Origin of the sequence: Thioalkalivibrio sp. ALJ24 (genome assembly GCF_000377785.1) — a bacterium.
Classification (GTDB): domain Bacteria; phylum Pseudomonadota; class Gammaproteobacteria; order Ectothiorhodospirales; family Ectothiorhodospiraceae; genus Thioalkalivibrio.
This window is the reverse complement of sequence record NZ_KB898725.1, coordinates 1-56394: the sequence shown is the minus strand read 5'-3', so window position 1 is coordinate 56394 and position 56394 is coordinate 1. Positions and strand designations below refer to the sequence as shown.

Sequence of the window (56394 nt, the reverse complement as noted above, 5' to 3'; positions counted from 1 at the left end):
CCCCGGGGTTCTGCCTCCCCGGGCCGGGTCTCTCCGGGCCCCTCCGGTTCTGCCGGACGGGGCCTTTTTCGTGTGTGCGGCGCGCGTGGGTTTCAGGGCAGCAGCGGGGCGAAGCCGGCACGGTAGTCGGGGTAGCGGAAGCGGTAGCCGGAGTCCTGCAGGCGACGGCTGTCGCAGCGCCGGCCGCGGGCCCCGTCGCGGGCATCCACGCGGTGGACCGCCGTGTCTGCCGGCAGGGTGCCCAGGCGGGTCGCCAGCCAGTGCAGCACCTCGCTCTTGAGCGCCGGTTCGGTGTCCACGCCCAGATAGATCGGGTCGGGGTCGGCCAGCGTGAACAGGTGGTGCAGGATGCCGACCGCGTCATCGCGGTGGATGCGGTTGGTCCACGTCGGCGGTTCGTCATCGCCCAGCTGGCCGGCGCGCGCCAGATCCAGCATGCGCTCGCGGCCCGGGCCGTAGATCCCGCCCAGACGCAGACGGATGCCCCGGTATGGCGAGGCCTCCAGCAGGCGTTCGGCCTCCAGCAGGCGGCGTCCGGAGAAGCGTTGTGGCAGGGCGGGGGTGTCTTCGTCGACCCGGCTGCCGTCATCGACGCCGTAGACCCCGGTGGACGACACGAATATCACGCGTTCCGGCTGCAGGCCCTGGCGCTCCAGGGCGCCCAGCCCATGCCGCAGCGCATCGACATAGGCGAGGCGATAACCCGCGTCGTCCATCCGGTCGGGCGTGGTGATGACATACACCGCCCGTACCGATCGTGGCAGCTCCGGCAGGCCGTCGGGCTCCGTCAGGTCGCCCCGCAGCGGGTGGATCCATTCGGGCAGGTGTTCCGGGTGGCGGCGCAGGCCCCAGACCCGGTGCCCGGCGTCGTGCAGCCGGCGGCCCAGCCCGGTGCCGAGGTCCCCGCAGCCGAGGATCAGGACGTCGTCCATCTGCTTCACTCCGGCGAAGGTACGCGGTTACGCTACGATCTTTACCGCAACGCTGTCAGTTTCCGTGGCAGTTCGAGGGGGTCATGGGCCGTCGCAAAGCGAAATCCTCCGCCGGGTCGTGCCCCTGCGGTTCCGGCGTGGCGCGTGAACGCTGCTGCGGGCCGCGTATCGACGGCAGCGCCCCGGCGGAGACCGCCGAGGCGCTGATGCGTTCGCGTTACACCGCCTATGCCGAAGGCAACGAGGCCTACATCCTCGCGACCTGGGATCCGCAGACCCGTCCGGCCTCGCTGGAGCTGGATCCCGAGCGGCGCTGGCTGGGCCTGAATGTGCGCGACACCGAGGCCGGCGGACGGGATGACACCACCGGCGAGGTCGAATTCGTTGCCCGCGCGCGACTGCGCGGCCAGGGCATGCGCCTGCACGAGCGCAGCCGTTTCCGGCGCATCGATGGTCACTGGTACTACATCGACGGCGACATGCCGGACGCGACGTGAACCCGCCGGTCGATCCAGCCATGGATGCGCGCAGCGGGGTGGATACCGAGGTCGATCCGGGGCTGCTGGCGGCGGTGGAGCAGGGCGTGCGCGCCCAGGCCGAGGGACAGACCGAGCACGCGCTGATCGCCCGCCTGCGCGATGCGGGGGTGGTACCTTTTGCCGGGGCCGACCTGCGCGAGCCGCTGGGACTGTTCCGCACCCATTTCCTGCTGTTTCACTGCCTCTATCGCCTGCGCGACCGGTTGGCCGGCGAGGGCGCATGGCTGCGCATCCACTGCCTGGATATCGGCCTTCAGGCGCGCGCCCCGGAGGACGCGCGGGGCGCGGCGACTTCCGGAACGCGGCGTGCGGGGCTGGTGCGCGAGGATCCGCTGCGGGCCTATTACCTCGACCTGACGACCCTGGATCACATGGACGCAGCCGCGGTGCAGGCCCTGCTGGACGGCTTCTGGCGGCGGATGGACGGTGGTGACCGCCGGGCAGCGGCGCTGGCGGTGCTGGAGCTGGCGGACCCGGTGGACGATGCGGAGATCCGGTCGCGTTACCGCCGCCTGGCACAGCGCCACCACCCCGACCGGGGCGGCGACACGGCCATGCTTCAGCGCCTCAACGAGGCGCGCTGGATCCTGCTGGGGGACTGACGCGGGGGCGTCAGTCGTCGGCGTCGTCCATGGTGGTCACGAAGGCCTGCTCCACGGTGTAGGTGCCGGTCCCCTTGTAGCTGGTCTGCACCCAGCCGTGCTCCTCCAGCCACTGGCTCATCTCGCGGTTCATCGCGGGGTTGCCGCACAGCATCACGCGATCCTGCTCCGGATCCGCGGGCGGGAGATCCAGCGCCTGGAACAGCTCGCCCGAGCGGAACAGCTCGGCACCACGCCGGTTATTGTCGAATGGCTGCTGCGCGATCGGGCAGGCGAAGTCGTGATCCTCGCGGGTCACCGTGGGCACGTAGCGGAAGCGGTCGCTGATCTTCGCTTCCAGTTCCTCGCGATAGGCCAGTTCCTCCACGGTGCGCACGCTATGCACCAGGATCACCCGTTCGAAGTGCTCGAACACCTCGTCGCCGCGGACCAGCGAGATGAATGGCGCGATGCCGGTGCCGGTGGCCAGCATGTACAGATGCCGCCCGGGCTGCACATAGTCTACCGTCAGCGAACCGGTGACCTTGGTGTTGATCCAGATGGAGTCGCCGGGTTCGACATGGGCGAGGCGGCTGGTCAGGTCACCGTCGGGCACGTGGATGCTGAGGAACTCGAGCTCCTCGCTGGACGGGTCGGAGACGATCGAATAGGCGCGCGGGATCAGCTTGCCTTCCGGACGCAGGCCGAGGGTGACGAACTGGCCGTTGCGGAATTCGAAGCCTTCCGGCCGCGTGGTGGTGAAGCTGAAGGTCTTGTCCGACCAGCGCTGCAGGGACGTGATCTGTTGTTCCGAATAGGGCATGGCAATAAGAATATCCGAGTATTTTGATCAACAAAATACCAGAGCGGCCACGGCGTGCCCATACCGCCGCTGACGGACGGGTTATTGATCGGTTTCAGCTTTTCTTCAGTAGCGGTAGCGTTCGGTATCCGGGAGGGGCCGCGCGGGGGGTGAGACGGGTACGGGTCCATGGAAGATCAAGTGTCGCCGCGGCCCTGTCCGTTTCCGTGTGCGCATCGCGGTTGGGCCATTCCCGGCAGGGAAATCCGCCGTGCGGACTTGAAGCATGCCCCGGCCGGCCCCATGGTTCGGGTCAGTTACCAATTTGTGCGAGGAACAACCGAATGCGAATGGATCGCCTGACAACCAAATTCCAGAGCGCGATCTCCGACGCCCAGTCGCTGGCCGTGGGGCGGGATCACCAGTTCATCGAACCCGCCCACCTGCTGCTGGCCATGCTGGATCAGGAGGGCGGCACCACCCGCCACGTGCTCGACCGCGCCGGTGCCAACGTGCGCCAGCTGCGCTCCGCGCTGGGCGAGGCGCTGGACCGCATGCCGAAGGTGGAGGGCTCCGCCGGTGACGTGCGGGTCTCCAACGACCTCGGCCGCATGCTCAATGTCTGCGACAAGCTCGCCCAGGAGCGCAAGGACCAGTACATCCCCAGCGAGCTGTTCCTGCTAGCCGCGATCGACGAGAAGGCCGGTGTGGGCGAGATGCTGCGCAATGCCGGGGCCAACAAGGACAGCCTCGAAGATGCGGTGGAGCAGATCCGCGGCGGGGCTCAGGTGGACGACCCCAACGCCGAGGAGAATCGGCAGGCGCTGGAGAAATACACCACCGACCTGACCGAACGCGCCGAACAGGGCAAGCTGGATCCGGTCATCGGGCGTGACGAAGAGATCCGCCGTTCGGTGCAGGTGCTGCAGCGCCGGACCAAGAACAACCCGGTGCTGATCGGCGAGCCGGGGGTCGGCAAGACCGCGATCGTCGAGGGCCTGGCGCAGCGCATCGTCAACGGCGAGGTGCCCGAGGGGCTCAAGGACAAGCGCGTGCTGTCGCTGGACATGGGCTCGCTGCTGGCCGGGGCCAAGTACCGCGGTGATTTCGAGGAGCGGCTCAAGTCGGTGCTCAACGAGCTGTCGCAGGAAGAGGGTCGCGTGATCCTGTTCATCGACGAGATCCACACCCTGGTGGGGGCCGGCAAGGCCGAGGGCGCGATGGACGCCGGCAACATGCTCAAGCCGGCGCTGGCGCGCGGCGAGCTGCACTGCATCGGCGCGACCACGCTCAACGAATACCGCGAGAACATCGAGAAGGACGCCGCACTGGAGCGCCGCTTCCAGAAGGTGCTGGTGGACGAGCCGACCCAAGAGGACACCATCGCCATCCTGCGCGGGCTGAAGGAGCGCTACGAGGTGCATCACGGGATCGAGATCACCGACCCGGCGATCGTCGCGGCCGCGCAGCTCTCGCAGCGCTACATCACCGACCGCCAGTTGCCGGACAAGGCGATCGACCTGATCGACGAGGCGGCCAGCCGGATCAAGATGGAGATCGACTCCAAGCCCGAGTCCATGGACCGCCTGGAACGTCGCCTGATCCAGCTGAAGATCGAGCGCGAGGCGCTCAACAAGGAATCCGACGAGGCCTCGAAGAAGCGTCTGGGCACGCTGGAGGAGGAGATCGAGCGCCTGGAGCGCGAGTACTCCGACCTCGAAGAGGTGTGGAAGTCCGAGAAGGCTTCGGTCTCCGGCGCCGCGCAGCTCAAGGAAGAACTGGAGCGCGCGCGCCAGGAACTGGAGACCGCGCGCCGCGCCGGCGACCTGTCGCGCATGTCGGAGCTGCAGTACGGGAAGATCCCGGATCTGGAGAAGTCCCTGGCCATGGCCCACGAGATGGAGAGCCAGGAGACCCAGCTGCTGCGCAACAAGGTGACCGACGAGGAGGTCGCCGAGGTCGTTTCGCGCTGGACCGGGATCCCGGTGGCCAAGATGCTGGAGGGCGAGAAGGACAAGCTGCTGCGCATGGAAGAGGCCATCGGCGAGCGCGTGGTCGGCCAGAACGAGGCGGTCACCGCGGTGGCCAACGCCATCCGCCGTTCACGTGCCGGGCTGGCGGATCCCAACCGTCCGAACGGCTCGTTCCTGTTCCTCGGCCCGACCGGTGTGGGCAAGACCGAGCTGACCAAGTCGCTGGCCGGCTTCCTGTTCGATACCGAGGAGGCCATGGTGCGCATCGACATGTCGGAGTTCATGGAGAAGCATTCCGTGGCGCGGCTGATCGGGGCGCCCCCGGGCTATGTCGGTTACGAGGAGGGCGGCTATCTGACCGAGGCCGTGCGCCGCAAGCCGTACTCCGTGATCCTGCTGGACGAGGTGGAGAAGGCGCATCCGGACGTGTTCAACGTGCTGCTGCAGGTGCTGGATGACGGCCGCCTGACCGACGGTCACGGGCGCACCGTGGACTTCCGTAACACGGTGATCGTGATGACCTCCAACCTGGGCTCGCAGCAGATCCAGGAGATGGCCGGCGAGGACAACTACGATCGCATGAAGGGCGCGGTGATGGAGATTGTCGGGCAGCACTTCCGGCCGGAGTTCATCAACCGCGTGGACGACGTGGTGGTGTTCCACCCGCTGGAGCGCGAGCAGATCCGGGCGATTACCGATATCCAGCTCAGGTACCTGCGCGAACGTCTGGAGGAGCGCGAACTGGGGCTGGAGGTCTCGGATGCGGCACTGGATCACCTCGGCGAGGCGGGCTTCGACCCGGTGTACGGGGCGCGGCCGCTGAAGCGGGCGATCCAGACCCAGCTGGAGAACCCGCTGGCGCAGCAGCTGCTGTCCGGCGAGTTCGTCTCCGGCGACACCATCCGCGTGGACATGGAGGGCGGGGCCCTGCGCTTCGTCAAGCACGCCGAGGCGGCCTGAGCCGCCCCGGTTCGCCCCTGACCCCCCTCCACTTCATCATGGATGACACGAAGGCCCGCCCTATGCGGGCCTTCGTGCGTGCGGGCCGGTTGTCGGCTAGTCCGCCGGGTCCAGGCGGTACAGGCCGCTGTCGCCGTGGTCGGTGATCACGTACAGATGGCCGTCCGGTCCCATGGCCACGTCGCGGATGCGTCCCGGGGTGCCCTCGAGGATGATCTCGTCCTCGACCACCTCGTCGCCGTCCACCCGTAGACGCCACAGCTGGCCGCGCACCAGCGAGCCGGCGAACAGGTCGCCTTCCCAGTCCGCCACCGGTCCGCCCCGGTACACGCTCAGGCCGGACGGGGCAAACGAGTCTTCCCAGTAGAAGATCGGCTCGTTGACCCCGGGGGCCTGACGCCCGATCCCGACCGCCTCGCCGGTGGAGTATTCGTCGCCGAAGGCGACCTGCGGCCAGCCGTAATTGGCCCCGGCCTCCAGGCGATGCAGCAGGTCACCGCCGGACGGACCGTGTTCGGTAGTCCACAGCTCGCCGGTCTCCGGGTGGCGGACCATGCCCTGGTTGTTGCGATGACCGAAGGAGTAGATCTCCGGCAGCGGGCCGGCCGGATCGGCCGCATCCGCGAAGGGATTGTCGTCGGGTACCCGGCCGTCTTCCGTCAGGCGGATCATGGCGCCGCCCGGGTCGCGCACGTTCTGCGACGGATGGCGCAGGCCTCGGTCCCCGATGCTGAAGATCACGGTGCCGTCGCCGGGGAACAGGATGCGCGAGCCGTAGTGCCGGCCGGGGTCGTAGCGCGGGGTCTGCGCGAACAGGGTCTCGCGGTCCTCGAGCTCGGTGCCGTCGTCGCTCAGGCGGGCCCGCGCCAGCGCGGTACCGGTGCCGTAGTCGGCGTCGCCGACCACGCTGTCGGTGTCCCCGGGACTGGAATAGGTGAAGTAGATCCAGCCGTTGTCGGCGTAATCCGGATGCACCGCGACATCCAGCAGGCCGCCCTGGCTGCCGCCCTCGGGGGCGGTCCTCTGGGTCGCTTCGGCCTCGATGGCGGGCAGGTTGCCGATCTCGGTGGCCTCGTCCCCGTCGATCAGCCACAGCCGGCCGGGACGCTCGGTGATGATCTTGCGCCCGTCGGGCAGCCAGTCCACGGCCCAGGCGTGTTCCAGCCCCTCGACCACGCGCACCACGTCCAGCTCGGTGGCATCGGTGGTGACGCCGGAGGCCACGGTCTCGTTGCTGACCGCGACCCCGGCTCCGGCGGCCGTGCTGGCCGAGAGCAGGGCCACGGCCAGGCCGCCCGCGCCGGCACGACGGACCGTGGGGCGCCTGTTCGGGAAAGCTGTCTGCATCGCGCATACCTCCGTCTTTCTGGCTGGATGTTTTATCCTGAAACCGCATCGACGGGGTTGCAAACGCGAACATGCGCATGGATCGCGCTTCGCTGGTGCTCGGCGCCACCGGCCACCGTTACGGTGGCGGTGTGGATGGTGCCGGTGAGCGGGGGCCGGCGCCGGCAGCACCGGGCCCGTGACCTCAGATGTGACCCATGGCCTCCATCGCGCGGGCGACCTTGACGAAGCCGGCGATGTTGGCACCGGCCGAGTAGTTGCCCGGCGAGCCGTATTCCTCGGCCGTCTCAAAGCAGGTCTGGTGGATGTTCGCCATGATCTCCTGCAGGCGTGCTTCGGTGTATTCGAAGCTCCAGGAGTCGCGGCTGGCGTTCTGCTGCATCTCCAGCGCACTGGTGGCCACGCCGCCGGCATTGGCGGCCTTGCCGGGACCGAAGGCGATGCCCGCCTCGCGGAAGGTCTGAATGCCCTCCGGGGTCACCGGCATGTTGGCGCCTTCGGCGACCGCGATGCAGCCGTTTTCGACCAGCGCCTTCGCGTCCTTGCCCGTCAGTTCGTTCTGCGTGGCGCAGGGCAGGGCGACCTCGCAGGGGATCTCCCAGATGCAGCCGTTCTCACGGTATTTCGCGCTCGGCTTGCGTTCGGCGTAGTCCGAGACCGGGCCGCGTTCACGCTCCTTGATCTGACGCAGCAGGTCCAGATCCAGACCGTCCTCGTCGAGAATCACGCCACGCGAGTCGGAACAGGCGATGACCTTCGCGCCCAGCTGCTGCGCCTTCTGCGTGGCGAAGATCGCCACGTTGCCGGCCCCGGAGATCACCACCCGCTTGCCTTCGAGGGAGTCGTTGCGGGCCTTCAGCATCTCCTGGGTGAAGAATACCGCGCCGTAGCCGGTGGCCTCGGTGCGCGCACGGCTGCCGCCCCAGTCCAGACCCTTGCCGGTGAACACGCCCGATTCGAAGCGGTTGGTCAGGCGCTTGTACTGCCCGAACATGTAGCCGACCTCGCGCTGGCTCACACCAATGTCGCCCGCGGGCACGTCGGTGTATTCGCCGAGGTAGCGATACATCTCGGTGATCAGGCTCTGGCAGAAGCGCATGATCTCGCCGTCGGAGCGGCCCTTGGGATCGAAGTCACTGCCGCCCTTGCCGCCGCCGATCGGCAGGCCGGTAAGCGCGTTCTTGAAGACCTGGGAGAAGCCGAGAAACTTGACGATGCCCAGGTACACCGACGGGTGGAAGCGGATACCGCCCTTGTACGGCCCTAGTGCGCTGTTGAACTGCACGCGGAAGGCCCGGTTGATCTGCAGTTCGCCGCGGTCGTCCTGCCAGGGCACGCGAAAGATGATCTGGCGTTCCGGCTCGCAGACGCGCTGGATGATCTTCAGGTCGGCGAATTCCGGGTACTTGACCAGAACCGGGCCCAGGGTCTGCAGCACCCCGTGCACGGACTGATGGAACTCCGTCTCGCCCGGGTTGCGATGCAGGACTTCCTGATAGATCGGTTCGAGTTTCTCGTCGAGACTTCCGTTCATGTTGTGTCTTCCTGTGTGAATCGTGGGCGCGCATTAAGGCACAAGCCGGTATCCGGGACAATCCTTGCTGCCTCTCGATGGTGCGTCATGCACCCCGGTGGTGCGGGCTGGACGGGCAGCCCGCCGCGCGGGAATATGCCCGGAATGCAAGCATCGGGGCCCGCCGGAGGCCGGGCCGGAGGGTGAGACCATGGACGAGCGGGCAGGGCGGCGTGACACGTTCCGGCGGTTGACGCGGCGGCTTGTGCGGGTGGTGGTGCTGGCCATGGCGGCGGCCGCGAGCGGCTGCACGCTGCTCGAGGCGCGCGGCCAGTTCGCTGCGATGCAGGGCGCCTGTGTGATCGAGGGCAGCATCGAAGGGGCAGCAGAAACCAGTATCGCGCCGGAGGATGGTGCCTATCGGGTGCTGGCGGTGCGCGAGCGCGGCGAGGGTCTGCCGCCGGAGGTCGTGGATCACGTCCTGACCGGGCCCGGGGGGCGCTGGTTCTTCGCCCTGGAACCGGGGGAGTGGTCGGTGCTGGGGTACTGGCAGGACGGTTCGGATACCGACTCGGGTGCGGATCCGGCGGCGGTGGCGGTTCATGGCCTGGAACACGGCCCCGCGATCCACTGCGCCGCCGGCGACCGCCATCTGGACCAGCGCATCCGCCTGGATAACCCCGCCACGCGCATCCCGGGGGCCTTCGCCGAGGGCGGGCTGGTGCTCCCGGCTGCCGGCCCGGAGCGCGCCGCGGGCGAGGATGCGCTGTTCAGCCTCGGGCGGATGACGACTTTCGGGGAAGTGGCCTCGCTGGAGGACCCGCGTTTTGATCCCGCGCTCGCCGCCGCGAGTCAGTGGCGGCCGCTCGATTTTGTGCGCGAGGGCCACGCCGGGGTGTATTTCCTGGATGGCCAGCACGATGCCGAGCGCGAGCCGGTGCTGTTCATCCACGGCATGAACGGGTCGCCCCGTTCGTTCGCGGCCCTGATCGAGGATCTCGACCTCTCGCGCTTTCAGCCCTGGGTGTACTACTACCCCTCGGGGGTGCCGCTGGAGGCGGCAGCGGTACACCTCGCCCAGGTCATGGAGGAGCTGGAGCTGCGCCACGACGTGCAGCGGTATCAGGTCGTGGCCCACAGCATGGGCGGTCTGGTGGCTCGCGGTTTCCTGCTGGAACGCGAGCGCCGCGCGGCGCCGGCCGAGGTGCCGCTCCTGGTGACCCTGGCCACCCCCTGGGACGGGCACCGGATGGCCGCCACCGGGGTGTCGCGCGCGCCGGTGGTAGTGCCGGTGTGGCGGGATCTGGCGCCGGGCTCCGAGTACCTCGAGCGCCTGTTTGCCCCCGGGGCGGAGATCCCGGCACAGACCCATCTGCTGTTCGCGCACCGGCGCGACAGCGGCCGCAGCCGCGAACTGACCGACGGCGTGGTCAGCCTCGAGAGCATGCTGCGGCCGGAGGCCCAGGCCGCGGCCACGAGCATCTACGGGGTGGATACCTCGCATGCCGGCATCCTCGAGCACCCGCGAACGCTCACGCGGGTGCGGGAGCTTCTGGAATCCCGCTGACGGCGGGCCCGCGAGGGCGTACTCTGGAACCGTTACCCGTGGCGGGAGGTGCCCATGGAGCTGTTCGAATGCGATGCCTGTGGTATGGCGGTCCACTTTGACAATACCTGTTGTACCGCCTGCGGGCACCGTCTGGGTTTCCTGTCGGATCGCCTGCGGGTGGCGGCCCTCCTCCCTGATGGCGAGGGTCGGGATGCCCGCGGGCAGGAGATCCCGGGCGGCTGGTGGCGGGTGGCCGGCGAGGTCGATGGTGTTCGCTATCGCCAGTGCCGGCACTACGCGGTGGACGGGGTCTGTAACTGGATGGTCCCCGAATCCGACGCGCATCCGTTCTGCCGTGCGTGCCGTCTGAACCGGACCATCCCGGATCTGGGTGTGGCGGGCAACCGCACATTGTGGGCGCGTCTGGAGGCGGAGAAACGGCGGCTGGTGTACGGCCTGCTGCGGCTGGGTCTGCCGCTGGTATCGCAGCGCGAAGATCCGCAGGGCCTTGCCTTCGATTTTCTGGCCTCGACCACGCCCGCGTTTCAGGAAGGCGGGGGTGTGGTGACCGGGCACGCGGCCGGGCTCATCACCCTCGACATCGCGGAGGCCGATCCGGCGGTGCGCGAGCGCATGCGCGAGGCGATGGCCGAGCCCTACCGCACCATTCTCGGCCACTTCCGCCACGAGAGCGGGCACTATTACTGGGAACGTCTGGTGCGCGGCGGACCGGCGCACGAGGACTTCCGCCGGGTGTTCGGTGACGAACGCGCCGACTACGACGCCGCGCTTCGCCGGCACTATCGCGAGGGGCCGCCGGCCGACTGGCAGGGCCGGTTCGTCAGCGCCTATGCCAGCGCCCATCCGTGGGAGGACTGGGCCGAAACCTGGGCGCACTACCTGCACATCGTCGACACCCTGGATACCGCCCGCGCGTACGGCCTGCACGTGGGCGCGCCGGCTCTGGCGGGTGCGTCCATGCGGCAGACACCGGATTATGATCCCTACAACGCCCCGGATATCGATACTCTGATGGACCACTGGCTGCCGCTGACCAACGCGCTCAACAGCCTGAACCGCAGCATGGGGCACGGCCATGTCTATCCGTTCATGCTGACCCCCGCGGCGATTACCAAACTGCAGTGGGTGCATGCGATGATTCGCGACCATCGCGAGACGCCCGGCCCGGTTTCGGGTGCGGCGCCGCCCGGCGGGGCGGCCACGACCGGCGCGGCCGCCGGCGGTTGCGCGACCGACTGACCTCGAACTGCAGGGGATTGCATGTACAACGTTGCCACCCGCGGACCGTTCAAGGGCCTCAACCCCCGGGTTGCCCTGGTGTCCATCATTGCCGTGCTGATCATCGTGGCGCTGGCGATCTACCGCACCGATCAGGTCGATGCCGCGGTCAGCGGCGCGCGCGATTTCCTCAATCCGCTGCTGGAGTGGTATTACGTGGTGGCCATGGCCTTCTTCCTGGTGCTGGTCATCTGGCTGGGGGTCGGGCGTTACAAGGACGTGCGCCTGGGCCATGACGACGAGGTCCCGGAGTTCACCACCCTGTCCTGGCTGGCGATGCTGTTCGCCGCCGGCATGGGGGTGGGTTTGCTGTTCTGGGCCGTGGCCGAGCCGCTGAGTCACTACGGCGGCAATCCGTTCGTGGCCGGCGACGGCGATCCGGCCGCCGCCGACATGTCCATGGTGCTGACCTATTTCCACTGGGGGCTCAACGCCTGGGCGGTGTTCGCGCTGCTGGCGCTGATGCTGGCCTACTTCGGTTTTCGCCGGGGCCAGCCGCTGGCGCTGCGCTCGGCCCTGCATCCCATCCTGGGCAAGTACGTGCATGGCTGGCCGGGGGACATCGTCGACCTGCTGGCGATCCTCGCGACGGTATTCGGCATCGCCACCACCCTGGGCCTGGGCATCCAGCAGCTGGGGTCGGGGCTGGATCACCTGACGGGTATGGGCACCTCGGCGACTACCGAGGTGGTGATCACCGCGGTGCTCACGGTGATCGCGGTGCTGTCGGTGGTGACCGGGCTGCAGTCCGGCGTGCAGCGGATCTCGCAGGCCAACATGTGGCTCAGCGCGGGGCTGCTCGCGCTGCTGCTGATCTGGGGGCCGACCCAGTACCTGCTGGCGCTGGTGGTGCAGTCCGCCGGTTCCTATCTGCAGAACCTGATGGGGCTGTCGCTGTACACCCATGCCCACCATACCGACGGCTGGCATGCGGAATGGACGGTGTTCTACTGGGGCTGGTGGCTGGCCTGGGCACCGTTCGTCGGACTGTTCATCGCGCGCATCTCGCGCGGGCGCACCCTGCGCGAGTTCGTGATGGGCGTGCTGCTGGTGCCCACCCTGATCACCTTCGTTTGGCTTGGGCTGCTGGGGGGCACCGCGCTGTACGCCGAGTCCGAGGGGATGGCCGGCATCGCCGCCGCGGTCAGCGAGGACATGACCCGCGCGACCTTCCTGACCATGGAGACCCTGGAGCCGGGGGTGGTCGCACTCGGTGGCAGCCTGCTGGTCACGGTTCTGATCGCGACCTATCTGCTGACGTCCGCGAACGCCGGCATCGTGGTGATCAACACCCTGCTGGCCCACGGCTCCACCGAGCACCGCACGGTGCACCTGGCGATCTGGGGCGGGGCGATGGGCCTGCTGACCGCGGTGCTGCTGCTGGCCGGCGGGCTGGAGGTGCTGCAGAGCGCGGTCATCCTCGCGGCCCTGCCGTTCTCGCTGGTGATGGTGGTGATGATCGTCGGGCTGATCCGCGGTCTGGAGGAGGAACGCTGGGCGCCGCGGCCGGGCGCGCACAACATCCTGCCCTCGGAGCCCTGGCAGGTGCCACCGGACCGGGCCTACGAGGATTTCGACGTGGATGACGATGCCCCGCTGGCCGAGCATTCGCCGGATGCCGATGACGAGGCCTGGCGCTCGCGCCAGGGCTGAGCGAGGCTGCGGTCCCGGGGAAAGGCCCGCCGGCACGCGGGCCGACTTTCGGTGTGCGCGGGCATGGCTTAGGGTGCCGGTCTGTACAACTCAAGAGCGCGAACGGAGACCGCCACATGAGCGACGAGACCCTGCAACTGTCCGGTGAACTGATCCAGAAGGTCCAGGGCGTGCTGGCCGAGGCCGACCCGCGTGCCCAGCAGCCGCTGGTGGCCGTGCAGTATCTGAGTGCGATCACCGGCTTTCTGCTGGCGCAGATGCCCGAGTCGGTGGATGAACGCAAGGACTATCTCAAGCAGCTCGCCGCCTTCACCGAATCGGTGTTCGACGACGTGGAAGGCCAGAAGCAGCAGCAGCCCGCTGCGCCGCAGGAAGCCAGCGGCGTGTGGCGCCCCGGCGACGACTGAGCCGGCGGTCGGCGACGGGGGCGCCGGAGCGGCCGGTCAGTCCTCGTCGTCCTGACGGCGCTGCCGCATCTGCCGCAGCATCGCCTCCTGTTCGTTGAAGCTGGGCATGCGGCGTTTCCCCCCGGCATCGCGATCGCGATCGTTGGCACCGGCGGGGCCCGGCTGGCCCGGGCGTTCGCCTTCCTTGACCTCCTGGTATTCCTGCAGCTCGCGTTGGGCGTCCTCGTCGGAGGTGTAGCGTCCGCGATAGTCCTGCGGCGGACGATGGCCCTTGCGCAGGAAGGCCCGCATCCGCAGTTCCTTGTTGTAGCGCGTTACGCGACGGTCGATCCACACCAGGTCGAAGGCCGCCAGCCCGGCGACCGGGACCGCCGGCAGCAGCCACCAGAGACCGGGCGCCAGGGCTGCCAGTGCCGCGGTTGCCACGCTGCCGGCCACGAACGCGAACCCGCCCAGTGGCTCGTGCAGGTAGAAACGGTGCGCCCCGGCCGGGAACAGGACCCAGGCGGCATAGGCGGCCGGCCGCGAGCGCATGGCTGTGGCGAGCCGGGCGTTTACCGCCTGCAGCCCGCCGCCTTCCAGATCGAGTTTCTTCCAAGCCTTGCTCATGCTCGCAGTTTAGGGAACTCCGTGGCCGGAGGCGATTGCGGGCGCGTGGCGCGGGGACTTTGCGTGTTGCCCTTGCGCGCCCTGGCGGACGTGGGGCCGGTTCAGGTGGCGGGCTGCGCCGTGCGGCGCGTGCGGGCCCAGTGGATCAGCTCGTCCAGCGGCATGGGGCGGGCGATGCCGTAGCCCTGCACGGCATCGCAACCCAGTTGGCGCAGCTCGCTCAGGGTCCTGTCGTCCTCCACGCCCTCGGCCACCACCTGCAGCCCGAGGTCGTGTCCCAGGCCGATCGCCGCGCGGGTGATCCGGCCGTCCACCCGTTGCTGTGCCATCTCGCGCACGAAGGCCTGATCGATCTTCAGTGCATGCACCGGCAGACGGCGCAGGTAGGCCAGTGAGGCCTGTCCGGTGCCGAAATCATCGACCGCGAGGCCGACGCCCGCGGCCTGGAGGCGATCCAGCGCGGTGATGACCTCTTCCGGATCGGTCATCACCGCGGTCTCGGTAAACTCCAGCTCCAGGTCGCCGGGTCGCAGGCCCGCGCGCTGGATGATCGCGAGGACGTGTCCCGCAAACCCGGGATCGATGAAATTGCGTGCCGACACGTTCACGCTGACCGGGATGGCGATGCCGGCTTCGCGAAGTCGCCGGGTGTCGGCCGCCGCGCATTCCAGCAGCTCGCGCGTCAGCGGATGGATCAGTCCGGTCCGTTCGGCCTGGGGAATGAACTCGTCGGGCGGGATGAGCCCGTATCGCGGGTGCTCCCACCGCAGAAGGCCCTCCACCCCCAGCAGCCGGCCGTTGCCGGGATTGGTCTTGGGCTGGTACCACAGGTGCAGCTGATCGCGTCCCAGGGCCTCCTGCAGGGCGCCCAGGCGGGCCACGGTGCGCCGCGAGCGTTCATCCTGGCGCGGGTTCCACTGACGGCAGGCGTGCCCGCTGGTGCGTGCCTCGTGCATTGCCATCCATGCTCGCGTCAGCAGGCGCGCGGGATCGTCGTCCTCGCTGTCGGGGAAGGTGGCCACGCCGGCGTGGGCGCCCAGATAGACCGGGATGCCGTGCAGCTCGAACGGTGCCTGCAGGCGTTCCACTGCCTGCTGGGTGATGGTCTGGCAGGGCCGCTCGCCGCTGTCCGTCAGCACCAGCACGAAGTGGTCGTCGTGAATGTGGTAGAGGCGCCCGTCGCCCGTCCGGGCCGAGACCTGCAGCCGCTCGGCGATCGCCCGCAGCAGGGGTTCTTCGGCCCCGAGGCCCAGCGCGCTGATGGTGTCCTCGTAGTTATCCATGCGCAGGCTGGCCAGGCGGGTGGCGGGCGGCGACCCCGCGCCGGCCGGTGCGAGCGCGAAATGGTCGCGGAGGTCGTTTTCCAGTGCCTGGCGGTTGGGCAGTCCGGTGACCGGGCTGGTGAGGGCCTGGTTCACCAGCTGGCGGGCGTGGCTGTGCAGCTGGCCGAACATCCAGCCGGTAGCGCCTCCCAGGAATACGTACAGCCCCGTGCGGGTGGTCCAGCTGAGCAGGGGCTGCATCTGCCCGGTGGTGGTGTCCATGGGCATGAACGGCCCCAGCGCCAGACCGGCCAGCAGGCCCAGCGCCGCGCCTCCGCGCGCTCCGAAGATCGCGGCCCCGGCCAGGATCGGGATCAGGATAAAATTGAGATAGGCCGTTGCGGTGCCGCCGGTGCGCAGGACCAGAGCGATCACCGCGCCCATCTGGATCAGGATCAGCAGCAGCGCCGCCACGCGCCGGAACCCGGCGATCTCCTGCCAGGGTTCGGGGCGCCAGCGGGATTCGAGCAGCCGATGAATGTCCATGGAACTCCCGGGCGGGTGATGGCGGTGCGCGCGTACCCGTGCGGGTCCGAGCATAGCCCATCTGGCCGGCAGAGCCACGGCCGGCCGTGCGACCTGGTGTACGCTGATCCGCGTTTCCCTAACATGACGCTCCCGAGGGAGCGCGGAGGAACGGAGTCGATGGCCGATCGACGTTTGCAGGTATTTCTGACCGTGGCACGGCAGCTGTCCTTTACCCGGGCCGCGGAGACCCTGCACATGACCCAGCCGGCGGTCACCTTCCAGATCCGGCAGCTGGAGGAACAGCTGGAAGCGCGGTTGTTCGACCGCAACCACAACCGGGTGGCGCTGACCGAGGCAGGCGAACTGGTGCGCCGCTATGCCGAGCGCATCTTCGATACCTACGGCGAGATGGAAGCCGCCCTGCGCGAGCTGAAAGGGGCGGCCGGGGCGCTGGTGATCGGCGCCAGCACCACGGTGGCGGAATACATGCTGCCTTCCCTGCTGGGCGCGTTTCGTCGCGCGCACCCGGAGATCGGCATCCGCCTGCGGGTGGGCAATACGGTGACCGTGGTGGGCATGGTCGAGGAGGGCAGCGTGGACCTGGGAATCGTCGAGGCCTCGGTGGGCCAGCGCAACCTGGAGGTGCAGGCTTGTTTTGGCGACCGCCTGCGGCTGGTGGTGCCGCCGGACCATCCGCTGGCCGGACGCGTGCAGGTCGGGGTCGAGGACTTCATCCATGCCCCATTCATATGCCGTGAGGAGGGTTCCGGGACCCGCGAGGTCATCATGGAGTACCTTGGGCAGGCCGGGTACGACCGCAACGCCCTGCGCGGCTGCATGGAACTGGGAAGCCCCGAGGCCATCAAGGGGGCCGTGGCCGCCGGAATGGGGGTCTCGGTGCTGTCCGAGGCCGTGGTGGCCAAGGAACTGGCGCTGGGCGAACTGGTGGCGATCCCGCTCGACCCCGCGCTGGAAAGGCCGATCTCGCTGGTCCACGCGCGGCAGAAATTCCGGGTGCCGACGCTGGAGGTGCTCAAACAGTTCCTGCAGGACTACTGCCGGCCCGGTCCCGACATGCCCAAACAAGGATAAAGTGCGATGAAGAACTACTGCGTAGTACAGCACACCTATTCCGAGTTCCTGGCCCTGATCGAGGCCCAGCTCGAAAAACGCGACATCGGTTTCTCCTATTACCGCCCCTTCGTCGGGCAGGATCTGCCCGGCTCGGCGGCCCAGTTCGACGGCCTGTGGCTGCTGGGTGGCGCCTGGCCCACGGCGGACCGCGAGAACAACCCGCAGGTCCCGGACGAACTGTCCCTGATCGACATCTTCCGCCGCTCGCAGCGCCCGGTGGTCGGGCTCGGCATGGGCGGGCTGCTGGTGGCCGAACAGGCCGGGGGCACGGCCCGCGAGGAGCCGCCCTACGTGGCGCGCTTCACCACCGCCCACAAGACCGCCGCCGGCGAGGGTGATCCGGTGGCCGAGGAGATGGACGGCCAGCGCGTGCTGCAGCTGCACCATGGCTCGGTGGAGCTGCCCGATGGGCTGGAGCCGGTCATGGTGGACGACGACGGCCAGTGGCTGGTAGTGCGCCCGGACGAGCTGACCTATGGCATGCTTTTCCGGCCGGAGGCCAAGCCGGGGATGCTGGAAGACATACTGATGGAAGCCGACCACAATCCGCCGCCGAACATGGGCGAATTGCTGGGCGAGGCACGCATGGAATGGAACGGGATGCAGCAGGTGACCGACAGGCTGATCGTGGCGCTGGTCAAGCAGCTGTCGCTGATGCAGGAGCGGCGCAAGATGCCGGTATTCAGCCTGCAGATCGAGGGTGATGGATGATCCCGCCGAAGGGCTCCACGGAGGGCGGCCTGCCCGGGGGACTCGAGCAGGTTCTGGCCGCCGGCCAGGGCGGGCGGCGGCGTGACGCGACCACCGAGGCGATCGCCGAAGTGGCCGCGCGGCTGTCCGAGTCCGACCGCCAGAGCCTGCTGAAATTCGCGCGATTCCTCGAATCGCAGGGTGACGGGGCGGATCCGGGGGACGGCGACGCCGGCGAACCCGAACCCGCCGGTGTCCCGGAGCCCGAACCGATCCCGCGGCCCGAAAACGAGTCGGTGATCAAGGCGATGCGCCGCCTGACCGCCACCTACTACATGCTGGATCGCGGCAAGCTGCTCAACGAGGCCTCGTCCTTGATGGCCCAGCACGTGATGCAGGGGCGCGAGGCTGCCGAGGTGATCGACGAACTGGAGACGGTTTTCTGGTCTCACTATCAGGCGAAGGTGCAGGCCGAGGACCCGCACCGCGGCGGTAACGAAAGGGAAGGCCCGACGTCATGATCGACATGCTCCGCCAGTGGTACCGGCGGCATTTCACGGATCCACAGGTCGTGATCCTGGCCATGCTGCTGCTGGTCGGGCTGCTGATCATCATGTTTGCCGGCCGCATCCTCGCGCCTCTGCTGGCGAGCGTGATCATTGCCTACCTGCTGGAGGGAGCGGTATCCAAGCTCCAGCGTCTGCATGTGCCGCGCATCATCGCGGTGGTTCTGGTGCTTCTGGGCGCGTTGCTGGCGACCGTGGCCGCGCTGTTCAGCGTGGTGCCGTTGATGTCGCAGCAGGTGACCCAGCTGGTGCGAGAACTGCCGGGCATGATCTCCGAGGGTCAGGCGCTGCTGCTGCAGCTGCCGGAGCGCTATCCACAGCTGATCACGGACGAGCAGGTGTTCGAGCTGATGGGCGCGATCCGCGCCGAGGCCACCCAGATGGGGCAGCAGGTGGTCACCTTCTCGCTGGCCTCCGCGCGGCATCTGGTGGACGTGGTGATCTACCTGATCGTGGTCCCGCTGATGGTGTTCTTCATGCTCAAGGACCGCGACCAGATCCTGGGCTGGATCCGCGGCTTCATGCCCCGCGACACGCACCTGGCCAGCGAGGTCTGGGGCGAGGTGAACCTGAAGATCGCCAGCTACGTGCGCGGCAAGTTCATCGAGATCCTGATCGTCTGGGCGGTCAGCTTCGCCACCTTCCACTGGTTCGAGCTGGAATACGCGGTGCTGCTGTCGTTCATGGTCGGGATCTCCGTGATCATCCCCTATATCGGTGCCGCGGTGGTGACCATCCCGGTGGCCGCGGTGGCGTACTTCCAGTTCGGTTTCAGCTCCGAGTTCGCCTGGGTGCTGGTGGCCTACGGCGTGATCCAGTTCCTCGACGGCAACGTGCTGGTGCCGCTGCTGTTCTCCGAGGTGGTCAACCTGCATCCGGTGGCGATCATCGCCTCGGTGTTCATCTTTGGCGGTATCTGGGGCCTGTGGGGCGTGTTCTTCGCCATCCCGCTGGCGACTCTGGTACACGCGGTGATCAAGTCCTGGCCCCGCAACCTGCCGTCCGGGCCACCACCGGACGAGAAATCCCGGCCGCAGGCCAGTGATACTCCGGGCGATGCGCCGCCCGCGCGCGACCCCGCCTGAGGCGGGGTCGCGTTCCCTGTTTTTTTACCCCGACCAAAGATCCCGCATGACCGGAACCGAACTGCTGATGAACGTCACGCCCCAGGAGAGCCGGGTGGCCCTGGTCGAGAACGGCGTGCTGACCGAGCTGCACATCGAGCGCGCCCGGCAGCGGGGGATCGTCGGCAACATCTACAAGGGCCGCGTGGTGCGCGTGCTGCCGGGCATGGACGCGGCGTTCGTCGAGATCGGGCGTGACCGCACCGCCTTCCTGCATGCCTCGGACGTGATCCCGCGCAACGCCGGCGAGGGCGAGGGCCGCGGCAACGAGGGGATCCGCGACCTGCTGCACGAGGGTCAGGAGCTGCTGGTGCAGGTGACCAAGGACCCCATGGGATCCAAGGGCGCGCGCCTGACCACCTACATCACGGTGCCGGCACGCCACCTGGTGCTGATGCCCAACCAGAACAACGTGGGGGTCAGTACGCGCATCGAGGACGATGCGGTGCGCGCCCGCCTGCGCGAACAGGTCGAGGCCCTGCGTGACGAGCTGGCCCCGCAGCACGGCTTCATCGTGCGCACCGCGGCGGAGCTGGCCGATTCCGAGGCGTTGCGCATCGACACCGCTTTCCTGAAGAAGATCTGGGACAGCCTCCAGGAGGCGGCCAGCACCGCCCCGGCCGGGACCGAGGTGTACGCCGACCTCCCGCTGGTGCAGCGCATCCTGCGCGACATGGTCGGGGTGGATCTGGAACGCGTCCGCATCGACTCGCGCGAGACCTACCAGAAGATCGCGGATTTCTCCCGGCGCTACCTGCCGGAGCTGAGCGAGCGTATCGAGCACTACCCGGGCGAGCGGCCGATCTTCGACCTTTTCAACATCGACGAGGAGATCCAGCGCGCGCTGGAGCGCAAGGTCGAGCTCAAATCCGGCGGCTACCTGATCTTCGACCAGACCGAGGCGATGACCACGGTGGACATCAACACCGGCGGGTTCGTCGGCCACCGCAAGCTCGAGGAGACCATCTTCAAGACCAACCTCGAGGCGGCCCAGGCCATTGGTCGCCAGCTGCGCCTGCGCAATCTCGGCGGGATCATCATCATCGATTTCATCGACATGCAGGACGACGAGCACAAGCGCCAGGTGATCCGCGCACTGGAGAAGGCGCTGGAGCGCGACCACGTGAAGACCCAGATCTGCGACGTGTCGCCGCTCGGTCTGGTGGAAATGACCCGCAAGCGTACCCGCGACAGCCTCGAGCATCAGTTGTGTGAGCCCTGTCCCACCTGTGGCGGCCGGGGCTATCTCAAGACGGCCGAAACCGTGTGTTATGAACTGTTTCGCGAGATCCTCCGGGAAGTACGCCAGTACGATGCCCGCGAACTGCGGGTGCTGGCCTCGCAGAGCGTGATCGACCTGCTGCTGGACGAGGAGTCGGCTAGCCTGGCGGAGCTGCAGAGCTTCGTTGGCATCCCTATCCGTTTCCAGGTCGAAACCCTCTATACCCAGGAGCAGTTCGACGTGGTGTTTGTCTGACCGGAGGTTTCCCAGCGTGAATGCAGCGGAGCGAGCCGGACGCGGCGGGCGCGGGATGCGGAGGGTGGCCCGCAGGATCCTCCGGGTCGTCCTCCCCCTGCTGCTGTCCGCGATCCTGCTGCTGATCATCACGCTGCTCGCGCTGCGCCTGCTGCTGCCGCACTGGGACGGCCTGCACGAACGCCTGGAGGCGGGTGTCTCCGCTGCCGCGGGCATGGAGATGCAGGCCGAGACGGTGGATCTGGGCTGGCGCGGCTGGGCTCCGGAGCTGGTCGTGCGCGAGGTGCGCATGGCCGCGGCCGGGGCCGATCCGCTGCGGGTCGAGGAGGTCGGCGCCACGCTCGACCCGGTGGCCTCGCTGCGCGACCGCGCGCCCCGCCTGCGTCTGCACGTGGCCGGCATGCAGGCGCGCCTGGTGCGCGAAGCGGACGGCCGGGTGGTCTTCCATGGACGCAGCCTGGGGACCGGGGAGGGGGCAGTCCTGGAACACGCGATGGAAAACTGGCCCGAGCTGGACGCCGAGCAACTCTCCCTGGCCTGGGAGGATCGCGTGGCCGGAGTCACTTCGGCGATTGCCCTGGAACACGTGCATTTTCGCATCGGCGCGGACGGCGACGGCCTGCTGCGGCTCGCCGGTGCGCTGGATCCGGAGACCGCCGGCGGCTTCCATCTCGGTGTCAGGATCCCGGCCTCGGCGGTGCGCGATGCGCGGTTCTTCCTCGACGGGCATGATCTGGAACTGGCGCACTGGGCGCCCTGGCTGGCCTATCTGGGGCTGCCGGTGGTGGACGGCGAGGCCGACGCGCAGGTCCACGGCGAGCTTGCGGACGGACGGATCCGTAAGCTGAGCGGTTCCCATGCCGCCCGGCTGCATGGCGATGAAGGGGCCCGCGATCGCGAGATCGGGCATCGCTTCCGCTGGCGGGTTGCGGATGACTGGCACGAGTCCTCGTGGGTCGGGACGCATCCCGGATCGGGTGACCTGCGCATGCGCTACCGTCTCGAGGCGGACGCCGAAGGCCCGCGGGTGAATGATGTCGAGCTGGTCGCGCGCGAGATGGACGCCGGCGCGTATGCCCCGCTCAAGCCCCTGCTGGAGCGTGTGGCCCCCGAGCTCGCCCCGCAGCTGGTCCGCCTGCGGCCGCGCGGGCGGCTCGCGGAGGGCGTGCTGGTGGCGGGGCGCGAGGGCGAGGATCTGCGGATCCGCGAGGCGGAGGGCGACCTGCGTTCGGTCAGCCTGCAGAGCGACGGGGACTGGCCGGGGATTCGCGGGATGGACCTGCTGGCCTGGTGGGACGGGGACGCCGGCGAGGCCGGCGCGCGTCTGGACGCGCAGCAGGTGCGGGTCGAGTTCCCGCGAGTGCTGGGCGACGAGATCCTCTGGCTGGACGCTTTGCGCGGCAGGCTCCTGGCGCGCAGGCACGCCCCGGGGGACTGGTCGGTCAACGCCGAGGGGCTGGAGCTGCAGGCCGATCAGGGGGGCGCGACCCTGCGCGGCGATCTGCGCCTTGACGGCCACGATCAGGGTCCGCTGCTGGCGATGGCGATGGACATCCACCACGCCGACGGCGCGTATGCCGCACGTTATCTGCCCGAGCGCTATCTTCCGGCCACCACCCATGACTGGCTGGCACACGGCATCGTCGACGGCCGCGGGACCGGAGGGGCTATGGCCTATCGTGGCCGTCCGCAGGCCTTCCCGTTCACCGATCACCAGGGCGTGTTCGACCTGTGGGCCGACATCGAGGACGGCGTGCTCGACTACCAGGAAGGATGGCCGCTCGCCGAAGACCTGGAAGGGCGGCTGCTGTTCCGCAACCAGGCCTTCCGCACCGAGGGCGCACGCGGTCGCATCCTCGATACCCGCATCACGCGTGGCGACGTGGAGGTCACTGACATGACCGGCGAGCCGGACCTGGAGCTGGACGCCGCGACCGAAGGCGATGCGGCGGACCTGCTGACGTATCTGCGGCAGGCGGGGCTGGGCGACGAGGTGGCGGATCTGCGGGATGCGTCCAGCGCGTCCGGGCCCGTCGGTCTGGACCTCCAGCTGTTGCTGCCGCTGTCGAGCGAACGCATGGATGATCTGCGGGTGGCGGGCCGGTTGCGCCCGCAGGACGTGGCCCTGGACGTGCCGCAATGGCCGGTGGCGCTGTCGGGCGTGGCCGGCGAGATCGCCTTCGACAGCATCGATCGGGTACAGGCCGAGGCGCTGGAGGCCGGTGTCCACGGCGAACCGGTGTTGCTGGACCTGGACTGGCCGCTGGATGGCTCGGCCGCGCGCCTCGCGCTGCGCGGTCCCCAGCCGCTGGGACCCTGGCTGGAGGATCTCCCGGAACTGGCCGCCCATGCCCGCGGACGCGCCCACTGGGATGCCGAACTGCGTCTGGGCGGCGAGCGGGACGGCATGCGCCTGGATCTGCGCTCGGACCTGGACGGGGTCACCATCGACTGGCCGGCGCCGGTGGGCAAGGCGGCCGATGAATCGCGCAACCTGGAACTCTCGCTGCCGCTGGGGAATCGCGAGCCCGCGACCGGCGAGCTGATCCTCGGCGATGTGCTGCGGGCGGACCTGCGCCTGCAGCCGGAGGCCGATGATGACGATGAATCCCCGGTGCTGCAGGCACTGGCGCTGGGACTCGGTCGGGCCGCCGCGCAGCCCCCGGAACTGCCGGCGCAGGGGGCGCAGGTGGCCGGACATTTTGCCGAACTGGACGCCCGCGCCTGGGGCGAGGCCCTGCAGGACGCCCCGTGGGCTGGCAACGTACAGGTCGCCGCGCCCGATGCGGATGCCCCGGAGGAAGTGACCACCGGCTTGCCCCTGAACCGTCTGGACCTGCGGGTCGACGAGGCGCTGCGCTGGGACGACCTGAGCGTGACGGGGACCCGGCTGGAGGCGGTCCGGGATTCCGGCGGCTGGTGGCTGGACAGCCGCTCCGACTGGGTCGAAGGACGCGCCGGCTGGCGCTATGGCATGACCGACCGGCGCGATCACCTGAATCTCGATCTCCAGCGGCTGGAGCTCCCGTGGCCGGAGACCGGTGACGAACCGGCGGACGACGAGGCCCCGCCCCCGGTCGAGGGGGTCGACGACCCGCGCAACTGGCCCTCGGTGCGCCTCACGCTCGACAGCCTGCGGCTGGGGGATTACCGTTTCGCCGGCATCCGGGGCGATCTGTCTCCGGATCCGGACGGCCTGGAGCTGGGTGAGCTGCTGGTCGAGACCCCCGAGCCCGGGGTCCGCGCGCGGGGCGACGGTGGCTGGCGTGTGGATGCCGACGGGCGCGGGAACAGTCGCCTGCGGCTCGAACTCGAAGGCGAGGACTGGGGCGGCGGTCTGGAGTCGGCCGGGCTGACCCGCGCCCTGCGCGGGGGCGAGGGCAGCGGGGCCCTGCAGCTGGACTGGGCCGGAGCGCTGTATCGCCCGTCGCTGCGACGCCTGCAGGGCGAGATGGAACTGGCCCTGAACGATGGCGGGCTGAGCGATGTCGAGCCCGGGGCCGGGCGTCTGCTGGGGCTGGTCAGCCTGGACCTGCTGCCGCAGCGGCTGCGGCTGGACTTCCGTGACCTGTTCACCGAGGGGTTTGCCTTCGGTGAGCTGGATGGGCGCGCGCAGCTGGGTGACGGCGTGCTGAACGTGGAAGGCCTGACGCTGGAGGGGGCCTCTGCCGAGGTGCGTGTCGGTGGGCGCACCGACCTGGTGGCGCGCGAGTATGATCAGCAGGTCGTTGTGGTCCCGCGGCTGCGCAGTGCCCTGCCGATCGCGGGTGCCCTGCTCGGCGGTCCGGTGACCGGGGCCGCGGTGCTGCTGGTCGAACGGGTGCTGGGCATCGGCGATCACATGGAAGAGGCCGCCCGGGTCGAATACCACGTGACCGGCCCGTGGGCCACGCCACGGGTGGAGACCCGGGTGGAACCGGCGGACGAAGAACAGGAATGAAGAACACGATGAACAGGCATCCCGAAAAGGAGCGCGCATGACACCGGTAGCGGCCATCCAGATGGCATCCGGAACCCAGCCACAGGCCAACCTGGCCGACGCCCGCCGGCGCATGGCCGAGGCGGCGGAACAGGGTGCCCGGGTGCTGGTCCTGCCGGAGAATTTCGCCTTCATGGGCATGCGGGAGACCGATGTCCTCGATATTGCCGAGGCGCCCGACGGCCAGGGGCCGCTGCAGAAGTTCCTCGCCGAACAGGCCCGCAGCCTGGGGGTGTGGGTCGTCGGTGGCACCATCCCGCTGCAGGCCCCGGACGGCGAACGCGTGCGTTCGGCCTGCCTGGTGTACGACGAGCACGGCGCGGTGGCGGCGCGCTACGACAAGATCCACCTGTTCGACGTGAACCTGCCGGACAACAACGAGGCCTACACCGAATCGCGGGTGTATCAGCCCGGCGAAGAGGTGGTGACGGTGGATACCCCCGCCGGGCGCCTGGGGCTGGCGATCTGCTACGACCTGCGCTTCCCCGAACTGTTCCGTGCGCTGCTGGATCAGGGGGCCGAATGGGTCGCCCTGCCGTCGGCGTTCACCGCGCAGACCGGGCAGGCCCACTGGGAGGTCCTGCTGCGGGCGCGCGCGGTGGAGAACCAGCTGTACGTGGTGGCCGCCGCACAGGGCGGTTTCCACGTGAACGGTCGCGAGACCTGGGGACACAGCGCGGTGATCGATCCCTGGGGCCGGGTGCTGGGCGAGATGGGGCGCAACCCCGGGGTGCTGCTGGGCGAGATCGACGGCCGCGAGGTGGAACGCATGCGTTCGGTGTTTCCGACCGTGTCGCACCGGCGGCTGGGCTGCTCGATCCCGGAGTAAGCCCGCATCGGCGACGGGCTTGAAAGCACCGGCCCGCCCCCAAACGTCATACTTCAGTAAATACCCGAATCGGGGGACGCATGATCGACAATCTGGCCCGACAAACCCTGCTGGATCCCGCCGGGCTCGGCGAATCCGAGCTTTCCCGTCTGCTCGGCACCACCTTCGGCCGCGAAGGGGTGGATGGCGGTGACTGTTATTTCCAGTTCGCCTGCCAGGAGGGCTGGTCGCTGGAGGACGGGATCGTCAAGTCGGCGAGCTTCAACATCGAGCGCGGCGCCGGCATCCGCGTGGTGCGTGGCGAGCAGACCGGCTTCGCCTACTCCGACGACCTCGCGATGCCCGCACTGCTGGAGGCCGCGGGCACCGCATGCAGCATCGCCCGCGCGGGCCAGAGCGGCAGCGTCGCGGTGCAGGGGCGCACCCCTGCGCGCGAGCTGTACGTGCCCGACAACCCCATCGACTCGCTGGGTGAACAGGAAAAGATCGACCTGCTCAAGGAAGTCGACGCCGAGGCCCGCGCCGCGGATCCGCGCGTGACCCAGGTGATGTGCTCGCTGGCCGGTTCGCGCGAGGTGGTGATGGTGCTCAACGCCCGTGGCGAGCTGACCACCGACGTGCGCCCGCTGGTGCGCCTGAACGTGCAGGTGATCGTCGAGCAGGGCGGTCGCCGCGAATCGGGCAGTTCCGGTGGCGGCGGCCGCTTCGGCTATCGCCATTTCCGCGAACACGGACAGGCCGCGGCGCATGCCCGCGAGGCGGTGCGCCAGGCGCTGGTGAACCTCGAGGCGGTGGACGCTCCGGCCGGCAGCATGAAGGTGGTGCTGGGGCCGGGCTGGCCCGGTGTGCTGCTGCACGAAGCGATCGGCCACGGCCTGGAAGGCGACTTCAACCGCAAGGGGACCTCCGCCTTCGCCGGACGCATCGGCGAACGGGTGGCGGCCGAAGGCATCACCATCGTGGATGATGGCACGCTGGCCGAGCGCCGCGGTTCGCTCAATGTCGATGACGAGGGCAACCCCACCGAGGAGACCGTGCTGATCGAGGACGGCATCCTGCGCGGCTACATGCAGGACGAGCTCAATGCCCGCCTGAGCGGCACGCAGACCACCGGCAACGGTCGCCGCGAGTCCTATGCCCATCTGCCCATGCCGCGCATGACCAACACCTACATGCTGGGGGGCAATGCCGATCCCGAAGAGATCATCGGGTCGGTGGAAGACGGCCTGTATGCGGTCAATTTTGGCGGCGGTCAGGTCGACATCACCTCCGGCAAGTTTGTGTTTTCGGCCTCGGAGGCCTATCTCATAGAGAACGGAAAGGTGACGCGGCCGGTGAAGGGTGCGACCCTGATCGGCAACGGTCCGGATGTCCTGACCCGCGTGTCGATGGTCGGCAACGACATGCAGCTCGACCCCGGCGTGGGTACCTGCGGCAAGGAGGGGCAGGGGGTGCCGGTGGGCGTGGGCCAGCCCACGCTGCGCATCGACGGCATGACCGTGGGGGGCACCCGGGCGGCATGACTCGTCCGCACCGGGGCGTCACCGGACCGGATCTGGCGAGCAACCAAAGGAGAGCCGCATGAATACCGATTTTCTGGAACAGGAACGCTCCCTCCCGGAAGGCCACGGCCATGACAAGGTGGTGCAGTGGCACGTGTTCCGGGCCCGTGACAAGGCCGAGGAGTTTGCCCGGCACGTGCAGCTGGGCGAGGGTCAGGAGCTGATTGGCGGCTGGACCCGCGACAGCGTCGGCATGCTGTACTGGGTCGGCGTGCACGTGGACGACCTCGAACGCTGGGGCAACGCGGGCGCGGTCCACAAGCACGGCGCACGCGTCTAGTCCGTCTTCCGCACGGGGTCCGTGCCCGCCACCGGCGCGGCGGGTGCGGGCCCCTTGGTTTTTTCTCCCCATCGAACAACCGAGCCGAATCCGCATGAGCCAACGTCCCGCAGTCGAGACCCCGGAAGCCGCCGCCCAGGCGCTCTCGCACAGCCCCGAATCCCTGCGCGCCCGCGTGCAGCAGGCGCTGGAAGAGGCGAAGAAGCGCGGTGCCAGTGATGCGCAGGTGGTCGTCAGCCACAGCGTGGGCCTGGACCTGGGGGTGCGCAAGGGCGAGATCGAAACCCTGGAGCACGAACGCGACCAGAACCTGTCGCTGATCGCGCACTTCGGCCAGTCCAAGGGCGCGGCATCGACCACCGATTTCAGCGAGCAGGCCCTGCTCGACACCGTCGAGGCGGCCTGCCGCATCGCGCGCTACACCGAGCCGGATCCGTATGCCGGCATGCCGTCGATCGCCTTCAAGGCGGTGGACTGGGAGGATCTGGACCTGGATCACCCCTGGGAGCTGTCCATCGCGCAGGCCACCGAGCTGGCGCAGCGCACCGAACAGGCCGGTTTCGACGCCGAATCGCGCATCGAGAACTCCGAAGGCGCCTCGGTGAATACCCGCCGCGCGATGGCGTTCCTCGGTGACACCCAGGGCTTCATGGGCGGCTATCGCAGCACCCGCCATTCACTGTCCTGCGCCCTGGTGGCGCGCGGCGATGACGGCATGCAGCGTGATTACGCCTACAGCGTCAGCCGTCGCGCCGCCGATCTGGGCATCCCCGAGGACATCGGGCGCGAGGCGGCGGAGCGCACCGTGCGCCGGCTGGGCGGGGAAAAGCTTTCCACCCGCAGCTGCCCGGTGCTGTTCGCCCCGGAGATGGCGCGCACCCTGATCGGCAGTTTCACCCGCGCGATCTCCGGCCCGGCCCAGTTCCGCGAGAGCTCGTTCCTGCTGAATGCCCTGGACGAACGCATCTTCCCCGAATGGATGCGCATCGAGGAGCGCCCGCTGACCCCGCGCGGGCTGGGCAGCGCGCCGTTCGACGGCGAGGGCGTGCAGACCCGCAACCGGCCGCTGGTGGACCGCGGCGTGCTGCGCAGCTACACCCTCGACAGCTACGCCGCCCGGCGCCTCGGCCGCGAGACCACCGGCAACGCCGGCGGCGCGCGCAACGTGACGGTGCGCCCGGGGACGCTGGACGCCCCGGGCATGCTGCGCGAGATGGGCACCGGGCTGCTGGTGACCGAGCTGATCGGTCAGGGCGTGAATCCGGTGACCGGCGACTACTCGCGCGGTGCGGCCGGGTTCTGGGTGGAGAACGGCGAGATCGTCCATCCGGTGGAGGAGATCACCATCGCCGGCAACCTCAGGGACATGTTCCGCGCCATCGTCGCCACCGGTTCCGACGTCGACTACCGCGGGAACATCCGCACCGGCTCGATCCTGATCGAGTCGATGACCGTCGCCGGGGAATAATCAGCCCCCGCAGCAGCGGTTGCGGCCGGCGTTCTTCGCCCGGTACAGGGCCGCGTCGGCCCTTGCGAGCACCGACTGCGCGTCGGCTCCGGGTTCTCCGACGGGGTCGAGGGTCGCGGCCCCCAGGCTCACGGTCACCACGGGGGCCGCGCTGGAATGTTCATGCGGCAGGGCCAGCTCCTCAACCGCTTTTCTCAGTTTCTCGGCGACCTCCAGCGCGCCGGATGTCGGCGTCCCGGGGAGCAGGGCCACGAATTCCTCGCCGCCATAACGGCACAGGCTGTCCCCGGGCCGGTTCAGCGTCCGCGCCAGTGTTTCAGCGACCTTCTGCAGGCAGCGATCCCCGGCCCCGTGCCCGTAATGGTCGTTGAAGCCCTTGAAGTGGTCGATGTCGAGCATGATCAGTGACAGGGGTTCTCCCTCGCGCTGGCTGCGGCGGGTCTCCCGGTCCAGCTGCTCGTCGAAATAGCGACGATTGGGAACGCCGGTGAGGCCGTCGAGCATTGCGTACTGTTCCAGCAGGTCGGTCCTGCGCTTGAGCTTCACGTGCGTGTTGACTCGGGCGCGGACGATCGCCGGGCTGAACGGCCGGGCGATGTAGTCCACGGCGCCCAGGTTCAGTCCGTGCTCTTCGTCGCGCGCGTCGTCGAGTGCCGAGACGAAGATGACGGCGATGTTGCTGGTGTGCGGGTCTTCCTTCAGGCGGCGACAGACCTCGTAGCCGTCGATGCCGGGCATCTGGATGTCCAGCAGGATCAGGTCGGGGCGTTCCGGGGCACCCTCTGCGGCCAGCGCCAGGGCCTTCTCGCCGTTGTTCGCAACCCGAATGCGGTAATCGTCCTTCAGAAGGTGTCCCAGCGCCTGTATGTTGGTCGGTTCGTCGTCGACCAGCAGCAGGGTCGGCTTCGGTTCATCGTGGTTCATGTAATGTTCCCCTGATCAGGCCCCTGCCCGGGTGTCAGCTCGTCCAGGGTTTGCAGGGCCTCATCGAATGCCATGCGTTGTACCTGCGCTTCCAGTCTCTCGCAGTCCAGACCGCGACCCCGCAGCCATGCCAGGGCCTCGCGCAGGGTTTCCTCTTCGATCAGTTCGCTGGCTTCCAGTTGCTGGCGCAGGGTGGCGACCGCGTGCATCGAACCAGCCGCATTGTCTTGTGCAATGTCGGGAAGGTCTGCAAGCGATTGCGCGGCTTCCCGGAATGCGGTTTCCAGATGATGTATGAGCCCGGTGGACACCGGGTCGCCGTCCTTGATCAGGCGGTCGATCTGCTCGGCCAGGGACTGCAGGGTCGTGGCGGCGAGGGTACCGGCGACCCCCTTCAGGTTGTGCGCGAGCCGGTGCGCGTCGTCGTCCCGCGAGGCGCGCAGGTGGTCGATCAGCGGCTCGTAATCAGAGACCAGTCGGTCCCGGAAGTTGTGCAGCTGCCGGGAGTAAAGGGCTGCATCGCCGCCGAAATGCCGCAGGCCCCTTGCCGGGTCGAAGCCCGGCAGCGTGGCGGGAAGAGCAGGGGAGGAAGAGTCTTCCTCTTCTGCGCCGGGCGTGGGCTCCGTTGTGGATGCGTCGAGGTGGGTCGCGAGTGCGGCGTAGAGTTCGGTGCTGTCGACGGGTTTGCCGAGGTGTCCGTTGACCCCGGCATCCCGCGCGCGTTGGCGGTCTTCTTCCATGACCGCCGCCGAGAGGGCCAGAACGGGGCCCGTGTAGCCATCGGCCCGCAGGCTCCGGGTTGCATCGAAACCGTCCATTACGGGCATCTGCAGATCCATCAGCACCAGATCGGGCTTTTCCGCGCGCACGGCCTCGACCGCCTCGGCGCCGTTGTCGGCCGTGGTTACGCGGGCGCCGGTTTTTTCAAGAAGCTCTCTGGCCACTTCCTGGTTGATTTCGTTATCTTCCACCAGCAGCACTCGATGGCCGCCCAGCTCCGGCACCCGGGCTGCCGGCGGAGCACGATCGGGGGTCCCGCTACCATCTGCCCGCACCAGGGCATCATAGAGCGAGGAGGTGGTGATCGGCTTGGCCAGGTAGTCGGTGGTCAGTCCTTCAGGCAGGGTGATTTCATCCCGGGCGTAGGCGCTGACCATCAGGATCGGGGGCCGCGTCTGCTTCAGTTCGCCGCGCTGGCGCAGGTGCTCGAGGACTTCGCAGGTTTCGCTGCCATTCATGCCACCCGGCATCATCCAGTCCATCAGGATGAAGTCGAACGCTTCGCCGCGTCGTTCCGCCGCCACCACCTGCTCGACGGCGGCCTCGCCACTGTCGGCCTCCTCGGTGAGGTAATGGCAGTGGTGCAGGAGTTCGCGCATGATCTCTCGTGCACTTGCCTGATCGTCAACGATCAGCACCCGGCGGCCCGTGGTCTCGGGGCACTCGACAATCGCCTGTCGGTCCTGGCCCAGCGGCAGGGTCAGGGTGAAGGCGAAGGTGCTACCCTCGTCGGGGACCGACTCCACCTCCAGTTTGCCGCCCATGGCCTCGACCAGGCGGCGGCTGATTACCAGCCCCAGGCCGGTGCCGCCATACTTGCGGGTGGTGGAGGTGTCGGCCTGGCTGAAGGGGCGGAACAGCCGGGCGAGCTGCTCCTCGCTCATGCCAATACCGGTGTCGCGTACAAAAAAGCGCAGGGTGGCCTGACCATCCGTCACCGGCCCGGCCGCGCGGATCCCGAGCTCCACCGTCCCGCCGCGCTCGGTGAACTTGGTCGCATTGGCGAGCAGATTGCCGAGCACCTGGGACAGGCGCAGGTCGTCGCCAACCAGGGCGCGCGGCAGGTCGGGCTGGATGTCGTAGAGCAGCTCCAGTCCCCCGGCGTGGGCCTTCTCGCCGAACAGCGTCGCCATCTGCTCGACCACCTCGCCGAGTCTGAAGTCACGCGCTTCCAGCTCCAGCTGGCCGGCCTCGATCTTGGAGAAGTCGAGGATGTCGTTGATGAGGCCGAGCAGCATCCGCGAGGATTGCTGGATCTTGTGCACCTGATCGCGCTGCTTCGCGTCCAGCTCGGTCTGTTCCAGGAGCTGGCTCAGGCCGATGACCGCGTTCATCGGCGTGCGGATCTCGTGGCTCATGTTGGCCAGGAACTCGCTCTTGGCGCGGCTGGCCCGCTCCGCCTGCTCGCGTGCCTGCTCGGACTGCTGCTGGGCCTGCTTGATCTCGGTGAGGTCGTCGTAGACCGCGACGATCTCGCCGGAGGAGAGACGGAAGACCCGGTTCTCGCGCCAGGCGGCGATGCGGTCATCGTTGTACTGGGAGATCGGCAGTTGTTCCGGTTTCCCGCTCCGGGCCACCCGCTGGAAGACCTGCAACAGCCCCATCTCGCGGACACCGGGGAAGCATTCTGTGAGCCGATGTCCGATGACCGCGTCGCGGGTGGTCCGGTCCATCTGTGCCGCCGCGGGATTGTAGTCGACGAACTCGAAGTCCTCCCCGTCGTCGACCGGGCGGTAGACCGCCACCCCGCTGCTGGTCTGCTGGAAGATGCCGCCGAATCGCTCCTTAGCTTCGCGCAGGGCCTGCTCCGCATGCCGACGGTCGGTGACGTCGCGGATCAGACAGGCGAAACGTCCGGGCTCCGGCTGGAAGGCCGTGGTGGAAAAGTACCGTCCAAGCTCGGCGGCATAATCCTCGATGGTGCAGTTCTCTCCGGTCAGTGCGACGCGTCCGAAGTTTTCGATCCAGTGTGATTCGACCCCGGGAAGGATTTCGCGCACACGCCGGCCGACCGTCGTTTCGGCTTTCAGTCCGGTGAGTTGCTCGAATGCGGGGTTGACCGCGAGATAACGGTAATCCACCGGGTTCCCGTCGTCGTCGCAGATGATCTCGTGCAGGGCGAAGCCGTCCTGCAGCTCGCGGAACAGCATCTGGTACTGCTCCTGCGCGCGCTGCTGTTCTTCCAGCAGGCGGATCTTGTTCCTGGCCAGCTCGACCAGGCCGGCAACCGAGGCGAGAAAACCGAGTTGCTGCTCGTCCGGTTCCGGCTGACGGTCCAGCCAGTTAAGGGCGACAAGCTGGTAGCCGTTTTCATGGAAACTGAACGGATACCACAGCAGGGTTTCGATACCCATTTCCTCGTGCACGAGGGTGGCCGAGCCGTCGGCGACCAGGGCCGGATGGGGCGCGTCCGCATGACTGGTCAGCCACGCCTGTCCGCGACGGACCGCGCGGGCTCCGCCCGCGAAGGTTGCTAGCGGGTGGGTTGTGACGGACGGCGTGATGGCAGGCCGGTCCGGGTTGAGCCATTCCTCCTCGCCGATGACCAGCTCGCGTTCAAAATCGATGTCGTAGACCAGCGTGCGGTCGGCACCCAGGGCCTCGCCCAGGTGGCGGCAGGTGGCCTTGAGGATTGCCCCGACATTGTCCTCCGCGGCGATGGTATGGGCGATGGCGTCCACGGCCGTCCGGTGCCGGCGTGTTGTCGACTCGATCTCGGCGGCGCGGGCTTCGGCCTGCTTCTGTTCGGTGATGTCGAGGATGAAACCGTCCAGCCAGGCGACCCCGCCCTGTTCGTCACGCACGGCGATGCCCCGTTCCTGGGCCCAGCGAATGGATCCGTCGCGATGCCGGATCCGGTACAGGGTCTCCCACGGCCGGTCGTCGGCGACGGCCTCCGCGACGGTCTGGTCGACCCGGTCGGCATCATCGGGGTGGATCAGCTGTGCGTACGAGACGACGGTGTTATTGATCAGATCCGATGCGTCATAGCCCGTCAGCGGGTCGGCTGCCCGGCTCATGAAGAGCATGGTCCAGGCGTCATCGTACAGGCAGCGGAAGGTGATCCCGGGGATGTTCTCCACCAGCGAGGCAAACTGGTTGCGTGCGTCTTCCAGTTCCTGGCGCGTTCGTTCGATATCGGAGATGTCCTGGATGATCGACCAGATCACCTCGCGCCGGTCCGGTGCCGTGGTCCTGAAGCCGTGGAGCAGGACCGGATAGCGTGAACCGTCCTTGCGGATGTACTCCTTCTGGAACGGCCCGTAGCGGCCGGTGCGCTGCATCGATTCGAGCATGGCCTGTTCGTCGGCCATGTACTCTTCGGGAGTGACCTCCCAGTAGCTCAACTGCCGGAACTCCTCCCGGGTGTAGCCGGCGGGCTCATTGACGGCGGCATTGAAATCGAGGAATTCACCGGTGGCGAAGTCGTTCATGGCGATACCGACCGGGGAAAGCTCGAACAGCCCGCGGAATTTCGCTTCCTCGGCGGCGAGCCGCTGGCGGTTCGCCTCTTCCTCGGTGATGTCGCGATTGACGCCGACAACCCGGGTGGCCTGGCCGGCACTGTCCCGGATGACCTGGGCCTGACCTTGCAGGATGCGGAAGGAACCGTCATCGGCCCGGCGAATGGTGATCGGGATGTCGAACAGTTGATCGGATTCCACGGCGGCTTCAAAGGCGGCCACCGCCGATTCGCGCGATTCCGGTGTCAGGGCCCGGGCCCAGTCCTCGAAGGCATTCCCGAACTCGGCGGGGTCGACGCCGTAGAGGCGGAACATGCCGTCGTCCCATTCGAGATGGCCGCTGGCCAGGTCGTAGTCCCAGATCCCCAGGCCGGCCGATTCGGTGGCGAGACGCAGGCGCTCGCGGCTGCGTTCCAGCGCGACTTTGGCCGTTTCCTCGACCGTAATGTCGCGGAACACGGCCAGAAAGAGGGTCCGCTCCTCGAACGGCAAGAGAACCACCGAGACGCGGACATCGATGATCGTGCCGTCCTTGCAGCGGTGCCGGGTCACGAAGTCGTCCCGCCCCTGCTCGAGGATGGCCCGGATGTGCGCTTCGATCTCTTCCGGTGTCTTCTGTGCCTCGTAATCGCCGATACGCAGACCGGCGAACTCCTCGGCGGTATAGCCCAGCTGCTCATGGGCCAGGCGGTTGAACTGCACCGGCAGGCCGCTCTCCGGATCGATCAGCAGCGTGGCATCGGGGTAGAGCTCGAACAGGGTGCGGAACCGCTCCTCGCCCGATGTCGAGGCCTGCGCAGAACTGCCGTCATCGAGGGGAGGGGTCGTCATGCCGGGATGCACGCACTGGCTGGATGTGACGAAAGTCTCGCGCATTCCGGGGCCGGTTGCGAGAGCCCGCTCGTGGTGGTCGGTTCCTCTCCGATCATGGGGGGCGCCGGCGATGAGGTTCCGGCAGGATGGAGAGACATCACCGGAGAGGAGGAAGGTATATGCTGGATGCATCAGGGAGGCAGCGCAGGTTCGGACGGCATGCGGGCGGGGTCGCCACGATATTCGGCCTGATGGTGGGGGGCGCGATGGCCGGACCGCCGCAGGACATGGGCGAGGCCGCCACCGATTTCGTGGAAGCGGAAGGCTACCAGCGCTTCGCGAGCGAGGAGGTCCCGGAGCTGCTGCGCGAGCGTCTGCCGCCCGAGCAGCGCGAATCGGCCCGGCCGTTCGAACGGGCCGGTCCGTGGACCGTACCCATCCTGTTGCTGGAGGGCCACGAGGGCCTAGCGGAACCCGCGCGCTACCGGATGCAGGCCGGCTTCGAGTGGATGGAGGGCAGTCCGCCCGGACGGATGCAGGACGTCCATTTCGTGCAGATCGACCGCTTTGAACCCCCGTACGAGAACACCAACGACGGTGACGCCGGCGGGGCCCGGGAAGGGGTCTCCTGGCGCATGGTGATGAGTCCGATCCAGGGGTTCCCGGGTCACGTGGTCGCGGCCTCGCGCCGGAGCCTGGATGCATCGGCCATCGAACAGGCCCGCTGCCTCGAGCAGGCCTGTACCGACCCCGAACCGCTGGGCGACCGGGTCACCGACTGGCGTGACAACGGCGAGGAACTGTGGGATTTCGTCCCGCCATCGCTGCCCTCAACGCCGGAGGGCACCCCGGCCCCGGCGGCCCTGCTGGGGTCCCTGCTGGATACCCGGCCGGGACAGCTGGAGGCCCGCGAGAGCGTCGGCTTCGCCGAACCTTTCGCCGAGGCGGTGGTGGAGGTCGGGCTGGAGGAGCCGGGCGGCGTGGAGGTCCTGCTGCGCGACGGCGACCTGATGGACCACGAGCTGGAGGCGATCTGGCAGCGCCTGAGTGTCGGGCCGGACGCGCAGGTCCGCACCGCCTGGGCGGTGGACCGGCGTCCGCCGCCGCCGTGGCTGGACGAAGATGACGCCCCGGATGCCACTCCGGGCGACGCCGGGAAGGACGCCGGGAAGGACGCCGGGAAGGACGCACGGGATGCCGAGTACGGCAAGGGCGGCCAGCCCGCCGGTGTGCTGCAGGGATCGTGGCGTGCGGCGCTGGTCGAGGGTGACGTGCCGCTGGCGTATTTCAGCGTGTTCCACGGCCGTGGCGAGACCCGCGCGCAGGGCGATTTCCTGATGGGCAATGCCCGCGGGCCCGGGCTGGACGGCGCCAGCGGTGATCTGGATGCGGTGGAGCTTGCCGCAGACGGGGACCGCGTGGAACTGGTGTGGAACCCGACCCCGGACCAGCAGGAGAGCTATCACCTGGAGCTCGAACGCCTGAATGCGGACACCTGGGAGGGCCGCTTCCATGCGGCACGCTATCCGCACGAACATGCGGTGCGGATGACACGGCGCGGGGATTGAGACAGACGGCCGGGGACGGGCGCCGGCCGGCGGGTCACAGGTCGAAGATCTCGGCCTTCAGGCCCCACTTGGAGGCCAGGGTCTCGGTGGCGTTTAGGAATTCCTCGGAGCGGGCCGGGTGGTTCCACTGGCCCTTCGCGATCCAGTTGAGCGCGGTTTCGCGATCGGGGGCCAGCGACAGGACGTGGATCAGCTCGCCGGCGTCACCGCCGATCACCTCGCCGCCCAGCAGGCCGCCGGTGTCCATGTCGCCGATCAGGCGGACGAAGCCCTCGGGCTCGTCCTGCCCAAGGGCGCGTGGCGAGGTCTCGAACGCGGCGAAGCCGACCGCGGGTTCCAGTTCTTCGTCCTCGGCATCGTCCTCGTCCATGCCCAGACGCGCCATCTCCACCGCCGAATAGATGGCGATCGGGACGTAGCGCTCGTCCTGCTCGCGGGTGTTGCCGGTCTGGATGTTCTCCACCGCGATGGTGGCATCGGCCAGCGCGTGGTTGGCGGTCTGCCATTCGCTGGCGACGTCGCCGATGGCATAGATGTGGTCGACATCGGTCTGCAGGGTGGCGCGCCGCTGCACGAAACCGCGCGCGTCCGTCTGCACCCCGACGCCTTCCAGGTTCAGGTCCGCGGTATGCGGCGTGCGGCCGGTACCCAGCAGGACCCAGTCGACCTCGTGGCGCCCGCCGTCCTGATCGGTGATGACGACGCCGTCATCGGTGGTTTCCACACTCTCGTAGCCCTTCACCCGGATCGGCTCGACGCCGTTCTCGCCCAGCTTGTCCTTCAGCGTCGACAGGGCCTGCGGGCTGAACTTCTGGCCGTTCAGGGGCTTCGAGCGGGTCAGCCAGGTCACTTCCTTGCCAAGCATGGAGAAGATGAAGGCGAATTCGGTGGCCACCACGCCGGAGCCGATGATCGCCACCCGGCGGCCCTGCGGCGGGCGCTCGTCGAACAGCATGTCGGTGGTCAGCACCCGGCCGGGGACGGCCTCGAACGGTGCGGGCACGGTGGCGGTGGCGCCGGTGGCGATGATGGTGTGCTTCGCTTCCAGGGTCTCGCTGCCGTCGGCGCTGGTGACCTCCAGGGTGGTGGCGTCGCGAAAGCGGGCGGTGCCCTCGCGGTACTGGATCTTCAGGTGCTTCATGTACTCCAGGTAGGAATCGCGCACCGTGGTCACGACCTCCTTCTGGTGGTCCCAGGCCGGGTCCATCTCCGCGCTCAGCGAGCCCCGGATGCCGCGGCCTTCGAAATGGCGCTGGGCGGCGACGGTGCGCGCGGTGTGGTACCAGTCCTTCTTGGGCACGCAGCCGCGGTTGAGGCAGCAGCCGCCCCAGGTGTCCTTCTCGATGATGACGACGGAGAGTCCGCGCAGGGCGCCGAGGACGGCGGCGCGATAACCGCCGGGGCCGCTGCCGATGATGGCCAGGTCGAAGGTTTCGCTCATGGATGTGCTCACGGATTGGGGTCTTCGGTCAGGTCGATGATGGGTTCGTGCCATTCCAGCGCGGTCAGTTCGAGTTCGAACACGCGCCCGCCGGCCTCGTAGTCGAAGCGCACCGGGAGATGGCTGAGGGCGGGGGCGAACCAGGCGGCGAGCTCGACATCACTGCCGTCGCTGCGACGCACCAGCCGCACGGTCTCCAGCGAACCGATACCGGAGTCCACGGTTTCCTCGCCGTCGCGGCGGAATTCGTATTCGCGCAGGCGGTCGCGCTCCAGGGTCCGGATGGTGGTGGTATCGCCGGTCGCCTCCAGTTCGCCATCCTCCAGCTGCTGCATGATCGCGTACAGTGAACCGAGAAAATCAAGGGTGTCCTTCGGTACCTCCGCGTCGAAACGTTCACCGTTGATGTGGCCGATTGCCATCTGTTCCTCATGGTCCAGCCGGGTCTCGACCTCGCGTTCGTCGCGCGGGGTTACCTGGTGGGAACGCGAGGAGACCAGATGCAGGCCGCTGCTGTTGGTGTTCAGCAGCGACTCGCGGCTCAGCTCGAAGCGCCCCAGCACCCGCAGCAGACCGGTGACATGCGCATCCATCGCCATGCGCGAGCGCACGTCCTCGTGGTTCAGGCTCATGGATGCCTTCAGTGTGCTGCCCATGGCCCTGGCTTCAAAGCTGGCCGTGAAGGCCGGGATCCGGGAGCTGTCGTCGGAGGCCAGGGTGGCCGCGGGTGCGGCCAGCAGCATGGCCAGGGCGAATACGCAGGCGGTCAGGATCGGCGCCGCGGAAAACCGGCGGGAAGGATCAGGTCGCTTCACCTGGGGCATCGGGGGTCACCTCGTGATCGAGCTGCAGGGGCGCCTCCAGCGGGGCGCCGTCATACTGGAGCGTGGGTTCCGACCACTGAATCCGGCCTGAACACACCAGCCCGGCCGCCGCGGGGTAGAGCCGGTGTTCGGCCTGCTGAACGCGCGCGGCCAGCGAGGACTCGGTGTCTTCGGCCCGCACCGGCACCCGCGCCTGCATGATAACCGGACCACCGTCCAGTTCCGGCGTGACGAAGTGCACGCTGGCGCCGTGTTCGCGCTCGCCATCGGCCAGCGCGCGTGCATGGGTGTCCAGGCCGCGGTATTTCGGCAGCAGCGACGGATGGATGTTCAGCAGACGGCCGGTGAACTGCTCGACGAATCCCGGGGTCAGGATGCGCATGAAGCCGGCCAGCAGGACCAGATCCGGCTCGAACGCCTCGATGGCCTCGGCCAGCGCCGCATCGAACGGCTCGCGCCCGGCGTAGGTGCGGTGGTCGAGGACCCGTTCCGGGATCCCGTGGTCCCGCGCGAACTCGAGTCCGCCGGCATCGGGGCGGTTGCTGATCACGCCGACCACGCGGGCGTTGATCTCGCCGCGTTCACAGGCCTCGATCAGGGCCCGGAGGTTGCTGCCGCGCCCGGAGATCAGCACGACCAGTCGCTGAGGGCGGGGCTGGCTCATCGGGCGGTATAGACGACGCCGGGTTCGTGTTCCGCGCACTCGGCAACCACGCCGATCGGCCAGGCCGGGACGTCGGCGGCGGCCAGTTCCGAAGACACCGCTTCCACGCTCGCCTCCGGCAGGATCAGCGTCATGCCGATCCCGCAGTTGAAGGTCAGCAGCATCTCCTCGTCGGCGATGCCGCCCTGCTGCTGCAGCCAGCGGAACACCGCCGGCCACTGCCAGGCATTCGTGTCGATGCGCGCGTGCAGGGTCTCCGAGAGCAGCACGCGCGGCAGGTTCTCGGTCAGGCCGCCGCCGGTGATGTGGGCCGCCGCGTGCACCGGATGGTTTTCCATGACTTCCAGCAGCGGCCGGGCATAGATGCGCGTCGGCGCCATCAGGGCCGAGCCCAGGGTCTCGCCGTCGCCGCCCGGCAGCGGGGCGTCGAGGTCCGCCTGGGCGTGTTCCAGTACACGCCGGATCAGCGAATAGCCGTTGGAATGCGGGCCGCTGGAGGCCAGCCCCAGGATCACGTCGCCCGCGGCCACCTGACTGCCATCCAGCAGCTGATCCTTCTCCGCGATGCCGACCGCGAAGCCGGCGACGTCGTAGTCCTCGCCCTGGTACATGCCGGGCATCTCGGCGGTCTCGCCGCCGATCAGTGCGCAGCCGGCCTGTTCGCAGCCCTCGGCGATGCCGGTGATCACGTCCCCGGCGATGTCGATGTCGAGGTGGCCGGTGGCGTAATAGTCGAGGAAGAACAACGGCTCGGCGCGCTGCACGATGATGTCGTTCACGCACATCGCCACCAGGTCGATGCCGATCGAGTCGTGACGGTCGGTCTGCTGGGCAAGGCGCAGCTTGGTGCCGACCCCGTCGGTGCCGGATACCAGCACCGGGCGGCGGTAGCGATCCACGGGCAGTTCGAACAGCGCGCCGAAGCCGCCGAGGCCCGCCAGGACCTCGGGGCGCAGGGTGCGCTGCGCGTGCGGCTTGATGCGTTCGACGAGTTCTGCTCCGGCGGCGATGTCGACGCCGGCCTCGCGATAGGTCAGACCGGAAGAGCTTTCGGACATGGGCGATGTTCCCGAGCAGGAGGGCCGTCTGGCGGGGGCGGGGCTTCCCCATATGGCCCCGGCCCGAAACCGGGCATGTTAGCCGTCCGTGCCGGGGTGTGCAAAGCGCCGTAACGCGGCGCTATGCTATCTTGAGCGCCGTGTCTTTCTCTGCGTCCTTTCCCGCAATGATCCCCATGCCCCGTCTCTCGCGTTCGCCGTTCCTGGTCTGCCTGCTGGTGTCACTGGTCGGCCTGCTGCCGCTGTCCGGTGCGGCCGCATCGGTGGCGGTGGAAAGCGATGAGGAGGAGCGCGAGGCGGCGCTGGCCGATGGCCTGCATGCCGCGCTGGTGCGGCTGGCCGGGCTGGATTCCGACGCGGTGCGCGGGCTTGCCGACGAGCTGCTGGAGGCCGCGGATGAAGAGGGCCTGCCGGCGGCGCTGGAGCGCCAGCGGGCGCGCGAGGACGGCGGCTACCGGCTGGAATTCGACCGCGAATCACTGCGTCGGTCGCTGCGTGATGGCGCGGTGCCGGTACTCGTGGGGTCGCGCCCGTCCCTGCTGGTGTGGGCGGTGGAGGAATCCGCCGGCCGGCGCGATCTGCTGGGCACCGCCGGGGAGGATACCGGGGTGCTGGCGGGGCTGGAGGCGCTGGCCGGCGAGCGGGATATACCGCTGCTGTTCCCGCTGGGGGACCTGGAAGACCGCCGCGAGGCGCGCGTCAGCGACATCGTCGGCCGCGTGACCGAACCGCTGTTCGAGGCCGCCCGGCGCTACGGCCCGGACGGCCTGATCCTGCTGCATCTGCGCAGCGCGGGCGGCGAGACCCGCGCGCGGTCCCTGCTGGTGCATCGCGACCGGGAGTACCGTGCCGAGGCGACTGCCGAAGACGCCCCGGACGCTGCCCGCCGGGCCACGGCCGACGCGCTCGACCGGATGGGTGCGCAGCTGGCCCGCGTGCCGGACGAGCCGGACTGGGTGACAGTGGGCTTCACCGGGGTGTCGGGCTTTGATGACTTCCGGGCGCTGCGCGCCGAACTGGGGGCGATGGAGGCCATTGAACGCGTGCAGCTGGATACGCTCAGCGGCGCTGCCCTGACCCTGCGGGTGCTGACCGGGCTGGATGCCGAAGGGCTCGGCGATGTGCTGGCGGATGCCGGCTACGCCGAGGACGAGCGGGCCGAAGAAGGAGAAGACCTCCCGGAAGCCGCGCTGTGGCTGGACATGCGCTAGGGGCGGGTTGCGATGAGCGCCGAGGGAACGACGCTGCCCGGCAGTCCGGGCCCGAGTCCGGGTCGAGGGAATGCATCCGCCGCCACCGTGGCCGCCCTGCTGGGACTGCTGGTGGTGGCCGGGGCGCTTTATCTGCTGGCCCCGATCCTGATGCCCTTCCTGGTCGCGCTGCTGGTGGGGTATCTGTTCAACCCGCTGGTGACCCGCCTGGGGCTGCGTCTGCAGACCTCGCGCACGGTGGCGACGCTGGTGATCTTCCTGCTGGTGATGCTGCTGCTGGCGACCATCGTGCTGGTCCTGATCCCGCTGGTGGCGGCCCAGCTGGAGCGGCTGTTCCTGTTCCTGCCGGAGGTCATGGCCTGGTTCGACCGCCAGGCGCGGCCGTGGCTGGAGGCGCGCTTCGGGGATGACCTGCCGGCGCTGGATCCGGGCGCGCTGCAGGACCTGGTGGCGCGTCACTGGCAGGAGGCCGGGGGCCTCGCCGGCGGGGCGCTTCACTGGATCGGCAGTTCCACCACCGCGCTGGTGATGGGCGTGCTCAACCTGGTGCTGATCCCGGTGGTGAGCTTCTATCTGCTGCGCGACTGGCCGCGTCTGATCGATGGTCTGCATGACCTGCTGCCGCTGGCCTGGCGCCCGTCGGTGGAGACCTTTGCGCGCGAATCCGACGAGGTGCTGGGCGCGTTCCTGCGCGGGCAGCTGCTGGTGATGAGCGCACTGGGGCTGTTCTACGCCATCACCCTGTCACTGGCCGGGGTGGAGCTGGGGCTGGCCATCGGGGTGATCGCGGGCGTGGTGAGCTTCATCCCGTACGTGGGCGTGATCGTCGGCATCACCCTGGCCAGTGCGGCGGTGCTGTTCGCCGGCGACGGCTGGATCCTGCTGCTGGTGGTCTGGGCGATCTTCGCGGTGGCGCAGATCCTCGAATCGGTGTGGCTGACGCCGTGGCTGGTGGGGGACCGGACCGGCCTGCACCCGGTCGCGGTAATCTTCGCGGTGCTGGCGGGCGGGCAGCTGTTCGGCTTCGTGGGCGTGCTGCTGGCGTTGCCGGTCACGGCGGTGCTGGCGGTCGCCGTGCGCCATGCGCTGGCGCACTATCGCGCGCTCAACCAGCCGCGCCCCGGGCACGACGGGGCCGATGAAGATCAGCGCGAGCATGACGCAGGGGCCGGGCCATGAGCCGCGAACTCGCCCAGCTGCCGCTGGACCTGCGTCTGCGTGACGCCTCGCGCCTGGCGGAATACCACGCAGCCGGGAATCGCCTGGCGCGCGACACCGTGGAGGCGCTGGGACACGACAGTGGCCTGACCCAGCCGCAGGTCTACCTGCACGGGCCGGGCGCGACCGGCAAGACCCATCTGCTGCAGGCGGCCTGTCATGTCGCGCACGAGCGCGGGGAGCGCGCCGCCTACCTGCCCCTGTCCGAACTGGCCGCGGCGCCGCCCGTGGCGGTGCTGGACGGCCTCGAGCGCGCGGGGCTGGTGGCGCTGGACGATCTCGCGGCGGTGGTGGGGGTGCCGGCCTGGGACGAGGCGCTGTTCGGTCTGCTGAACCGCCTGCGCGACGCCGGCTGCCGGGTGCTGATGGCGGCCCCGGAACCGCCCGATGCGATGGGGGCGACGCTGCCGGATCTGACCTCGCGCCTGGCCTGGGGCCCGGTGTTCCGGCTGGAGCCGCCGCAGGAGGACGATCTGCGGCGCATCCTGGTGGAACGCGCCCGCCGCCGCGGGCTGGAGATGCCGGACGCGGTGGCCAGCTATGTGCTGCGCCATCATCGGCGGGACGTGGCCGGGCTGCTGGCGCTGCTGGAACGCCTCGATCTGGCGGCGCTGGCCGAGCAGCGCCGCCTGACCATCCCCTTCGTACGCGATCAGCTGGGCCGGTCGCCGGTCGCCGACTGAGCGGCGCGGGCACGCCGCGCGTCCAGCTTCACGAACATCAGGCAGCCGGTGAACCAGGCGAGGCTGAAGAACGTGACCAGTCCGCCATACAGGCGCTCATCGGCGTTCGCTGCCAGGGTGATACCCAGGGTGATATAGGCCAGCGCCAGCAGGCTGGCCCAGGCATGGGTGTAGCGCCGCGCATGCAGGATCCCGCGCAGCGGGAACAGCAGCGGCACCAGCAGGATCGCCAGCGCGAGGGCGCGCGGCAGGGCCTCGGGTGGCTGCAGCCACCCGGTGAACGCCAGCAGCGTGGCGAACAGGCCGAACCAGCCGATCAGGGCCATCCAGCGGAACAGGGCGACGCCGTTCATGCGTCTTCGGCCCCGGACCTCAGCCGCTGCGCCAGCCGCCCGACGCGCTCGCCCAGCGCGCTGGCGATGCGCTGCTCCTCGCGCGAGACCGGCGCCTCCCCGCGTTCGCCCGCCACGTGGCTGGCGCCGTAGGGTGTGCCGCCGGTGGTAGTCGTGGAGAGTTCCGGCACGGTGTACGGCACGCCGGCCCACAGCATGCCCTGATGGATCAGCGGCAGGGCCATGGTCAGCAGGGTGGTTTCCTGACCGCCGTGCTGGGTGGCGGTGCTGGTGAACACGCCGAACGGGCGGTCCACCAGGCCGCCGCTGGCCCACAGCCCGCTGGTGCCGTCGAGGAAGTGCTTCAGCGGCGCGGCCATGTTGCCGAAGCGGGTCGGCGAGCCCAGCACCAGCCCGGCGCATTCTTCCAGATCGCGGGTCTCGGCCCACGGCGGGCCGCTGTCGGGCACCGCCGGGGTGTCGCCCGGGGTGCCGGTGGTCACCGGCGGGACCGTGCGCACCCGGGCGGTGGCCCCGGACTGCTCCACGCCGGTGGCCACGTGGCGCGCCAGTTCGGCGGTGGCCCCGTAGCGGCTGTAGTACAGCACCAGGACTTCCACGGCGCCGCTCACGGGAGGATCTCCAGGATCTGTTCGGGCGGCCGGCCGATGCGTGCGGCGTCGCCGTGGATCAGGATCGGGCGTTCGATCAGTTTCGGGTGTTCGACCATGGTCCGGATCAGCGCCTCGTCGTCCAGCTCGGCGTCCTTCAGGCCCAGTTCGCGGTATTCGGCCTCGCCGGTGCGCAGGACATCCCGCGGGCCCAGGCCCAGGCGGGCGAGGATTGCACGCAGGGTGTCGGCATCCGGCGGGGTCTTCAGGTATTCCACGATCTCCGGCTCGATGTCGCGTTCACGCAGCAGGGCCAGCGCGGCGCGGGACTTGCTGCAGCGCGGGTTGTGGTACAGCGTAGGGCGTGGCGATTCGGACATGCACGGACTCCGGAGGTGAAGGATTCATGACTGAGGCCAATGATAACCGGGCCCGCCGCTGGCGTGTCAGCGGCCGGGTGCAGGGCGTGTTCTTCCGCGCCTCGACGCAGAAACAGGCGCGCCCGCTGGGCCTGACCGGCCATGCCCGCAATCTCCCCGACGGCAGCGTGGAGGTGCTGGCGGTGGGCTCGCCCGAGGCCCTCGACCGGCTCGGCGCATGGCTGCAGGAGGGCCCGCGCCAGGCCCGGGTGGATGACCTGCAGGCCGAGGACGTCGCGGTCCCGCAGCCGCCGCCGGAGCGCTTTACCACTGGCTGAGCCGGGGCGGGTCTTTCCCCCGGTGCATTGCGGGTGTAGATTAGAACGAACGTTCGTTTTAGTGAGGCCTCGATGACCGCCAGTCCCGGAAAGGCCGTACGCGGGGAGACCCTGCGCAAGCTGGTGCTGGACACCGCCCTGGAGCGCTTCAGCGCCGACGGCTATTTCAATACTTCCATTCACGACATCCGTCGCCAGGCCGGGGTGTCGATCGGTTCGATCTATCACCACTTCGGCAACAAGGAGGCCCTGGCCAAGGCGTTGTATGACGACCTGCTGCAGCGCATGGACGCCGGACTGCAGCAGGTGATGGAAGAGGGTCAGGACTGCCGCGCGCGCTGCGACGGGATCATCGCCTTTCTGTTCGACGCCACCGCACAGTCCCCGCAGACCATGCGCTTCGTGCTGGAGTCCCGTCACCGGGAGTTCCTGCCGGATGAACCGCCGGTGTGTTCGTCGCAGCCGTTCCAGCGCATGCGCGAATGCATCGAGCAGGGGATGGCGGCCGGCGAGGTGCGGCCGATGGAGGTGCCGGTGGCGGCCACCGTGGCCTTCGGCGGTGCCATCCGCCTGCTGCACCTGTACCTCGACGGCGTGCTGGACCGGCCCCTGTCCGACTTTTTGCCCGACATGCAGGAGGCGGCATGGCGGGCGATTGCGATGGATCCGCCTCGCAACACCACCCGGGAGAACGCATGATGATGAAAAGAATGGCCGTACTGCCTTTGCTGCTGTCGCTGGCCGCCTGGCCGGCGCTGACCGTGTCCGCCGACGAAGCCGGCGCCGAACCCACCGACGCGAAGGCGCTGGAGGGCGTCGAGACCGGGCGCGTGGTGTTCGATCTCAACAACAGCGACCCCGAGGGGCTGGCGCTGTACCTGATGGTGATCCGCGAGACCCACGAGGACTTCACCGACCAGGGCGTGGAGCCGGACATCATCCTGACCTTCCGCGGCCACGCGGTGACCATGGTCAGCGAGGACCGCGAACGGTTCGAACTGACCGAGTTCGACCATCTGGATGCGGTCGAAGAACACCTCGAAGCGCTGCGCGAGAAGGGCGTGCGGATGGAGGCCTGTTCGGTGGCCACGCGCCTGTTCGACGTGGATCACGGCGAGCTGCTTCCCGGCATCGAGCCGGTGCGCAACACCTTCGTGTCGCTGACCGGGTATCAGGCGCAGGGCTACGCGGTGATCCCGATCTACTGAGACCGGTAGCGGAAGCCGGAAAACCACCAGGAGGAGAAATCGATGAAAAAAACCATAATGAGCATCTTTTTCGCATGCGTCCTGCCGCTTGGCCTGGCCGTGCCCGCGGTCGCCGACGACGAGGGCCTGGACAACCGCGAGGCGACCCAGGGCATCGAGACCATGCGTGCGGTCTACGATATGCGCAAATCCGATCCGGACGTGATGCTGGCGTACCTGCGCGGGATCGCCACCAACCACGAGAACCTGCTCAAGGAGGGCGTGGAGCCCGATCTGCGCATGGTGTTCATCGCCGAGGCGGTCAAGTTCATCACCACCGATCCGGAGCCGGAGGTCGACATCGACCACGCGGAGACCCTGGAGGAGATCGCGAAGGCGGTGGACCGGCTGGATGAGCTGGGCGTGCAGATGGAAGTCTGCGCCGCGGCCACGCAGGCCTATGGCGTGGACAACGACACGATCCTGGAGCCGATCAACGTCGTGCGCAGCGGATTCATCGCGGTGATGGGCTATCAGAACCAGGGCTACGCGCTGGTGCCCGTCTACTGAACCCGCACACCCCATCACACGGGGCCTTTGGGCCGTCGCATCCGTGCGGCGGCCTTTTTTTTGTGCAGACGGCTGCGGGCGTAGCGCCCGCCGGGGTTCAGCCGCGCGCCAGCCGGCGGTTGAGCACCCATACGGACAACGGCGCGAACACCGCCGCGATCCCCGCCGCCCAGGCCAGCGATGCGAGCGCCGGGGCCGCGACCGCCCCGTCGGCGTTCATCAGCCCGCGGGCGGCCTCGGTCAGGAGTGACACCGGGTTGGCCTGGACGAAGCCCTGCAGCCACTCGGGCATGGTCTCCACCGGGACAAACGCCGAGCTGACGAACGTGACCGGGAACAGCGCGGTGAAGCCGAACAGCTGCACGTGTTCCGGGTCGCGCGCGAGCACGCCGACCAGCACCATCACCCAGGAGAACGCCACCGCGAAGGTCAGCACCAGCAGCACCATGACCAGCAGATGGCCGAAGGAGGTGGCCAGACGGAAGCCCAGCAGGTAGCCCACGATCAGCAGCAGGCCGATGCACAGCACCTGCTTCACTACGTCCGCGAGGATGCGCCCGGCCAGCGGCGCCCAGCGCGGGATGGGCAGGGCGCGGAAGCGGTCGAACACCCCGCGGGTCAGGTCGGTGTTGAGGCCGTGGCCGACATACACCGTGACGAACAGCATGTTCATCACGATCACGCCCGGCAGCACGAAGGCGAGGTAGTCATCCGGTGAGCCGGCGATGGCCCCGCCGAACACGAACAGGAACAGCACCAGAAACAGGATCGGCTGGATGGAGTAATCCCCCAGCTCCCAGGGGTTGCGGCGCACCTGCACCAGGCTGCGCCAGGCCAGCGCGAGGGTCTGGTCGAGGGCGTTCATGCGGCATCCTCCCCGCTGTCCCCGGCGGCATCGGCCGGCGCGTCGCCGCTGCCGGTCTGTCCGGTGAGTGACAGGAATACGTCGTCCAGGCTGGCGCTGCGCAGGCCCAGTTCCGCGACCTCGATCCCGGCGGCATCCAGCTCGCGCAGCACCGCCGGCAGCAGCGAGGCCTCGGCCACCGGTGCGCTGAGGGTCTCGCCTTCCACATGCGGTTCGCTGCCGGTGAGCGTGGCCACCTGGCGGGCGGCCGCATCCGCCTGGTCCGCCCGCGCCAGGCGCAGGAACAGCGTACGCGTGCCGACCCGGGCCTTCAGTTCCGCGGCCGTGCCCTCGGCGATTACGCGGCCCTGATCCAGCACCACGATGGAATCGGCCAGCGCATCGGCCTCCTCGAGGTACTGGGTGGTCAGCAGCACCGTGGTGCCGGCGTCCTGCAGCCGGCGCACCCGCGCCCACAGGTCGCGGCGGGCGCGCGGGTCCAGACCGGTGGAGGGTTCGTCGAGGAACAGGATGCGCGGGCGGCCGACCAGGCTGGCGGCCAGATCCAGCCGCCGGCGCATGCCGCCGGAATAGGTCTGCACCGGGCGGTGCCCGGCCTCCCGCAGGGAGAAGTCGACCAGCAGCTCGTCGGCACGGGCCCGGGCGGCGGCGCGCTTCATTCCCAGCAGGCGGGCGATCAGGATCAGGTTCTCGCGCCCGGTCAGCTTCTCGTCCACCGAGGCGTACTGGCCGGTCAGGCCGATGATCTCGCGCACCCGCGCCGCCTGGTCGACGACATCGAGGCCGCCGACCCGCGCGCGACCGGCGGTGGGGGACAGCAGGGTCGCCAGCATGCGCACCGTGGTGGTCTTGCCGGCGCCGTTCGGGCCCAGCAGCCCGAGCACATGGCCGGCCGGAACCTGCAGGCTGACCTCGTCCACCGCGCGGGTGCCGGCGAAATCCCGGACCAGGCCTTCCACCTCGATGGTGTTGTCCACGCTTGCCTCCGTTTGCGGACGGTCAGGCGTGCTGCAGCTCGCGCGTCAGCTCGCGCCGGATCATCCAGTCCACGTACACGAACCCGAAGGGCACCACGCCCATGATCAGTACCAGCAGCCACTTCAGAACCGACCAGCCGCGCAGGTGGCTGGCCACCACCGTGGCGGCCGCATAGATCAGGAACAGGATGCCATGGATCCAGCCGACCCAGGTGACCGCCATGTGCATGTCCGCATAGGTGCGCAGCGGCATGGCGACAAACAGCAGAGTGATCAGGGAGATGCCCTCGAGCACGCTGATCGCGCGGAAGTATTTCATGGATTGCCGGAATCCCTGGTGAAACGGCCGCGCAGGGTAGCACGGGGCCCGAGTGCCGGCGCCATTGCCCGGCGCAGGGCCCCGGAACTTCCCCGGTGCCAAATCCGACAGGCTCGTTCAGTCGGCGGGACTGCACGGGCCCGGCGCCCGATGCTGGCAGCGGATTCAGGATGGCCTGGAGTTGTTCCAGTTGTGACAAGGAATCTCACGCCTACTGGGTAGGTGCCGGGTGCACCTGTTATGTCCTAACCGCTCGGAAGGAGGCAGTCATGCGCATTGCGAAATCCGAAGTACCCGAGGTATTCAGTGCACCGGGGGCGGTTGCCCGCCAGGCGCTGGAGTTTGGCGACGCGTCCGGTTACACGCAGATGACGGGGGAGTATTTCTCGCTGGATGCGGGCACCGACATCACCCCGTTGCTCCATGGTTTGAAGGAGGATCTGTGTCAGTCACCCCACTGGGGTTACATGATTCAGGGCCGCCTGATCATGACTTACCGCGACGGCAGCGAGGAGGCCGTAGCGGCCGGGGATCTCTTCTACTGGCCTCCCGGACACACCCTCCGGGTGGAGGAGGACGCCGAGATCATCCTCTTCAGTCCGCAACATGAGCACTGCGAGACCCTGAACCACCTGAAGCAGCAACTCGACAGTTAACCCCGCGGACAACACCACCACGGCACCGGGGCAGGCCGGCGATCCGTTCCTCCGCCTGCCCCGGATACGGCCGAGCCCGTCAACAGGCCGCAAGGGGTAGCCCGGAGCCGGAGTGCCGGCGTCGTTGTGCGGCGCAGACGGCCTATGGGGTAATCGTGACCGGGGGCTCGAGAGCCCCGAGCAGGGTGTCGCCCTGCGGGCCGGCCAGCAGCGGGCTCTCGCGGCCGAGCACCACTTCGGCTGCCGGCTGACGTTCCAGTGCGCGGAGCAGCTCGCGGGGAGCGCTCGAGCGCAGCGAGTGAACCCGGACCGGAGGGTCGGTGGCCGCGATCCACTCGCTCAGGCCCCGGTCCCGCTCCCGCGCGGCGTTAGGATCGTCCAGCGGGGTGAGCAGCACGGTCAGCGGGCGTCTTTGCTGGCGGGCCCGGGCGCGGGCGAAGGCGAGGGCTTCGTGCGCGGTCTCCGGGGCATCGACCACCACCAGGACCGGGCTGTCGGGACGTGTCGGCCGGGTTCCGGTGAGGTGGACCCGTCCCGGGGCTTCATGGACCAGGCGGCGCGCGGTGGAGCCCAGGCGGCTGCCGGTCGCGGCCGACCATCCGATCTTGCCCAGCACGAGGAAATCATCGGGGGTGGTCAGCGCGAGCACCTCGCGGTGCACCGATCCGCGCCGGACCTCGAGCGAGCAGCGGATCTTTGCACGCGCGGCGGCCTGTTCGGCCGCACGGCGGAGGTGGGTGGCCCGGCGCCGCAGACGGGTCTCCAGCGGCCCGGTTTCCAGCGGCCGCGGCTGCCCGGAGAGCGAACCGATCTCGCGGGTGAAGGGAAAGGCGGCGCTGCGCAGCAGATCGGCCTCCTCGACAAAGATCGCCTGCAGTTCGCCCTGCAGCGTCGAGGCCAGCGTCGCCGCGGCCTCGAGCGCGGCCTGGCTGGCACGCGAGGCGTCGAGCAGGACCAGGATGCGCCCGGCCCCCGCCGAAGGGGATGGCTGCGTGCCCGCTGGGTCAGTCATCGTCCTCGTCCAGAGAAACGGGTTCGGCGTCCTCGTGCCGGCGATGCCGCGCGAGGCGGGCGAAGGTCGCCAGCCGGTCGGCGACCGCGCGGTTGAAGCTCTCCGCCGGGAACTCGCCTTCGGCGTCCGCTTCCCCGGGGGACATCTCGGCGAGCAGGGCAACGGCGTCGTCCACCGTGCGCAGCGGGTACACGTGGAAGCGGCCGGCGGCCACGGCCTCGCGCACGTCGCGCCGCAGCATCAGGTGCTCGACGTTGCTGGCGGGGATGAGCACGCCGTGGCCGTTCATCTCGCCCGCCTCCCGACAGACATCGAAGAACCCCTCGATCTTTTCGTTGATGCCGCCGACCGCCTGGACCTCGCCGTGCTGGTTGACCGATCCGGTCACCGCCAGCGCCTGCTTCAGCGGGATCCGCGCGATGGCCGACAGCAGGGCACAGATCTCGGCGACCGAGGCGGAATCTCCCTCGATCCCGCCGTAGGACTGTTCGAAGGCGAGACTGGCCGACAGCGACAGCTCCGCATCCCCGGCGTAACGGCTGGCGAGAAAGCGTGAAAGGATCATCACGCTCTTGCTGTGGATCGGTCCCGCCAGTCTGGCCTCGCGCTCGATGTCGATGACCTGGCCCTTGCCCGGCCGCGCGGTCGCGGTGATGCGCAGCGGGCGTCCGAACAGATGGCTGCCCAGCTGCATTACGGACAGGCCATTGACCTGGGCCGTCTGCCTGCCTTCGGTGGCGATCATCACCGTGCCGCGGCGGATCTGCTCCAGGCTGCGCCGCTGCACGCGTGCCGAGCGCTCGATGCGTTCCTCGATCGCGCGTTCGATGTGGGCGGCGCCGATGGTTTCGGCCTCTGCCTGACGCGCCCAGTGGTCGGCCTCCATCAGTAGGTCGCGCAGGGTGCGGTCGTGGGCGGTGAGTTTCGTCTGGTCCCCGGCCAGACGGCTGGCGTGTTCGATGGTGCGGGCCACGGCACCGCGGTCCAGCGGGCGCAGCTTGTCGCGCCGTGCCATGCTGGCGAGCATGCGCGCGTACAGGGCGTAACCAGCCTCGTCGCGCTCGAGGTCGTCCTCGAAGTCGGCCTCGACCTTGAACAGCTCGGCGAAGTCCGGGTCGTAATGCGACAGCAGGTAGTACAGCAGGCGGTCGCCCACCAGCACCACCTTGGGCGATACCGGGACCGGTTCGGGTTCCAGACTGACCGTGCTGACCAGGCCGTAGAGCCGCTCCAGCGATTCGATGCGGATCTCGCCGGAGAACAGCACGCGCTTCAGGCTGTCCCAGGCCATCGGCTGCATCAGCACCCGCCGGGCGTCGAGGATCAGATAGCCGCCGCTGGCATGGTGCAGGGCACCGGCGCGGATCAGCGAGAAGTCGGTGTACAGCGCGCCGTTGTGCACGTGGTGTTCAATCTGGCCGGTCAGATGCTGGTGATTGGGCAGGTCCTCGTAGATCACCGGCGCCCCTTCGGTTTCCGCATGGTCCACCAGCAGATTGGCGCGGAAACGGGCCAGCAGCGCTTCCGGGGGCGCGTGATCCTGCCCGCTCTGCGCATCCTGCCCGCCGTGTTCGTCGTGGCCGCCGCGGAAGATCTCCGCGTGTTCCACCACGTGCCCGTGGATGGCGTCGAGCTGTTCCGCCACGCGCGGCAGGTGCGCCCACTTCTCCTTCAGTTCGCGGATCGGGCCGCCGAGGGTCAGCTGCACCATCTCCTCGTTCAGCGAGTGGACCTTCTCCCGCAGCTCCTTGCGCAGGCGGGGCACCTGCTGGATGGCCTGCTGCAGTTGTTTCTGCAACTCCTCGGCCTTTTGCTCGATGCGCTCGCGTTCTTCCTCCGGCAGCTTCTCGTATTCCTGCGGGTCCAGGACCTCGCCGTCACGCACGGGCGCGAAGGTGAAGCCGCTGGGGGTGCTGACCAGCTCGATGTCGTGCTTGTTGGCCTCTTCCTGGACCTCGCGGACGCCTTCGTTCTGGCGTTCGGACATCTCCTCCTGCAGTTCCCGCAGCCGCCCCTGGTATTCGTCGCTCTCGAAGGCGGCGGGGATGCTGGTGCGCATCTCCTCGACCAGATTCTCGAGATCATCGCGCAGCTGACGTCCCTCGCCGGCCGGCAGACGGATCGCGTGGGGGCGTTCCGGCCGGTCGAAGTTGAAGACATGGCACCAGTCCGGCGGGACCGCCTCGCTGGCCGCGCGGCGGGCGAGAAAGCGGCGCACCAGGTCGTGCCGGTCGCTGCCCTCGGGGCCGAGCACGAACAGGTTGAACCCCGCGCTGCGCATGCCCGCCCCGAATTCCAGCGCACGCAGCAGCCGGTCCTGGCCGCAGGGGAGTTCCAGTTCGTCCAGCTCTTCGGTGGTGTCGAACTCGAGCTGCTCCGGCGGGCAGCGATGGTAGGTCCGTTCCGCGTCCAGGGGTGTCGGTCGGGTCATGCTAGCTCTCCTTGATCCGTACCCCGGACCATAGCCGGATACCCGCCCCGGCGACAAAGACCTGCGCCCCGGGGTTGCCGGGCCGCGCTCCCGCGGCCGGGATCAGCCTTGCGTGTGGACAGGACCCAGTTCCAGCAGCTCCAGGCGGTGATTGCCCGAGGGATGTGGCTCGGACGGGCCCTGGACGAGGAGTGCCAGGCCTTCGTTGATGCCGTTCTCCGCGAGCCACTGGTGCGCAAAGTCGTTCCAGTCGCTGCGGTCCTCGGCCACGGCCTCCGGCCGGACACCGTAGGAAAACTGCAGGCCCCGAGCGGTTTCGGGGCGCGGGGTAAAGGCCGCGATCCAGCAGGGCAGGCCCAGGCCGGCGATGCGTCGGGCGGTGGCCCCGCTGAGCGTGGGCACCAGCGTGACCTGCGGTCGGCTCCGGTGCGCGGTGTGGAATACGCTGCGCGCGATCAGGTCGGCGGCGCGCTCCTGCTCGGGCAGGTCGGGTTCGTCGGGGTGGTCGGTGCCCGCGGCGGCGTCGCGTTCCGGTTCGATCGAGCGGGCGATGGCCGCCAGCATCGCCACCGATTCCACCGGATAGCGCCCCATCGCGGACTCGCCGGAGAGCATCACGCAATCGGTGCCGCCGAGGATGGCATTCGCCACGTCGGTGGCCTCGGCGCGCGTGGGCCGGCGCGAGTTCACCATCGACTCCAGCATCTGCGTGGCGGTGATCACCGGGCGGTTGTGCCGGTTGGCGCGGCGGGTGATGCGGCGCTGGGCCAGCGCGATACTCGCGATCGGGATCTCTACCCCCAGGTCTCCGCGCGCCACCATGATGCCGTCGGCCGTCTCGAGGATGCTGTCGAGCTGCTCCAGCGCATCGGCGCGCTCGATCTTCGCGATGATGAAGGGGTTGTAGCCCAGATCCTCCGCGGCCTTGCGCACCGCCAGGATGTCCTCGCCGTCGACCACGAAGCTCTGGCTGATCGCGTCCACCCCGTGCTCCGCGGAAAACCGCAGCCATGCGTGATCGTCCAGCGTGAAGGCGCGGATCCCGAGATCGATGCCCGGCAGGTTCAGCCCCTTGCGCGAACGCAGTTCCCCGCCGGTCTGCACGCGGCAGTAGACGTCGGGCCCGGCGACCGACACCACCTCCAGCTCGATGTAGCCGTCGTTCAAAAACAGCGCATCGCCCGCCTGCACCGCCTCCGGCAACCCGGAGAACGACACGCTGACCCGCGAGGCGTCCCCGATGCACTCCTGCGTGGTCAGCGTGATGCCCTCACCCGGCTCCAGCTCGATCGGCTCGTCGATCAGCTCGCCGATGCGCATCTTGGGCCCCGGCAGATCCCCGAGGATGGCCACACGGGTGCCGGTCTCCTGCGCCGCTTCGCGGATCTGCGCGATCAGGCCGGCGTGATAGGCGGGGTCGCCATGCGAGAAGTTCAGCCGGACCACGTTCAGCCCGGCCTGTATCATCCGCCGCAGCGTCTCCGGAGAATCGGACGCCGGCCCGACGGTGGCCACGATCTTGGTCTTCTGTGCGGGAAACGGCATCGCTCAGTCCCTTGCTCGATCACTGCCCCCAAGGGTAAATGGTCCGCGCCAGCCTGTCTCCGACGAGCCATCACCCGATCTCGCGTTCGCTTCTTCCAAATGCACGATACGCAGGGCGAAATGCCGGAGGGATTCGCGACCTTTACGGGCGTGATGGAGATAGGGGTGGAGAACGCGGGCGCGCGTGGCGGGAACTGTCGTGCAGGTTTTGCCGAGCAGGCCCCGAGCCGTCCAGTGGCCGCGGCCTGCTCTCATTCCTTCGATCGGTCAGTGGACGGAAGGTGACCCGCCTGCGGGGGCTGGCGAAGCAACCGGCGCACGGCGCCGATAAAACCAGCCCAGGGCCAGCAATCCCGCACCAAACAACCACATCGAGGCCGGAACCGGCACTTCGCCATTGTCGATGACAAACCGACCACTAAGGAACAACTCCTCGAAACCGTTATTCAGGTCATCCATCTCGAAATCGATGCCGAACCAGTAATTCGAACCGGTGTAAAGGCTCAGGTCCATGGTCGGCGCGAAGACGATGTAGTCCAGCCGGCCGCTACCCAGGTTGTGGTTGGCCACGTACTGCTCCCCGGAATCCCCCACCAGTTCCACTTCGCCAGAGGCGAGAGCCCAGTCGCCTGTCCCATCGTCAAAGTACCAGCTGGCTACACGCTCGCCGGTGCTGGGGTCCTCGATGTAGACCTGGGCCCTCACCAGCAGGTCGGGTTGTCCACCGGTCTGATTATGATCGAACAGGAATACCGGGATGGTGGCACCGGGGTTTACGGCATCCAGGTAATCCACCAGGTCATCGACCAGGACCGGGCCGTTATCCTGGTCGCCAATCCCCCAGCTGCCACTGAACTCGCTGGTGCTGCCACTGGGGAACGGCATTGGGTCCTCAAAATAATAGTCGCCCCCGGGTCCGATGTCCTGATTATTGGCCCCGCCAGAGCCCGTACCCACAATCAGGTCGAGGGTGCCGGTACCCTGCCCGGTATATTGATCTTGAGTGAGGTAATCCCACTGGCGTAGCAACGAGCCGGAATAGGAGTAGAAGTCGTTGAACTGAAGGGTCAAAGGAATGCCGTCGTAAGTCTCATCCACGTTCGGCAGATCGATCAACGCCGCATTGGCCACTGAACAGGCCATTCCGCCGGCCAGTAAGGCGGCAGCGCCAAAAAACCTGGTTTTCATCGGTGTTCACCTCTCGCTAAGGCGTAAGCTTCCCATCCACGAGGACCAGTGGTTATTAGAGTGCTCTGGCACAATCGAGGTCGAGCCGCCGGGAGGGGAGCCATGCGGAAGTCACGCTTCAGCGAGAACCAGATCCTGTCGATCCTGAAGGAGGCGGATGCCGGGCAGTCCGTTAAGGAGATCTGCCGCAAGCACGGGATCAGCCAGCCGACGTTCTACAACTGGAAGTCGAAGTACGGCGGCATGGCCGCCTCGGACCTCAAGCGCCTCAAGGAGCTGGAGGAGGAGAACCG

General features: G+C 68.6%; 49 protein-coding genes. 27 read left to right on the top strand and 22 right to left on the bottom strand.

Features of this window, described 5'->3' with window-relative positions:
• Positions 1 to 92: 92 nt before the first annotated feature.
• On the bottom strand, positions 93 to 932 hold the full coding sequence (locus D571_RS0102400; RefSeq protein ID WP_018935082.1) for an SDR family oxidoreductase: 840 nt from the start codon (positions 930 to 932) through the stop codon (positions 93 to 95).
• Positions 933 to 1015: 83 nt separating this feature from the next.
• Between D571_RS0102400 and D571_RS0102395 the strand changes: the two genes are divergently transcribed.
• Positions 1016 to 1429, top strand: coding sequence for a YchJ family protein (locus tag D571_RS0102395; protein ID WP_026287520.1), 414 nt, complete (start codon positions 1016 to 1018; stop codon positions 1427 to 1429).
• A 20-nt stretch (positions 1430 to 1449) separates the two neighbouring features.
• Complete coding sequence (locus D571_RS0102390) at positions 1450 to 2073, top strand: DNA-J related domain-containing protein (RefSeq protein WP_018935080.1); 624 nt, start codon at positions 1450 to 1452, stop codon at positions 2071 to 2073.
• Between the two features lie 10 nt (positions 2074 to 2083).
• Here the strand turns inward: D571_RS0102390 and D571_RS0102385 are convergent, their stop codons facing one another.
• Positions 2084 to 2875: a ferredoxin--NADP reductase gene (locus tag D571_RS0102385; protein ID WP_018935079.1), complete on the bottom strand. Its 792-nt coding sequence runs from the start codon at positions 2873 to 2875 to the stop codon at positions 2084 to 2086.
• A 329-nt stretch (positions 2876 to 3204) separates the two neighbouring features.
• On the opposite strand from D571_RS0102385, the gene clpB reads away from it, so the two are divergent.
• A complete protein-coding gene (clpB, locus tag D571_RS0102380; protein ID WP_018935078.1) occupies positions 3205 to 5787 on the top strand; it encodes an ATP-dependent chaperone ClpB in 2583 nt (860 codons plus the stop codon).
• Positions 5788 to 5883: 96 nt separating this feature from the next.
• On the opposite strand, the gene D571_RS0102375 is transcribed toward clpB, so the two are convergent.
• On the bottom strand, positions 5884 to 7134 hold the full coding sequence (locus D571_RS0102375) for a PQQ-dependent sugar dehydrogenase (protein ID WP_018935077.1): 1251 nt from the start codon (positions 7132 to 7134) through the stop codon (positions 5884 to 5886).
• 184 nt (positions 7135 to 7318) lie between these two features.
• Complete coding sequence (gene gdhA, locus D571_RS0102370) at positions 7319 to 8668, bottom strand: NADP-specific glutamate dehydrogenase (RefSeq protein ID WP_018935076.1); 1350 nt, start codon at positions 8666 to 8668, stop codon at positions 7319 to 7321.
• A gap of 190 nt (positions 8669 to 8858) precedes the next feature.
• On the opposite strand from gdhA, the gene D571_RS0102365 reads away from it, so the two are divergent.
• The 4 genes from D571_RS0102365 to D571_RS0102350 all read left to right on the top strand — a co-directional run bounded on the left by D571_RS0102365 (position 8859) and on the right by D571_RS0102350 (position 13555).
• Entirely contained in the window at positions 8859 to 10214 is a 1356-nt protein-coding gene (locus D571_RS0102365) for an alpha/beta fold hydrolase (RefSeq protein ID WP_018935075.1), read from the top strand.
• 54 nt (positions 10215 to 10268) lie between these two features.
• Positions 10269 to 11456 carry a putative zinc-binding metallopeptidase gene (locus D571_RS0102360; RefSeq protein ID WP_018935074.1) on the top strand — a complete coding sequence of 396 codons (1188 nt, stop codon included), beginning with the start codon at positions 10269 to 10271 and terminating at the stop codon, positions 11454 to 11456.
• 21 nt (positions 11457 to 11477) lie between these two features.
• The gene (locus tag D571_RS0102355) at positions 11478 to 13148 is read left to right on the top strand and encodes a BCCT family transporter (protein ID WP_018935073.1); all 1671 of its coding nucleotides are present in this window, start codon (positions 11478 to 11480) and stop codon (positions 13146 to 13148) included.
• 116 nt (positions 13149 to 13264) lie between these two features.
• On the top strand, positions 13265 to 13555 hold the full coding sequence (locus D571_RS0102350; RefSeq protein WP_018871131.1) for a hypothetical protein: 291 nt from the start codon (positions 13265 to 13267) through the stop codon (positions 13553 to 13555).
• 36 nt (positions 13556 to 13591) lie between these two features.
• On the opposite strand, the gene D571_RS0102345 is transcribed toward D571_RS0102350, so the two are convergent.
• A complete protein-coding gene (locus D571_RS0102345; protein WP_018935072.1) occupies positions 13592 to 14164 on the bottom strand; it encodes a TM2 domain-containing protein in 573 nt (190 codons plus the stop codon).
• A gap of 101 nt (positions 14165 to 14265) precedes the next feature.
• Positions 14266 to 15972 (bottom strand): bifunctional diguanylate cyclase/phosphodiesterase, encoded by a 1707-nt coding sequence (locus D571_RS0102340; protein ID WP_018935071.1) that lies wholly within the window; start codon positions 15970 to 15972, stop codon positions 14266 to 14268.
• 159 nt (positions 15973 to 16131) lie between these two features.
• Between D571_RS0102340 and D571_RS0102335 the strand changes: the two genes are divergently transcribed.
• From D571_RS0102335 to pmbA, 10 genes are all read left to right on the top strand, one after another.
• The gene (locus D571_RS0102335; RefSeq protein ID WP_018935070.1) at positions 16132 to 17046 is read left to right on the top strand and encodes a LysR family transcriptional regulator; all 915 of its coding nucleotides are present in this window, start codon (positions 16132 to 16134) and stop codon (positions 17044 to 17046) included.
• A 6-nt stretch (positions 17047 to 17052) separates the two neighbouring features.
• Positions 17053 to 17799 (top strand): type 1 glutamine amidotransferase, encoded by a 747-nt coding sequence (locus D571_RS0102330; RefSeq protein ID WP_018935069.1) that lies wholly within the window; start codon positions 17053 to 17055, stop codon positions 17797 to 17799.
• Positions 17796 to 18299: a hypothetical protein gene (locus D571_RS0102325; protein WP_018935068.1), complete on the top strand. Its 504-nt coding sequence runs from the start codon at positions 17796 to 17798 to the stop codon at positions 18297 to 18299. Before D571_RS0102330 ends, D571_RS0102325 begins: the two co-directional genes overlap by 4 nt.
• Positions 18296 to 19429 carry an AI-2E family transporter gene (locus D571_RS0102320; RefSeq protein WP_018935067.1) on the top strand — a complete coding sequence of 378 codons (1134 nt, stop codon included), beginning with the start codon at positions 18296 to 18298 and terminating at the stop codon, positions 19427 to 19429. Before D571_RS0102325 ends, D571_RS0102320 begins: the two co-directional genes overlap by 4 nt.
• Positions 19430 to 19475: 46 nt before the next feature.
• Entirely contained in the window at positions 19476 to 20945 is a 1470-nt protein-coding gene (gene rng / locus D571_RS0102315; RefSeq protein ID WP_026287519.1) for a ribonuclease G, read from the top strand.
• 55 nt (positions 20946 to 21000) lie between these two features.
• On the top strand, positions 21001 to 24885 hold the full coding sequence (locus D571_RS0102310) for a YhdP family protein (RefSeq protein WP_038046637.1): 3885 nt from the start codon (positions 21001 to 21003) through the stop codon (positions 24883 to 24885).
• Positions 24886 to 24922: 37 nt separating this feature from the next.
• Complete coding sequence (locus D571_RS0102305; protein ID WP_018935064.1) at positions 24923 to 25753, top strand: carbon-nitrogen hydrolase family protein; 831 nt, start codon at positions 24923 to 24925, stop codon at positions 25751 to 25753.
• Between the two features lie 80 nt (positions 25754 to 25833).
• Complete coding sequence (tldD, locus tag D571_RS0102300) at positions 25834 to 27276, top strand: metalloprotease TldD (RefSeq protein ID WP_018935063.1); 1443 nt, start codon at positions 25834 to 25836, stop codon at positions 27274 to 27276.
• A 58-nt stretch (positions 27277 to 27334) separates the two neighbouring features.
• Entirely contained in the window at positions 27335 to 27595 is a 261-nt protein-coding gene (locus D571_RS0102295; RefSeq protein ID WP_018935062.1) for a hypothetical protein, read from the top strand.
• 94 nt (positions 27596 to 27689) lie between these two features.
• Entirely contained in the window at positions 27690 to 29063 is a 1374-nt protein-coding gene (gene pmbA / locus D571_RS0102290; protein ID WP_018935061.1) for a metalloprotease PmbA, read from the top strand.
• Here the strand turns inward: pmbA and D571_RS0102285 are convergent, their stop codons facing one another.
• Complete coding sequence (locus tag D571_RS0102285; RefSeq protein WP_018935060.1) at positions 29064 to 29987, bottom strand: diguanylate cyclase; 924 nt, start codon at positions 29985 to 29987, stop codon at positions 29064 to 29066.
• Entirely contained in the window at positions 29984 to 35062 is a 5079-nt protein-coding gene (locus D571_RS0102280; RefSeq protein WP_198003763.1) for a PAS domain S-box protein, read from the bottom strand. Before D571_RS0102280 ends, D571_RS0102285 begins: the two co-directional genes overlap by 4 nt.
• A 233-nt stretch (positions 35063 to 35295) precedes the next feature.
• Here D571_RS0102280 and D571_RS0102275 point away from each other — a divergent pair, with 233 nt between their 5' ends.
• Positions 35296 to 36612: a hypothetical protein gene (locus D571_RS0102275; protein ID WP_018935058.1), complete on the top strand. Its 1317-nt coding sequence runs from the start codon at positions 35296 to 35298 to the stop codon at positions 36610 to 36612.
• A 34-nt stretch (positions 36613 to 36646) separates the two neighbouring features.
• On the opposite strand, the gene D571_RS0102270 is transcribed toward D571_RS0102275, so the two are convergent.
• Genes D571_RS0102270 through purM form a run of 4 tightly spaced genes read right to left on the bottom strand, consistent with a single transcriptional unit; the run spans position 36647 to position 40599 of the window.
• Positions 36647 to 38053: an NAD(P)/FAD-dependent oxidoreductase gene (locus tag D571_RS0102270; RefSeq protein WP_018935057.1), complete on the bottom strand. Its 1407-nt coding sequence runs from the start codon at positions 38051 to 38053 to the stop codon at positions 36647 to 36649.
• An 8-nt stretch (positions 38054 to 38061) separates the two neighbouring features.
• A complete protein-coding gene (locus tag D571_RS0102265; protein WP_018935056.1) occupies positions 38062 to 38877 on the bottom strand; it encodes a DUF3108 domain-containing protein in 816 nt (271 codons plus the stop codon).
• The gene (gene purN, locus D571_RS0102260) at positions 38855 to 39541 is read right to left on the bottom strand and encodes a phosphoribosylglycinamide formyltransferase (RefSeq protein ID WP_018935055.1); all 687 of its coding nucleotides are present in this window, start codon (positions 39539 to 39541) and stop codon (positions 38855 to 38857) included. Before purN ends, D571_RS0102265 begins: the two co-directional genes overlap by 23 nt.
• On the bottom strand, positions 39538 to 40599 hold the full coding sequence (gene purM / locus D571_RS0102255; protein WP_018935054.1) for a phosphoribosylformylglycinamidine cyclo-ligase: 1062 nt from the start codon (positions 40597 to 40599) through the stop codon (positions 39538 to 39540). The genes purN and purM overlap by 4 nt, the downstream gene beginning before the upstream one ends.
• 176 nt (positions 40600 to 40775) lie before the next feature.
• Between purM and D571_RS0102250 the strand changes: the two genes are divergently transcribed.
• From D571_RS0102250 to hda, 3 genes are read left to right on the top strand one after another with little or no spacing between them, the layout of a single operon-like run.
• Positions 40776 to 41810 carry a DUF2066 domain-containing protein gene (locus D571_RS0102250; protein ID WP_026287516.1) on the top strand — a complete coding sequence of 345 codons (1035 nt, stop codon included), beginning with the start codon at positions 40776 to 40778 and terminating at the stop codon, positions 41808 to 41810.
• Positions 41811 to 41822: 12 nt separating this feature from the next.
• Positions 41823 to 42989 (top strand): AI-2E family transporter, encoded by a 1167-nt coding sequence (locus D571_RS0102245; protein WP_083916859.1) that lies wholly within the window; start codon positions 41823 to 41825, stop codon positions 42987 to 42989.
• Positions 42986 to 43711 carry a DnaA regulatory inactivator Hda gene (hda, locus tag D571_RS0102240; protein ID WP_018935051.1) on the top strand — a complete coding sequence of 242 codons (726 nt, stop codon included), beginning with the start codon at positions 42986 to 42988 and terminating at the stop codon, positions 43709 to 43711. The genes D571_RS0102245 and hda overlap by 4 nt, the downstream gene beginning before the upstream one ends.
• Here the strand turns inward: hda and D571_RS0102235 are convergent.
• Genes D571_RS0102235 through arsC form a run of 3 tightly spaced genes read right to left on the bottom strand, consistent with a single transcriptional unit; the run spans position 43681 to position 45034 of the window.
• Positions 43681 to 44064 (bottom strand): DUF2069 domain-containing protein, encoded by a 384-nt coding sequence (locus D571_RS0102235; RefSeq protein ID WP_018935050.1) that lies wholly within the window; start codon positions 44062 to 44064, stop codon positions 43681 to 43683. The genes hda and D571_RS0102235 overlap by 31 nt on opposite strands.
• The gene (gene wrbA, locus D571_RS0102230; RefSeq protein WP_018935049.1) at positions 44061 to 44675 is read right to left on the bottom strand and encodes an NAD(P)H:quinone oxidoreductase; all 615 of its coding nucleotides are present in this window, start codon (positions 44673 to 44675) and stop codon (positions 44061 to 44063) included. The genes D571_RS0102235 and wrbA overlap by 4 nt, the downstream gene beginning before the upstream one ends.
• Positions 44672 to 45034 (bottom strand): arsenate reductase (glutaredoxin), encoded by a 363-nt coding sequence (gene arsC / locus D571_RS0102225; RefSeq protein WP_018935048.1) that lies wholly within the window; start codon positions 45032 to 45034, stop codon positions 44672 to 44674. The genes wrbA and arsC overlap by 4 nt, the downstream gene beginning before the upstream one ends.
• Before the next feature lie 26 nt (positions 45035 to 45060).
• Between arsC and D571_RS0102220 the strand changes: the two genes are divergently transcribed.
• The 4 genes from D571_RS0102220 (at position 45061) to D571_RS0102205 (ending at position 47108) form a co-directional block, all read left to right on the top strand.
• Entirely contained in the window at positions 45061 to 45351 is a 291-nt protein-coding gene (locus tag D571_RS0102220) for an acylphosphatase (RefSeq protein WP_018935047.1), read from the top strand.
• 72 nt (positions 45352 to 45423) lie between these two features.
• Positions 45424 to 46050, top strand: coding sequence for a TetR/AcrR family transcriptional regulator (locus D571_RS0102215; protein WP_018935046.1), 627 nt, complete (start codon positions 45424 to 45426; stop codon positions 46048 to 46050).
• A gap of 2 nt (positions 46051 to 46052) precedes the next feature.
• Positions 46053 to 46559 carry a DsrE family protein gene (locus D571_RS0102210; RefSeq protein ID WP_026287515.1) on the top strand — a complete coding sequence of 169 codons (507 nt, stop codon included), beginning with the start codon at positions 46053 to 46055 and terminating at the stop codon, positions 46557 to 46559.
• A 42-nt stretch (positions 46560 to 46601) separates the two neighbouring features.
• Positions 46602 to 47108, top strand: a complete 507-nt coding sequence (locus D571_RS0102205) for a DsrE family protein (protein WP_026287514.1) — start codon at positions 46602 to 46604, stop codon at positions 47106 to 47108.
• A 97-nt stretch (positions 47109 to 47205) separates the two neighbouring features.
• Here D571_RS0102205 and D571_RS0102200 read toward each other — a convergent pair whose 3' ends face one another.
• From D571_RS0102200 to D571_RS0102190, 3 genes are read right to left on the bottom strand one after another with little or no spacing between them, the layout of a single operon-like run.
• Positions 47206 to 47973 (bottom strand): ABC transporter permease, encoded by a 768-nt coding sequence (locus D571_RS0102200; protein WP_018935043.1) that lies wholly within the window; start codon positions 47971 to 47973, stop codon positions 47206 to 47208.
• Positions 47970 to 48950 (bottom strand): daunorubicin resistance protein DrrA family ABC transporter ATP-binding protein, encoded by a 981-nt coding sequence (locus D571_RS0102195; RefSeq protein ID WP_018935042.1) that lies wholly within the window; start codon positions 48948 to 48950, stop codon positions 47970 to 47972. Before D571_RS0102195 ends, D571_RS0102200 begins: the two co-directional genes overlap by 4 nt.
• A 22-nt stretch (positions 48951 to 48972) precedes the next feature.
• Positions 48973 to 49269, bottom strand: a complete 297-nt coding sequence (locus D571_RS0102190; RefSeq protein WP_018935041.1) for a DUF3817 domain-containing protein — start codon at positions 49267 to 49269, stop codon at positions 48973 to 48975.
• Positions 49270 to 49538: 269 nt separating this feature from the next.
• Here D571_RS0102190 and D571_RS0102185 point away from each other — a divergent pair, with 269 nt between their 5' ends.
• Positions 49539 to 49925, top strand: coding sequence for a cupin domain-containing protein (locus tag D571_RS0102185; protein WP_018935040.1), 387 nt, complete (start codon positions 49539 to 49541; stop codon positions 49923 to 49925).
• A gap of 142 nt (positions 49926 to 50067) precedes the next feature.
• On the opposite strand, the gene D571_RS0102180 is transcribed toward D571_RS0102185, so the two are convergent.
• The 4 genes from D571_RS0102180 to D571_RS0102165 form a co-directional block, all read right to left on the bottom strand.
• A complete protein-coding gene (locus tag D571_RS0102180) occupies positions 50068 to 50937 on the bottom strand; it encodes a universal stress protein (protein ID WP_018935039.1) in 870 nt (289 codons plus the stop codon).
• Positions 50930 to 53368, bottom strand: coding sequence for a Lon protease family protein (locus D571_RS0102175; protein WP_018935038.1), 2439 nt, complete (start codon positions 53366 to 53368; stop codon positions 50930 to 50932). Before D571_RS0102175 ends, D571_RS0102180 begins: the two co-directional genes overlap by 8 nt.
• Before the next feature lie 102 nt (positions 53369 to 53470).
• Positions 53471 to 54913 (bottom strand): pyruvate kinase, encoded by a 1443-nt coding sequence (gene pyk / locus D571_RS0102170; RefSeq protein WP_018935037.1) that lies wholly within the window; start codon positions 54911 to 54913, stop codon positions 53471 to 53473.
• A gap of 267 nt (positions 54914 to 55180) precedes the next feature.
• Positions 55181 to 56101: a PEP-CTERM sorting domain-containing protein gene (locus tag D571_RS0102165; RefSeq protein WP_018935036.1), complete on the bottom strand. Its 921-nt coding sequence runs from the start codon at positions 56099 to 56101 to the stop codon at positions 55181 to 55183.
• Between the two features lie 102 nt (positions 56102 to 56203).
• On the opposite strand from D571_RS0102165, the gene D571_RS0102160 reads away from it, so the two are divergent.
• A partial coding sequence (locus tag D571_RS0102160; RefSeq protein ID WP_018935035.1) for a transposase occupies positions 56204 to 56394 on the top strand: 191 nt, incomplete at its 3' end.

What these genes read in the sequence shown, in the direction of transcription:
- D571_RS0102235 (WP_018935050.1), bottom strand. Translation starts at nt 44,064, where the DNA reads ATGAACGGCGTCGCCCTGTTCCGCTGGATGGCCCTGATCGGCTGGTTC.
- D571_RS0102245 (WP_083916859.1), top strand. Translation starts at nt 41,823, where the DNA reads ATGAGCGCCGAGGGAACGACGCTGCCCGGCAGTCCGGGCCCGAGTCCG.
- D571_RS0102395 (WP_026287520.1), top strand. Translation starts at nt 1,016, where the DNA reads ATGGGCCGTCGCAAAGCGAAATCCTCCGCCGGGTCGTGCCCCTGCGGT.
- D571_RS0102330 (WP_018935069.1), top strand. Translation starts at nt 17,053, where the DNA reads ATGAAGAACTACTGCGTAGTACAGCACACCTATTCCGAGTTCCTGGCC.
- D571_RS0102345 (WP_018935072.1), bottom strand. Translation starts at nt 14,164, where the DNA reads ATGAGCAAGGCTTGGAAGAAACTCGATCTGGAAGGCGGCGGGCTGCAG.
- D571_RS0102285 (WP_018935060.1), bottom strand. Translation starts at nt 29,987, where the DNA reads ATGAACCACGATGAACCGAAGCCGACCCTGCTGCTGGTCGACGACGAA.
- D571_RS0102295 (WP_018935062.1), top strand. Translation starts at nt 27,335, where the DNA reads ATGAATACCGATTTTCTGGAACAGGAACGCTCCCTCCCGGAAGGCCAC.
- D571_RS0102215 (WP_018935046.1), top strand. Translation starts at nt 45,424, where the DNA reads ATGACCGCCAGTCCCGGAAAGGCCGTACGCGGGGAGACCCTGCGCAAG.
- D571_RS0102210 (WP_026287515.1), top strand. Translation starts at nt 46,053, where the DNA reads ATGAAAAGAATGGCCGTACTGCCTTTGCTGCTGTCGCTGGCCGCCTGG.
- D571_RS0102375 (WP_018935077.1), bottom strand. Translation starts at nt 7,134, where the DNA reads ATGCAGACAGCTTTCCCGAACAGGCGCCCCACGGTCCGTCGTGCCGGC.
- purM (WP_018935054.1), bottom strand. Translation starts at nt 40,599, where the DNA reads ATGTCCGAAAGCTCTTCCGGTCTGACCTATCGCGAGGCCGGCGTCGAC.
- D571_RS0102175 (WP_018935038.1), bottom strand. Translation starts at nt 53,368, where the DNA reads ATGACCCGACCGACACCCCTGGACGCGGAACGGACCTACCATCGCTGC.
- D571_RS0102400 (WP_018935082.1), bottom strand. Translation starts at nt 932, where the DNA reads ATGGACGACGTCCTGATCCTCGGCTGCGGGGACCTCGGCACCGGGCTG.
- gdhA (WP_018935076.1), bottom strand. Translation starts at nt 8,668, where the DNA reads ATGAACGGAAGTCTCGACGAGAAACTCGAACCGATCTATCAGGAAGTC.
- pmbA (WP_018935061.1), top strand. Translation starts at nt 27,690, where the DNA reads ATGAGCCAACGTCCCGCAGTCGAGACCCCGGAAGCCGCCGCCCAGGCG.
- D571_RS0102185 (WP_018935040.1), top strand. Translation starts at nt 49,539, where the DNA reads ATGCGCATTGCGAAATCCGAAGTACCCGAGGTATTCAGTGCACCGGGG.
- D571_RS0102265 (WP_018935056.1), bottom strand. Translation starts at nt 38,877, where the DNA reads ATGCCCCAGGTGAAGCGACCTGATCCTTCCCGCCGGTTTTCCGCGGCG.
- D571_RS0102320 (WP_018935067.1), top strand. Translation starts at nt 18,296, where the DNA reads ATGATCGACATGCTCCGCCAGTGGTACCGGCGGCATTTCACGGATCCA.
- D571_RS0102350 (WP_018871131.1), top strand. Translation starts at nt 13,265, where the DNA reads ATGAGCGACGAGACCCTGCAACTGTCCGGTGAACTGATCCAGAAGGTC.
- clpB (WP_018935078.1), top strand. Translation starts at nt 3,205, where the DNA reads ATGGATCGCCTGACAACCAAATTCCAGAGCGCGATCTCCGACGCCCAG.
- tldD (WP_018935063.1), top strand. Translation starts at nt 25,834, where the DNA reads ATGATCGACAATCTGGCCCGACAAACCCTGCTGGATCCCGCCGGGCTC.
- D571_RS0102275 (WP_018935058.1), top strand. Translation starts at nt 35,296, where the DNA reads ATGGTGGGGGGCGCGATGGCCGGACCGCCGCAGGACATGGGCGAGGCC.
- D571_RS0102305 (WP_018935064.1), top strand. Translation starts at nt 24,923, where the DNA reads ATGACACCGGTAGCGGCCATCCAGATGGCATCCGGAACCCAGCCACAG.
- D571_RS0102190 (WP_018935041.1), bottom strand. Translation starts at nt 49,269, where the DNA reads ATGAAATACTTCCGCGCGATCAGCGTGCTCGAGGGCATCTCCCTGATC.
- D571_RS0102180 (WP_018935039.1), bottom strand. Translation starts at nt 50,937, where the DNA reads ATGACTGACCCAGCGGGCACGCAGCCATCCCCTTCGGCGGGGGCCGGG.
- purN (WP_018935055.1), bottom strand. Translation starts at nt 39,541, where the DNA reads ATGAGCCAGCCCCGCCCTCAGCGACTGGTCGTGCTGATCTCCGGGCGC.
- D571_RS0102250 (WP_026287516.1), top strand. Translation starts at nt 40,776, where the DNA reads ATGCCCCGTCTCTCGCGTTCGCCGTTCCTGGTCTGCCTGCTGGTGTCA.
- D571_RS0102335 (WP_018935070.1), top strand. Translation starts at nt 16,132, where the DNA reads ATGGCCGATCGACGTTTGCAGGTATTTCTGACCGTGGCACGGCAGCTG.
- pyk (WP_018935037.1), bottom strand. Translation starts at nt 54,913, where the DNA reads ATGCCGTTTCCCGCACAGAAGACCAAGATCGTGGCCACCGTCGGGCCG.
- D571_RS0102325 (WP_018935068.1), top strand. Translation starts at nt 17,796, where the DNA reads ATGATCCCGCCGAAGGGCTCCACGGAGGGCGGCCTGCCCGGGGGACTC.
- hda (WP_018935051.1), top strand. Translation starts at nt 42,986, where the DNA reads ATGAGCCGCGAACTCGCCCAGCTGCCGCTGGACCTGCGTCTGCGTGAC.
- D571_RS0102390 (WP_018935080.1), top strand. Translation starts at nt 1,450, where the DNA reads ATGGATGCGCGCAGCGGGGTGGATACCGAGGTCGATCCGGGGCTGCTG.
- D571_RS0102310 (WP_038046637.1), top strand. Translation starts at nt 21,001, where the DNA reads ATGCGGAGGGTGGCCCGCAGGATCCTCCGGGTCGTCCTCCCCCTGCTG.
- D571_RS0102200 (WP_018935043.1), bottom strand. Translation starts at nt 47,973, where the DNA reads ATGAACGCCCTCGACCAGACCCTCGCGCTGGCCTGGCGCAGCCTGGTG.
- D571_RS0102385 (WP_018935079.1), bottom strand. Translation starts at nt 2,875, where the DNA reads ATGCCCTATTCGGAACAACAGATCACGTCCCTGCAGCGCTGGTCGGAC.
- D571_RS0102270 (WP_018935057.1), bottom strand. Translation starts at nt 38,053, where the DNA reads ATGAGCGAAACCTTCGACCTGGCCATCATCGGCAGCGGCCCCGGCGGT.
- D571_RS0102220 (WP_018935047.1), top strand. Translation starts at nt 45,061, where the DNA reads ATGACTGAGGCCAATGATAACCGGGCCCGCCGCTGGCGTGTCAGCGGC.
- D571_RS0102355 (WP_018935073.1), top strand. Translation starts at nt 11,478, where the DNA reads ATGTACAACGTTGCCACCCGCGGACCGTTCAAGGGCCTCAACCCCCGG.
- rng (WP_026287519.1), top strand. Translation starts at nt 19,476, where the DNA reads ATGACCGGAACCGAACTGCTGATGAACGTCACGCCCCAGGAGAGCCGG.
- D571_RS0102360 (WP_018935074.1), top strand. Translation starts at nt 10,269, where the DNA reads ATGGAGCTGTTCGAATGCGATGCCTGTGGTATGGCGGTCCACTTTGAC.
- D571_RS0102205 (WP_026287514.1), top strand. Translation starts at nt 46,602, where the DNA reads ATGAAAAAAACCATAATGAGCATCTTTTTCGCATGCGTCCTGCCGCTT.
- D571_RS0102165 (WP_018935036.1), bottom strand. Translation starts at nt 56,101, where the DNA reads ATGAAAACCAGGTTTTTTGGCGCTGCCGCCTTACTGGCCGGCGGAATG.
- D571_RS0102365 (WP_018935075.1), top strand. Translation starts at nt 8,859, where the DNA reads ATGGACGAGCGGGCAGGGCGGCGTGACACGTTCCGGCGGTTGACGCGG.
- D571_RS0102340 (WP_018935071.1), bottom strand. Translation starts at nt 15,972, where the DNA reads ATGGACATTCATCGGCTGCTCGAATCCCGCTGGCGCCCCGAACCCTGG.
- arsC (WP_018935048.1), bottom strand. Translation starts at nt 45,034, where the DNA reads ATGTCCGAATCGCCACGCCCTACGCTGTACCACAACCCGCGCTGCAGC.
- D571_RS0102280 (WP_198003763.1), bottom strand. Translation starts at nt 35,062, where the DNA reads ATGACGACCCCTCCCCTCGATGACGGCAGTTCTGCGCAGGCCTCGACA.